The sequence below is a fragment of the Catellatospora coxensis genome (assembly GCF_016862635.1).
GTDB classification, from domain to species: domain Bacteria; phylum Actinomycetota; class Actinomycetes; order Mycobacteriales; family Micromonosporaceae; genus Catellatospora; species Catellatospora coxensis.
In genome coordinates this window covers 1-55,130 of sequence record NZ_BONI01000065.1, presented here as the reverse complement: position 1 = coordinate 55,130, position 55,130 = coordinate 1, and the positions used below count along the sequence as shown (strand labels likewise).

Below are 55,130 nucleotides of genomic sequence, written 5' to 3'. Positions count from 1 at the left end.
CAGGCCGCCGTCGACGGCGAGGCACCGGGCGGCCAGGCGGGACACGGCCGGCACGGCCTCGGCGGCCAGCGGGGTGAAGAGGGCGTCAACGTCGGTCACGGGACGCGAGCGTAGACGAGTTCGGCGCCGGCGGCACGGGATTTGCTCGGTGGCGACCCCGCGCGGGCACATGTCGCGCGGCGGGCCTACATCCTCTCTGCTGTGCGCACAGCAAAGAAGATGTAGGCCCGCGTAGAACGTCAGCCCTGCGTGCAGACGCTGCCGTTGAGAGTGAACGTCGCCGGGGCCGGGTTGGACCCGCTCCAGCTGCTCAGGAAGCCGAAGGAGGCGGTGCCGCCGTTCGCGCCGATCGCGGCGTTCCAGGCCGCGTTCGTGATCGTCACGTTCGCCCCGCTCTGCGCGTACACGCTGCTCCAGGACTGGTTCACGACCTGGCCGTTGGCGAACGTCCAGCGCAGCGCCCAGCCGTTGACCGCCGCCGAGCCGGTGTTGGTGATCACCACGTCACCCTGGAAGCCGGTGTTCCACTGGTTGGTGACGGTGTACTTGACCCGGCACGATCCCGGCATCGGCGTGCCGCTCGGCGACGGCGACGCGCTGGCGCTCGGCGAGGCCGACGGACTGCGCGACGCCGACGGGCTCGGCGACGCGCTGGGGCTGGCCGACGCGCTCGGCGACGGCGAAGCGCTGCGGGACGGGCTCGGCGAGACCGACGCGCTCGGCGAGGCCTGCCCGGACGTGGTCGGCGAGGCCCCGCCGATGATCGACCAGTACGCCGGCTTGGCCTGCAGCTGCACGTCGAACAGCAGCGGGAAGTCCTTGCGGCTCACCGGGTAGCTGTCCAGCCAGGTCTCGTCGTCGGCCAGGCCCCACAGCGTCACCGAGGTGATGTTCGCCTTGTACTTGCGGAACACGTCGAACCAGGCCTTGTAGCGCGCGGCCTGGCTGGCCAGCCGGTCCGCGGGCGGCGTGGTGAAGCTCTCCGAGCTGCTGGTGTAAATGCTGGCGTCCATCTCGGTGATCTGCTGCTCGACGCCGAGCGGGACGAACGTGGCGATCATCGAGTCGGTCTCCGCGCCGGTCGGCCAGGAGATGTTGCCGTGCTGCTGGTGGCCCACCCCGTCGATCGGCACACCCTCGGCCTTGAGCTGCGCGACCAGGTTGTACAGCTTGTCGCGCTTGGCCGGCACGTTGGTGTTGTAGTCGTTGATGAACAGCTTCGCGTTCGGCGCGACCTGCCGGGCCACCCGGAACGCGGTGCGGATGTAGTCCAGGCCGGTGATGGTGTACCAGGTGCTGCGGCGCAGGCCGTCCGACTGATTCTCGTCGATGACCTCGTTGACCACGTCCCACGCGGACACGTCGTCGGCGTACCGGCCGCCGACCGCGCGGATGTGCGCCTCCAGCCGGGCCAGCAGCAGCGTCTTGTTGGCCGCGGTCGCGGTCATCGGCTGCCCGCCGGCGTCGTTGAACACCCAGGCCGGGGTCTGGTTGTGCCAGACGAACGTGTGGCCGCGCACCTTCATGGCGTTGGCCCGCGCGAACGCGACGATCGCGTCGGCGTCGGTCCAGTTGTACACCCCCTCGGTGGGCTCGGTGGCGTCCCATTTCATCGCGTTGCCCGCGGTGACCGAGTTGAAGTGCTTGGCCAGCAGCTGGCCGCGCTCGGCGAGCAGCTGCGGGCGGCCGACCGCCGCGCCGATCGGGAAGTCGTTCGCGAACACCGACTTCAGCGACGGGATGTCGGTCTGGATCGGGCTCGGCGGCAGGTACGACAGGCTGAAGTCGTCGATGTGGAACGACGCCGTGCCGCTGACCGTCTCGACGTACACGGCGAAGAAGTCGGCGTCGTTGGCCAGGGTGTAGCCGCCGGTCAGCTGGGTCCAGCCGCCGTCGGTGACGGTGGTGCTGTTGACGACCTGCTCGTAATTGGCGGTGCCCTGCCAGCGGCGCTCGACGCTCATCCGCAGCTGCACGCTGCCCGCCCCGGCGGCGGCGCGCGCCCAGACCGAGTACGTGTAGCGGGTGCCGCGGGCGACCGTGGTCAGCAGGTCCCGGCTGGGACCGTTCCAGGCCGCGGTGCGGCCCGAGGTGAGCAGGCTGCGGGTGCCGGTGCGGGCGACGGCGGAGCTGTTCTCGACGAGCTCGACGGTGCCGCGCCGGGCCCAGCCCTGGACGGTGCCGTCCTCGAAACCGCTGGACAGCACGGTCACCGGATCGGCGGCGCGGACCGGAGTGGAGGTGGCGGCGACCACGACCGCGAGCGCGGACAGGGTCAGCATGAGGACGCCGAGCGTGGCACGCCCGGCTCTGGAGGAGAGTGTGGGCACTGTGGGGATCCTGTTCCGGAAGGATTCATGCGCGAACGGACGCACACACCACTGCCCTTGGCGGTCGGACCGACCACGCCGAGAAGACGACCGCCGTAGCCCGGAGGCGATCGGCGTCGATGCTATGAGCTACGCCCGGCGGCGTCAAACCCGGTCAGGTTTGCTCGATGCCCGGCCCGGGTAGCTCCGCGACATGAGCGCTGAGCTGCCACCACTACCGCCTTTGTCCCCCGAGGCCGAAGCCCAGTACACCCCCGCCGGGCAGAGCATCGTCGACATGCTGGCCGACGAGCACCGGCAGATCACCCGGCTCTCCGCGGAGCTGGCCGGTGAGGCCGCGACGGCCTCACCGGCCCGGCGCCGCCAGGTCGCCGAGGTGGTGACCGCCGTCGTCAGCCGGCACCTCGCGGCCGAGGAGCAGTACCTGCTGCCCACGGTGAAGAGCCTGTTCCCCGACGGCGACGACCTGGTCAACCGGGAACTCGCCGAGGACGGCGCGATCCGCCAGGTGCTGCAGACGCTGTCGGTCATGCCCGCCGAGGACGAGGGCTTCCAGAACCTCGCCCTGGAGGTCGACGCCCACCTGCGCCGCCACAAGCACACCGCCGACCGCCGCATCCACAGTCGGCTGAAGGAACTCGCCGACGACGACGAGCTGATCCGCCTGGGCAACCGGGCCGCGATCGCCGAGGAGGCGGCGGGCACCCGCCCGCACCCCAAGTCGCCCAGCACCCCGCCGTGGAACAAGATCGTCGACCCGATGCTCGGCGTCGCCGACAAGCTCCGCGACGCCGTCACCGGCCGCCCCACCTACCCCGACCACCTCGATCCCCGGTGACCGCCCGCCCCACCGCTTCTGCCGCAACTTTTAAAGACCTGCGCACTCCCGGCCATCCGGAAGGCGCAGGTCTTTAAAAGTTGCGGCCCGTGTCGGGCGGCGGCCCGCCGTGCCGGGTGGCTGGCGGGCCGGGCGTGCGAAGGAGGCCGGTCAGGCGGCGGCGTCCATCTGGCGGAGTTCCTTCTTCAGCTCCGTGATCTCGTCGCGGATGCGGGCGGCGAGTTCGAACTGGAGCTCGGCGGCGGCGCCGAGCATCTGGTCGTTGAGCTCGCCGATCAGCTTGGTCAGCTCGACGCGGGCCATGCCCTCGGTCGCGGCGACGACCGCGCCGCGCTTCTCCGAGGTGGTACGCGCCTTCGAGCGCGTCCCCGGCACCGGGGCCTTGCCGCGCGACATCTGCCGGCCCGACCCGCCGATGATGTGTCCGCCCGGCCCGTGCCCGGCCAGCGCGGTGTCGGTGTCCTCGGCCTCGCGGTAGATGTCGTCGAGGATGTCGTGGATGCGCTTGCGCAGCGGCTGCGGATCCACGCCGTTGGCCTCGTTGTACGCCACCTGCTTGGCGCGGCGCCGGTTGGTCTCGTCGATCGCCGACGCCATCGATGGAGTGATCTTGTCGGCGTACATGTGGACCTCGCCGGACACGTTTCGCGCGGCCCGGCCGATGGTCTGGATCAGCGAGGTGCCGCTGCGCAGGAAGCCCTCCTTGTCCGCGTCGAGGATCGCCACCAGCGACACCTCGGGCAGGTCCAGGCCCTCGCGCAGCAGGTTGATGCCGACCAGCACGTCGAACTCGCCGATGCGCAGCTCCTTGAGCAGCTCCACCCGGCGCAGCGTGTCCACCTCGGAGTGCAGGTAACGCACCCGGATGCCGTTCTCCAGCAGGTAGTCGGTCAGGTCCTCGGACATCTTCTTGGTCAGCGTGGTGACCAGGACCCGCTCGTCGCGCTCGGTGCGCAGCCGGATCTCGTGCATCAGATCGTCGATCTGGCCCTTGGTCGGCTTGACCACCACCTGCGGGTCGACCAGACCGGTCGGGCGGATCACCTGCTCGACGAACTCGCCCTGCGCCTGCTTGAGCTCCCACGGCCCCGGGGTCGCGGACAGGAAGACCATCTGGCCCACCCGCTCCAGGAACTCGTCGAAGCGCAGCGGCCGGTTGTCCTGCGCGCTGGGCAGCCGGAAGCCGTGCTCGACCAGCACCCGCTTGCGCGAGGCGTCGCCCTCGTACATGCCGCCGATCTGCGGGATGGTCACGTGCGACTCGTCGATGACGGTGACGAAGTCGTCCGGGAAGTAGTCGAGCAGCGCGTGCGGCGGGCTGCCCTGCTCGCGGCCGTCGATGTGGCGCGAGTAGTTCTCGATGCCGTTGCAGAAGCCGACCTGGCGCATCATCTCCAGGTCGTACGTGGTGCGCATGCGCAGCCGCTGCGCCTCCAGCAGCTTGCCCTGCTGGTCGAGCTCGGCCAGGCGCTCCTCCAGCTCGGCCTCGATGCCGGCGATCGCCCGCTCCATGCGTTCGGGCCCGGCCGCGTAGTGCGTCGCCGGGAAGATCATCATCTGGTCGACGTCCTTGATGACGTCGCCGGTGAGCGGGTGCAGGTAGGACAGCCGCTCGATCTCGTCGCCGAAGAACTCGATGCGCAGCGCCAGCTCCTCGTACGCCGGAATGATCTCCAGCGTGTCGCCGCGGACCCGGAACGTGCCCCGGTTGAACGCCATGTCGTTGCGCGCGTACTGGATCTCCACCAACCGACGCAGCAGCTTGTCCCGGTCGATCTCCTCGCCGACCTTGACCTTGACGGCGCGCTCCAGGTATTCCTGCGGCGTGCCCAGGCCGTAGATCGCCGACACCGTCGCCACCACGATCACGTCGCGGCGGGTGAGCAGCGACATCGTCGCCGAGTGGCGCAGCCGCTCCACCTCCTCGTTGATCGAGGAGTCCTTCTCGATGTAGGTGTCGGTCTGCGGGATGTACGCCTCGGGCTGGTAGTAGTCGTAGTAGCTGACGAAGTACTCCACCGCGTTGTTGGGCAGCAGCTCGCGGAACTCCTTGGCCAGCTGGGCGGCCAGGGTCTTGTTCGGGGCCATCACCAGCGCCGGGCGCTGCAGCTTCTCGATGAGCCAGGCCGTGGTCGCCGACTTGCCCGTGCCGGTGGCGCCCAGCAGCACCGAGTGCTTGTCGCCGCGGCGCACCCGCTTGGCGAGCTCCTCGATGGCGGCGGGCTGGTCACCGGCGGGCACGTAGTCGCTGATGACCTGGAACGTCCCGTCCAGGCGGGGGATCGTGGCGGCGGCGGTCTCACTCATGTGACCCAACCTACGCCGGGCGTGTGACACTCGCGCGAGCCGCTGTGCAGGTAAGCGGGGCTGGTGTGACGGTAGGTGAGTGACCGGCTCCAATATTGCGATTGTGTGTCATCAATCACCGCGATACCGTCGTGTGGTAGGCCGTTCGCGGCGGCCGTCCCAGAGCGACCGGACCTCCACACCGGCCGGTCATCACCTCTGGCGCACCGGTAGCAGCCTCGATCCGCCCCACCGCAGGATCGATGAGCGCACCGCTGCGGTCGCGCACACTGTGTGCGCCGACCGGCCGCCGCGGGCGGTCTTGACGTATCCGGGCACGCCCGGCCCCCGACGGCGACCCTGACCGGTTTGGCACGTCACCTCACCCGCCCCGGCCCGTTGCATCTCGCGTGGGAACCTCGACCAACGGACGACGCCGGATCCTCCACCTCCTCGCCGCGGGCGGGCTCCTGCTGGGCCTCGCCGCGACCATGACCGGCGGCCTGGCCTCCTGCTCGGCGGACAAGCCCGCCGTGGAGAAGAGCCGGCCGCTGAACAAGGGCGAACTCGAACGCCTCGCCGGCATGCGGGCGCGCAACTTCGCCGACGGCCGGGTCGGCCTGCGCGGCACCATCGGGCCGGGCAGCAAGCAGACCAAGGTCGACGGCTGGGTCGACTGGAAACGCCAGCTCGTCTACCTGTCCGTGGCCGGCACCGGGGCCGGGGCCGGCACGCTGCTGATCCAGGCCACGCCCGGGGTGGTCGCGATGCGCCCCGGCGCGCTGCCCGCGCCCGCGGCGTCGGGCCCCGCGCCGGAGTCGGCCCGCGAATCGGCCGCACCTGCCGCCTCACCCGCCGCGGCGACGTCTGCGGCCGCCGCCGCGGTCCCCGCCGGAAAGCCGCCGCTGATCGCGCCGGAGGACGGCTGGCGGGTGCGCCCGCTGCAGCTCGGCGGCGACGAGGAGCGGCCCATCGACAACCTGGTCGCCTTCCTGTTCCTGCTGGCCAAGCAGGAGGCCGACCCGACCGGGCCGCTCGGCGAGCTGCGCAACGAGTGGGTCCGCCGCGACACGTTCGACGGCGCCCCGGTGGACGTGCTGCTCGGCCCGGCGCTGCTGCCGCAGACCGCGCCCAGCGCGGCACCGTCCTCCTCCGGGATGTCGTCCACCTCCGCCGTGCCGTCCGCGGTCGCCTCGGCCGGGGTGTCCGCCTCCGCGGCGACCGCTCCGCGCACGGAGGCGACCACGGTGCCGTCCCCGACCGCTCCCGCCGCCTCCCCCGGCGCGCAGGCCTCCCCCGGGGCCGGTGCCTCGGCCGGCGCGGACGAGCCCACCAAGGCGAGCGCCAGCCCGTCGCCCGCCCCCGACCCGAAGTCGCTGGAGGCCAACGGCGGCGCGGTCGGCTACTGGCTGGACGCCAAGGGTTCCCTGGTACGCCTGGAGACGGTGCTCGGCGACGGCCTGCCGTCCGTGCTCGACCTGCAGCGCGGCCAGCAGCAGGAGTTCGTGCGCACGATGGCGCTCGGCGGCCGCGACAACAAGCCGACCGAGATCACCAAGGCCGAGGCGAAGGTGCTGTCCCAGCTGCGCCAGCGCAACCTGAAGGCCCGCGGCGGTGCGGTCACCGTGACCATGCCGGTCAACCCGGGCGTGCTGCGCACCGGCAAGGGCTGGCTGGACTGGCAGAAGCAGCTCGCGTACCTCGCCGTACGCGACCAGGACGACGAGAGCTACGACGTGCTGATGCATGCCGACCGCACCGGCATCGCCATCCGCAAACCCGGCAAGCGGGTGCCCGAGCAGCCGCCGCTGCCCGCGCCGACCGGCAAGTGGGAGCGGGCCGAGTGGGTCGTGCTGGGCAGCTCCGGCGAGATCACCGACCTGGACTACCTGATCTACGAGGCGCTGTCGCTGGCAGCCAACGTGCCCGACGACGCCGCGCACATCGCCAAGCACGGCCGCCGGTTGCGTGTCGACGTGCTGGGCAAGGTGCCGGTGGGCGTGTTCGAGCTGCCCAGCGCGGTCGAGACGAACGTGCCGGCGGGGCAGGCCCGGATGCGCTACTGGGTGGACAACTCGGGCGTGCTGAAGCGGCTGGAGCTGCGTACCGCCACGGGCGGTTTCGCCCAACTCGACCTGGACCTGAAGGACAAGCCGCCGGCTCTCCCGGCGAAGGTCAAGTAACCCGGCTTCACGAGGCCCGTGCCGCCCCGGCGGCGCGGGCCTTTCCCAGGCGAGCCCTCATGATCGCTCGACTTGCCTGGCACCTGTGCGTATCTTGACCGCGCTTTCGCCCACCTGCCGGGCAAGTCCGGCGATCATGCCCGTCGCGCTGGGCCGCGGCGCGAAACGCCGGCGGGCGCTGCCCGGAGGCGGGTCAGGGGCGCAGGCGCGTGTGCCAGACCTCGTCGACGGCGGCGTGCAGTTCCGCCAGCGTGCCCTCGTTCACGATCGCGACGTGGGCCGCGGCGCGCCGCTGCTCGTCGGTGGCCTGCGCCGCGATGCGGGCACGCGCCTCGTCCTCGGTCATGCCCCGGTCGCGCACCAGCCGGGCCACCCGGGTCGCCTCGTCGGCGAAGACCACGATGACCAGCTCGTACTGCGCGGCCAGTCCTGCCTCGATCAGCAGCGGCACGTCGTTGACGACGACCGTGTCGGGCGGCGCCGCGGCAGCCAGCTCCATCGTGCGGGCCCGTACCCGCGGGTGGATGATCGCCTCCAGGTCGCGGCGGGCCGTCTCGTCGCCGAACACGACCTTGCCGAGCGCCGGCCGGTCCAGCGCGCCGTCCGCGCCGAGCACCTGCTCCCCGAACCGGGCGACCACCTCGGCGAGCCCGTCCGTGCCGGGCGCGACGGCCTCGCGGGCCAGCCGGTCGGAGTCGATCACCACCGCGCCCAGCTCGGCCAGCCGCGCCGCCACCGCACTCTTACCGGACCCGATCCCGCCGGTCAGCCCCACCCATCGCACCGCCCCATGCTCGCACGCCCGCCCCGCCCGCAGCGCGCCCGCCCGCTCCACCCCCGGCGGCGCGCGAAGATCGCTGTTTCCGGTCAGCCGGTCAGGAATCCGCTGCCGAGCCGCAGCCTCGGCCCGAAAACAGCGATCTTCGCCAAGCCCGAGGTTAAGAAGGGCACCTTCCTCTACGGAAAACGATGGCAAGGTGCCCTTCCCATCCTCGCGGAGCGGGGCGGGGTGGAGATGCGAAGAGGGCGGCCCCCGACTCCGTGGAGTCGGGGGCCGCCCTCTTCGGGTCACTCAAGGCGTGAGGGGTGAACCTCAGGCCTTTCCGCCCGCCAGCTTCTCGCGCAGCGCGGCGAGGGCCTCGTCGGTGGCGAGGGTGCCGCTGGGCTCCTCCGCCGCCTTGGCCGGGGCCGGGGTCGAGGTCGACACGTTGCCGGTCGGGACCTCCGACGCGGCGGCAGCGTCGGCCGCGCGCGAGGTCTGGACCTGCTTGGTGTGCGCCTCCCAGCGCGCGCGGGCGTCAGCGTACTGCTGCTCCCAGATCTCGCGCTGCTTCTCGTAGCCCTCGAGCCACTCGCCCGTCTCCGGGTCGAAGCCCTCGGGGTAGATGTAGTTGCCCTCGTTGTCGTACGTGGCGGCCATGCCGTACAGCGTCGGGTCGAAGTGCTCCTCGCCCTCGACGAAGCCCTCGTTGGCCTGCTTGAGCGACAGCGAGATGCGGCGACGCTCGAGGTCGATGTCGATGACCTTGACCATCACGTCGGAGCCGACCTGAACGACCTGCTCCGGGATCTCCACGTGGCGCTCGGCCAGCTCGGAGATGTGCACCAGGCCCTCGATGCCGTCCTCGACCCGGACGAACGCACCGAACGGCACCAGCTTGGTGACCTTACCCGGCACGATCTGCGTGATCGCGTGGGTACGGGCGAACTGACGCCACGGGTCCTCCTGGGTCGCCTTCAGCGACAGGGAGACGCGCTCGCGGTCCAGGTCCACGTCGAGAACCTCGACCTCGACCTCGGTGCCGACCTCGACGACCTCGGACGGGTGGTCGATGTGCTTCCAGGACAGCTCCGACACGTGCACCAGACCGTCCACGCCGCCCAGGTCCACGAAGGCGCCGAAGTTGACGATCGAGGACACGACGCCCTTGCGGACCTGGCCCTTCTGGAGCTTGTTCAGGAACTCGGTGCGCACCTCGGACTGGGTCTGCTCGAGGTAGGCCCGGCGGGACAGGACCACGTTGTTGCGGTTCTTGTCCAGCTCGATGATCTTCGCCTCGAGCTCACGGCCGACGTACGGCTGCAGGTCGCGGACGCGGCGCATCTCGACGAGCGAGGCCGGCAGGAAGCCCCGCAGGCCGATGTCGAGGATGAGGCCACCCTTGACGACCTCGATGACGGAGCCACGGACGACGCCGTCGTCTTCCTTGATCTTCTCGATGGTGCCCCACGCACGCTCGTACTGCGCGCGCTTCTTGGAGAGGATCAGACGCCCCTCCTTGTCCTCCTTCTGGAGGACCAGGGCCTCGATGTGATCTCCGACGGAGACGACCTCAGCAGGGTCCACATCGTGCTTGATCGACAACTCGCGCGAGGGGATGACGCCCTCGGTCTTGTAGCCGATGTCGAGCAGGACCTCGTCCCGGTCGACCTTGACGACGGTGCCTTCGACAATGTCGCCGTCGTTGAAGTACTTGATGGTCTCGTCGATCGCGGCGAGGAAAGCCTCCTCAGAGCCGAGATCGTCGATGGTGACCCTGTTGGCGCTCGAGGTGGCCTCGATGCTGCTCGTCATGTGGACTGTTGCTCCGTCGGATGGATGTTCAGTGTGACCCAGTGGGTATTCCACTGCCGCTCCCGCTCGCCTACGCTCCGGTGATCCGGCGCGCTACGGGTCTGCTCCATGCCGAGAACCGCGGACGTGCGAGTGCATCGAACAGCTTACCGTGCCCATTACCACACGACGCAACCCCACCCCTCCCGTGACGCTCCCCTCTTCCTGATTCGGGGGACTGCAAGGCGATTGCGGGCGAATTGTTCTCTGCGTCACACCAGGTGCGCCGCCCCTGCCCGACCGGCTCGTACGCTGTCCGGGTGGAGATCCATCCCGTCGGCGACGACGACCTCGACCCGGACGGCGACTTCGAGATCGTCGAGTCCGGCCCCGGCGTGACCCGCCGCCCGGTCACGGCCGCGGAGAACCTGCGCGCCTCCCGCGGCTGGTGGGACGCCGACGCCGACAACTATCAGTCCGAGCACGGCGAGTTCCTGGGCGAGGCCGACTTCGTCTGGTGCCCCGAGGGGCTGCGCGAGGCCGACGCGAAGCTGCTCGGCGACGTCGCCGGGCGCCGGGTGCTGGAGCTGGGCTGCGGCGCGGCCGCCGCGGCACGCTGGCTGGCCGCCCAGGGCGCCGACGTGGTGGCGATGGACCTGTCCGCGGGCATGCTGCGCCACGCCGCCGAGGCCGCCGCGCGTACCGGCATCACGGTGCCGCTGGTGCAGGCCGACGCCTGTGCCCTGCCGTTCGCCGACGGGGCCTTCGACGTCGTGTGCACCGCGTTCGGCGCGGTGCCGTTCGTCGACGACTCGGCCCTGGTCATGCGCGAGGTGCACCGGGTGCTCAAGCCGGGCGGGCGCTGGGCCTTCTCGGTCACCCACCCGATGCGCTGGATCTTCCTCGACGACCCCACCGAGGGCGGCCTGCGGGCGGTGCACTCCTACTTCGACCGCCGGCCCTACGTCGAGTACGACGAGAGCGGCGCGGCGACCTACGTCGAGCACCACCGCACCATGGGCGACCGGCTGCGCGAGCTGCTGGGGGCCGGCTTCACGCTGATCGATCTGATCGAACCGGAGTGGCCCGCAGGCCACGAGCAGATCTGGGGCCAGTGGTCCCCGCTGCGCGGCCGGCTGTTCCCCGGCACGGCCGTCTTCGTGGCAGACAAGCCCGCGGCCTGAGCACCGCCGTCCCGCCACCGGCGACGCCACCTCCGCCGCCGCGATGCGTGATCGCCGTTTCCGGGCAAGAACTGTGGTCTGAACACCACTTCGTGACCGGAAACGGCGATCTTGCGCGCGCGCTGCGGGTCGCCTGCGGCGGGGACGGCCGGGATGCGGCCTGGCGGTGCAATTGCACTTTCCTCGAAACCGCGCGCGAACGGTGACGCCGGGCGGATGATCAGGGCGTGGCGATAGGGATATTCAGGACAAAGCGTGTCGAAGCCGAGATGGCCGAGACGATCGAGCCTGAACACAGACTCAAGAAGAACCTGAGCACCCTCGACCTGATCATCTTCGGCGTCGCCGTGATCATCGGTACCGGCATCTTCGTGCTGACCGGCCGCCAGGCCGCCGTCAACGCCGGTCCCGCGATCGTGATCTCGTTCGTGGTGGCCGGCATCGTCTGCGGCCTGGCCGCGCTCTGCTACGCCGAGTTCGCCTCGACCGTGCCGGTGGCCGGTTCGGCGTACACCTACTCCTACGCGACCCTGGGCGAGATCGTCGCCTGGATCATCGGGTGGGACCTGGTGCTCGAACTCGGCCTGGGCGCGGCCGTGGTGGCCCGCGGCTGGTCGGCGTACCTGGCGAACCTGCTGAGCCTGCCCGCCTGGGTGGCCGGCGAGAAGGCGATACCCGACTTCGGGGCGATCTTCATCGTGGCGGTCTGCACCTTCCTGGGCGTGCTGGGCACCAAGCTGTCGAGCCGGGTCTCCGGCGTACTGGTCGCGATCAAGGTGGCCGTGGTGCTGCTGGTGATCGTGGTGGGCGCCTTCTTCATCAAGTTCGCCAACTACAAGCCGTTCATCCCGCCGGCCGAGCCGACCGCGCAGACCGGCGCCTCGGTGTGGCACACCCCGCTGTCCCAGCTGCTGCTCGGCATCGAACCGGTGCACTTCGGCATCCCGGGCATCCTGGCCGCCGCGGCGATCGTCTTCTTCGCCTACATCGGCTTCGACATCGTGGCCACCACCGCCGAGGAGGTGCGCAACCCGCAACGGGACATGCCGCGCGGCATCATCGGCTCGCTGGTCATCTGCACCCTGCTCTACGTGCTGGTCTCGCTGGTCATCACCGGCATGGTGCACTACACGCAGCTGGCCGTCGACGCGCCGCTGGCGCACGCGTTCGACGTGGTCGGCCAGCCCTGGGTGGCCAAGCTGATCTCGCTCGGCGCGATCTGCGGCATCACCACCGTGGTGCTGGTGCTGCTGCTCGGCCAGGTGCGCGTGCTGTTCGCGATGTCCCGCGACGGCCTGCTGCCGATCGGCATGGCCAAGGTGCACCGCACCTACGGCACGCCGTACCTGATCACCATCGGGGTCGGCGTCGTCATCGCCCTGCTGGCCGCGTTCATCCCGCTGGAGAAGCTCTCCGAGCTGGTCAGCATCGGCACGCTGTTCGCCTTCTTCGTGGTCGCGCTCGGCGTGATCGTGCTACGCAAGACCCGTCCCGACCTGCCGCGCCCGTTCCGGGTGCCGTGGGTGCCGGTGTTGCCGATCCTGGCCGCGCTGGCGAGCCTGTGGCTGATGCTCAACCTGCCCGTCGACACCTGGGTCCGGTTCGCGGTCTGGATGCTGCTCGGCTTCATCATCTACTTCATCTACAGCTACCACCACAGCCGCGAACGGCCCGGCATCCGCTACGACCGGGAGCACGCGAAGACCTACGAGGGCACGGACCCCTACAAGGGGCCCAACGTCGAGTGAGTCCGTGGCACCGGGCGCCGCCCCACACCGGGGCGGCGCCCTCTTTTCGTGCCCCAGACATTGATTACTGTAACAATATCTATGTACTCTCCGAGCCAGCCGCCGTCCAAACAGGGCGGCGCCTGGTATTGGGGAGGAAGACGTGCCAACCAACCGGTCCTGGCGTGCCCGCCTACTGGCGTCCACCGCGATCACCGCCACCGCCCTGGCCACCGTCGTGGCCCTGCCGTCACCCGCGCTCGCCGCCGGCGCGCCCTACCGGGCGATCCCGGTCCCGATCACCGCCCCCGCCGCCGGCCCGGACGTCACCGTCATCCCGGGCGCCTACCTGGTCACCTTCCGCGCGGGCGCGGACCGCGGGGTCGCCCTGCGGGCGCTGCACACCACCGCCCGCGTCGACTTCGGGACCACCGTCAACGGCTTCGCCGCCGAGCTGAGCGCCGCCCAGGTGCGCGAGCTGTCGCACAGCGCCGACGTGCTGGCCATCGAGCGCGACGCCTGGCACCACAACGTGCTCGACACCACGCAGAGCAACCCGCCCGCGTGGGGCATCGACCGCATCGACCAGAGCGCGCTGCCGCTGTCGGCGAGCTACACGTACACCGCGACGGGCGCGGGCGTGCACGCGTACATCATCGACTCGGGCATCGACGCGTCCCACCCGAACTTCGGCACCCGGGCGTCGTTCGACTACAACTCGATCGACAGCAACAACACCGACTGCAACAGCCATGGCACGCACGTGGCCGGCACCATCGGCTCCACCTCGTACGGCGTGGCCAAGGCCGTACGGCTGCACGGCGTGAAGTGGCTCAACTGCGCCGGCAGCGGCACCACCTCATCGGCCGTCGCCGCGGTCAACTGGGTGCGCACCAACCACGTCAAGCCGGCCGTCGCCAACACCTCGTGGAACATGACGTACAGCTCGACGCTGGCCACGGCGCTGACCAACATGATGAACGCGGGCGTCTTCCTGGCCACCTCGGCCGGCAACACCGGCGGCAACTCCTGCGACCGGCTGCCCCGCAACCTGACCGCGTCGCTCGTCGTCGCGGCCACCACCTCCACCGACGCCCGCGCCAGCTACTCCTCCACCGGCTCCTGCGTCGACCTGTACGGCCCCGGCTCGGGCATCGTGTCGACGGTGCCCGGCGGCGGCACCGGCAGCAAGAACGGCACCTCGATGTCCACCCCGCACGCCGCCGGCATAGCCGCCCTCTACAAGGCCACCTACGGCGACGCCAGCCAGGCCACGGTTCACTCCTGGATCGTCACCAACGCCACCCCCAACGTGGTCACCGGCTCCCTCTCCGGCACCCCCAACCGCCTCCTCAACAAACTAACCCTCTGACCCCTCCCCTCCCCCGCGTTGATCATGAACTTATGGCACGGTTCGACGGCGTGTCGTGTCCACAACTTCATGATCGACGCAGGGTTCAACGACTCGACGCGCGACGGTCACGCGCGGGCGGGGCTGAGCCCGGGCGGGGCTGAGCGCGGGCCGGGCGCAGTGCGACCGGGAGGCCGGGAGGCCGGCCAGCATAGACGGTGGCCTATCACATCGAATCCGGGTAGATCGTTTTCGACGTGATAGGCCAACGTCTATCTACACGCGGGTCAGGCCCGGGACAGCGCCGCCACAGCCTGGTCGAGGATCTCCTCGGGACTGAGGGTGATCGGGACGACGATCGCGCCCTCGTCGGGGCCGGGGACTTCGAGGTCGGCGAGCTGCGAGTCGAGCAGGCGCGGGTTGAAGAAGTGCCCGGGGCGGCGCGACAGCCGCGAGGCCAGCAGTTCCCGGGAGCCGTCCAGGTACACCACGGCCAGGCCGGCCGCGGACTCGCGCAACAGGTCGCGGTAGGAGCGTTTGAGCGCGGAGCAGGCCAGCACCGCGGGGATGCCCTCGTCCTGCTGCCCGGCCAGCCATTGCGCGCACAGCCGCAGCCAGGGCGCGCGGTCCTCGTCGGTCAGCGGGATGCCCGCGGACATCTTCATCACGTTGGCCTGCGGGTGCAGGTCGTCGCCGTCGGCGAAGACGGCGCCGAGGCGCTTGGCCAGCTGCGTGCCGACGGTCGTCTTGCCGCTGCCGGACACTCCCATGACGAGTACGGTCGAAGCGCTCACGATCGTGACCCTAGCTCAGCCTGCCGCGCCGCGATCCGCGCATCGCCGCCGTCCCAGGTGGCGGGGCCGGACGGCCCGTCCCCGCCACCTGGCGACGATCAGTGGTCGGCCTCGTTCCAGTCGTGGCCCGCGCCCACGGAGACCTCCAGCGGCACGGACAGGTCCACCGCGCCGCCCATCTCCCGGCGCACCAGCGCCTCCAGCGCCACCCGCTCACCCGCGGCGACCTCGAACACCAGCTCGTCGTGGACCTGGAGCAGCATCCGCGAGGCCAGCCCCTCGGCCCGCAGCGCCTTGTCGACGCGGAGCATCGCGAGCTTGATGACGTCGGCGGCCGAGCCCTGGATCGGGGCGTTGAGCGCCATGCGCTCGGCCATCTCGCGCCGCTGCCGGTTGTCGCTGACCAGGTCGGGCAGGTAGCGGCGGCGGCCCAGGATGGTGGCCGTGTAACCGTCCTTGCGGGCCTGGTCGACGACCGCGTGCAGGTAGTCGCGCACGCCGCCGAAGCGGGCGAAGTAGTCCTCCATCAGCGCGGTCGCCTCCGCGGTGGAGATGCCCAGCTGCTGCGAGAGCCCGTACGCCGACAGGCCGTACGCCAGCCCGTACGACATGGCCTTGATCCTGCGCCGCTGCTCGGCGGTGACCTCGTCGGTCGCGAAGACCTTCGAGGCGACCGTGGTGTGCAGGTCCTCGCCGGAGGCGAAGGCCTCGATCAGGCCGGCGTCCTGCGACAGGTGCGCCATGATGCGCATCTCGATCTGGCTGTAGTCGGCCGTCAGCAGCGACTCGTAGCCGGGCCCGACCACGAAGGCGCGGCGGATGCGCCGGCCCTCCTCGGTGCGGATCGGCACGTTCTGCAGGTTCGGGTCGGTGCTGGACAGCCGGCCGGTGGCCGCCACGGTCTGGAAGAACGTGGTGTGGATGCGGCCGTCGTCGCTGACCGACTTGAGCAGGCCGTCCACCGTCGACTTCAGCTTGGCCACGTCGCGGTGGCGCAGCAGGTGCTCCAGCACCGGGTGCCCGGTCTGCGCGAACAGCCACTGCAGCGCGTCGGCGTCGGTGGTGTACCCCGTCTTGATCTTCTTGGTCTTGGGCAGGTTCAGCTCGCCGAACAGGATCTCCTGCAGCTGCTTGGGCGAGCCGAGGTTGAACTCGCGGCCCACGTCGCCGTACGCGGCCTGCGCCGCCGCCTTCACCTCGCCCGCGAACTGGGCCTCCAGCTCGGTCAGGTAGTCGGTGTCGGCGGCGATGCCGACCCGCTCCATCGCGGCCAGCACCGGCACCAGCGGCAGCTCCACGTCGGCCAGCAGCCGGTCGCCGTCGCCGCGGTCCAGCTCGCCGCCCAGCGCCTCGACCAGGTCGAGGGTCGCCCGGGCGCGCAGCATCAGCGCCTCCTCGGCGGCGTGGTCGGCGGTGCCGTCGCCGAAGTCCAGCGCCAGCTGGCCGGTGTCGTTGGCCTCGGCGCGCAGCTCCCGGTGCAGGTAGCGCACCGCCAGGTCGGCCAGGTCGTAGGAGCGCTGGTCGGGACGGGCCAGGTAGGCCGCGAGGGCGGTGTCGCTGGTCAGCCCGTTCAGCTCCCAGCCGCGGGCCTGCAACGCCAGCAGCGCCGGCTTCGCGTCGTGCAGCACCTTGGGCCGCGCCGGGTCGGCCAGCCAGGCGGCCAGCGCCGCGTCGTCGGCGGCTTCCAGGTCGGTCGGGTCGACCCAGACCGCGGTGTGGTCGGCGGCCAGCGCCAGCCCGGTCAGCGTGCCGGTGCCCCGGCCGAACGTGCCGCTGACGGCGACGCCGACCGGCCCGGGCGCCTGCTCGGCCAGCCACGCGGCCAGCGCGCCGGGCTCGGTGAGCACCGTGCCGTCGATCTCGAAGCCCGCCTCGGCCTCCGGCTCGGCGGTGTCGAGGTACTGGTACAGCCGCTCGCGCAGCACCCGGAACTGCAGCGTGTCGAAGACCTGGTGCACGGCCTCGCGGTCCCAGGTGGTCCAGTGCGAGGACGGCACGTCCAGCGGCAGGTCGAGGTCGTCGCGCAGCTCGTTGATCTGGTGGTTGCGCATCACCCCGGCCAGGTGCTCGCGCAGGCTCTCGCCCGCCTTGCCCTTGATCTCGTCGACGCGGGCGATGACGCCGTCGAGGCCGTCGTACTGGTTGATCCACTTGGCGGCGGTCTTCGGGCCCACGCCCGGCACGCCGGGCAGGTTGTCGCTGGACTCGCCGACCAGCGCGGCCAGATCCCGGTAGCGCTCCGGGCCGACGCCGTACTTCTCCAGCACCGCGGCCGGGTCCATGCGGGCCAGGTCGGACACGCCCTTGCGCGGGTACAGCACCGTGACGTCCTTGGTGACCAGCTGGAACGCGTCGCGGTCGCCGGTGCAGATCAGCACCCGCATGCCGGCCTCGCGGCCCTGCCGGGCGAGCGTGGCGATGATGTCGTCGGCCTCGTAGCCGGCCAGCTGCACGTGCTTGACCTGCAGCGCGTCCAGCACCTCCTGGACCAGGCTGACCTGCCCCTTGAAGTCGGTCGGGGTCTCCGAGCGGCCGGCCTTGTACTCCGCGTACTGCTCGGTGCGGAAGGACTGGCGCGACACGTCGAAGGCGACGGCGATGTGGGTGGGCTTCTCGTCGCGCAGCACGTTGATCAGCATCGAGGTGAAGCCGTACACGGCGTTGGTGGGCTGCCCCGTCGAGGTCGCGAAGTTCTCCACGGGCAGCGCGAAGAACGCCCGGTAAGCCAGCGAATGCCCATCCAGCAGCAGCAGCGTCTCAGTCACCCGAAGAGCTTATGCCCTCCCCCCGACGCCCTCCCTCAGCGCCGCCTCACCCCCGCCTCCCCCGCCCGCCCCGACCGCCCCGACCGCCCCGACCGCCCCGACCGCCCCGACCGCGTTGATCATGAACTTATGGCACGGCTCGACGGCGTGTCACGGCCACAACTTCATGATCGCCCAGGGAGGCGGGTCAGGCTTTGGGCGGGAGGGGTTCGGTGATGCGTACGCCGACGGTGCCCTCCGCGCCGCGGCGGATCCTGCTGCCCCACATCGTGATGCGGCCGAGGATGCCGTACTTCCTGGCCAGCAGGTGTCGCACGGCCTCGGTCTCCGGCGCGCTCAGCAGCTTCGCGCGGGCCGGGATGCTCGGGCCCTTGACCTTGCCGCGCACGTCGCAGTCGCTGATGGTGACCTTGCTGCTGCGGCGCAGCCGCTTGACCTTGCCGCTGTCGGCGACGGTCCACACGTAGATGTCGGCCCCGTCGCGCACCGCCCAGACCGGCGTCGACACGGCCCGCCCGTCCTTGCGGAACGTGGTGACCAGCAGGTAGTTCCCGAATTCGAGATCCGCGACGGTAGGCATGCGCCCACCCTAATCGCCACCCGCCGCCCCGGCGATCACCAGCCCGCCCGTCCCACCGCGGCCGTCCAGCGGAGCCGAGCCACGTCGATCATGAACTTGTGCCCACGACACGCCGCCGAACCGTGCCATAGGTTCATGATCAACGCGCTCGGTTAGAGGACCTTGCTGAGGAAGTCGCGGGTGCGGGGGTGTTGGGGGGTGGTGAGGACCTGGCGGGGCGGGCCGGATTCGACGACGACGCCGCCGTCCATGAAGATGAGCTGGTCGCCCACCTCGCGGGCGAAGCCGATCTCGTGGGTGACCACGACCATGGTCATGCCGGAGCGGGCCAGGTCCTTCATCGCGTCGAGGACGTCGCCGACGAGTTCGGGGTCCAGGGCGCTGGTGGGCTCGTCGAACAGCATCAGTTTGGGGTCCATGGCCAGGGCGCGGGCGATCGCGACGCGCTGCTGCTGGCCGCCGGACAGCTGGGACGGGTAGTTCAGCGCCTTGTCGGCCAGGCCGACCCGGTCGAGCAGCTCCATGCCGCGGCGGCGGGCGTCGGCCTTGTTCTGCCCCTTGACCATCGTCGGGGCCTCGATCACGTTCTCCAGCGCGCACATGTGCGGGAACAGGTTGAACCGCTGGAACACCATGCCGATCTCGCGGCGCTGCGCGGCGACGGCCTTGTCGTGCAGCTCGTGGAGCTTGTCGCCCTTCTGCTGGTAGCCGACGAGCCTGCCGTCGACCCAGATCCGCCCGGCGTCGATCTTCTCCAGGTGGTTGATGCAGCGCAGGAACGTCGACTTGCCCGAGCCGGACGGGCCCAGCACCACGCATACGTTGCCCCGCGGCACCGTGACGTCGATGCCGCGCAGCACCTTGACGTGCCCGAACGCCTTGTGCACGTTCTCGGTGCGCACCATCGGCTCGGCGCCGGCGGGGTCGTCGGGCGCGCGGTGGCGGGCGGGCTGCGGGGTGGTCATGCCGTGGCCCCGCTGTGCTCGGCTGCTTCGGAACGGCTCACGGCACCTCCGGGTTCGCCCCGTGCTCGGCGGCCAGGCCTTCGAGCTTCATCTTCGCCTTCGCCGCACGGCCGTACCCGCGCGAGAAGCGCTTCTCCAGGAAGTATTGCCCGACCAGCAGAATGCTGACCAGGACCAGGTACCAGATGATCGCCGCGACGAGCATCGGGAACACCTGGAAGGTCCGGTTGCCGATGGCCGACAGCTGGAAGAACAGCTCGGCGGTGACCGGCACCGCGATGAGCAGCGAGGTGTCCTTCAGCATCGCGATCGTCTCGTTGCCGGTCGGCGGGATGATCACGCGCATGGCCTGCGGCAGCACCACGCGGCGCAGGGCCTGCCCGCGGCTCATGCCGAGCGCGGTGGCCGCCTCGTCCTGGCCCGGGTCGACCGACAGCATGCCGGCGCGCACGATCTCGGCCATGTACGCGGCCTCGGACAGCGCCAGGCCGAGCACGCCGACCCAGAACCCGACGAGCAGCTCGCGGGTCTCGATGCCGAACAGCCGCCAGTGCGCGTTCTCCAGCCCGAACAGCTTGCCGAGGTACGTGTCGAACGGGACGCCGATCTCCAGCCGCGGCCAGAGGATGCCCAGGTTGCCCATGACGATCAGCAGCACGTACCGGGGCACGGCCCGGAAGAACCAGGTGTACGCCCACGAGGTGCCGCGCAGGATCGGGTTGTCCGACAGCCGGGCGACCGCGACGACGATGCCCAGCACCACGCCGATGATCATCGCGAGGACGGTGATGGTGACGGTGCCGACCAGTCCCCGGATCACCGGCGGCGTGAACATGTTCTGGAACATGAACGGCCAGTTGAAGGCCTTGTTCGTGACCAGCAGGTGCACGAACATCGCCGCCAGCACCGCGATCACGGCGATCGCGACCCACCGCCCCGGGTGCCGGACCGGGATGGCCTTGATCGGTTCGGCTTCCCGCGGCACCGGGCTCGCCGACGTGTCCGGGGCGGTCATGGTCTACGGGTTGATCTGCGCGCTGGGCACGGCGCCCGCCTGCACGCCCCAGTTGCTGAGGATCTTCTCGTACGTCCCGTTCTTGATCAGCTCGTCGACCGCGCCCTGCAGCGCCTTGGCGAACTCCGCCTGGTTGTTGCTGACCACGTAGCCGTACGGGGCCGAGTCGTAGATGCCGCCGAGCAGCTCCAGCTGGCCGTTGGACTGCTTGACCGCGTACGCCGCGACTGGCGAGTCGGCGAGCATGGCGTCGTCCTTGCCGGACACCACCGAGCTGGCGACCTGGTCCTGACCCGCGTACGGCTGGATGGTCACGGCGGGCTTGCCCGCGGCGACGCACGCCTCGGAGCGCTTGGTGATGTCCTCGAACTGGACCGTGTCCTTCTGCACCGCGATGCGCTTGCCGCACGGGTCGTCGGGGTTGATCCCGGCCGGGTTGCCGGTCTTGGTCGCCCACTGGGTGCCGGCGCTGAAGTAGGTGACCATCTGGGCCTGCTTCTTGCGCTCGTCGTTGACGGTGAACGAGGAGACGCCGACCTCGTACTTGCCGGACCCGACACCCGGGATGATGTCGCCGAAGGTGGCCGGCTGGAACTCGGCGGTCAGCCCGAGGGTCTGCGCGACGGCCTTGAACAGGTCCACGTCGAACCCGACCACGGTGGACCCGTCCGGGGCGAGGAACTCGTTCGGGGCGTACGTCGCGTCGACGCCCACCAGGATCTTCCCGTCAGCCTTGATCGCGTCCGGCACCATAGCCGCCAGCGTCGGATTCACCGACACACTGGGCGCGGCACTAGGGGATCCGGCCGGCTCACCCCCGCCGCCACAACCGCCCGCGGCCAGCGCGATCGCTATCACCCCGACCGGAATCAGCGTCTTGAGCACGTCCATCCCCTTTGCGCACCGTGTGATGATTCACGGTAACCCAAAGCAAGCAACCACCCGCCCCAAATCCCCACCGACGCGGCCCTTCACGAAGATCCCGACGATCTTGCGCGAACTGTTGCCTTTTCGCGACGTCTGCCCGTGTCGTACCCACAGTTCGCGCAAGATCGTCGGCAACGGGGACGGCCCCGGTGCGGACCTGTGGGGTCCGGGCCGGGGCCGTCGGGGTGTTGCGAGGGTGGGGAGGGAGTTAGGCGACGCCGAGGTAGGCGGCTTTGACTGCCGGGTCGTGCAGCAGGTCGGCGCCCGTGCCCTCCTTGACGATGTTGCCGGTCTCCAGGACGTACGCGCGGTGGGCGCGGGAGAGGGCCTGCTGGGCGTTCTGCTCCACCAGGAGCACCGTGGTGCCCTGCTGGTTGATCTCCGTGATGATCGTGAAGATCTGCTGGATGATCATCGGAGCGAGACCCATCGACGGCTCGTCGAGCAGGAGCAGCTTCGGGCGGGCCATCAGCGCGCGGCCCACGGCGAGCATCTGCTGCTCGCCGCCGGACAGCGTGCCGCCGGCCTGCTTGCGCCGCTCCAGCAGGCGCGGGAACAGGCCGAAGACCCGCTCCATGTCCTGCGCGATCGCCGCGTGGTCGCGCCGGATGTACGCGCCCATCTCCAGGTTCTCCTGCACCGTCATACCCGGGAACACGCCCCGGCCCTCCGGCGCCTGGCAGATGCCGCGAGCCACCCGCAGGTCCGCCCGGACCTTGCTGATGTCCTCGCCGTTGAACCGGATCGCGCCCCGCGAGACCGCCCGCAGGCCGGAGATGGCCCGCATGATGGTCGACTTGCCGGCGCCGTTCGCGCCGATCAGCGCGACGATCTCGCCCTCGTTGACGTGCAGGCTGATGCCGTGCAGCGCCTGGATCCGCCCGTAGTGCAGCGTGATGTCATCGATCTCAAGCAGCATCGGGAACTCCCAGGTACGCCGCGACCACCTTCGGGTTGTCCCGCACTTCCTCGGGAGTACCCTCAGCGATCTTCCTGCCGAACTCGAGCACGACGATCCGGTCCGTCACACCCATGACCAGCCGCATGTCGTGCTCGATGAGCAGCACGGTCACGCCCGAGTCACGGATCTTCTTGATCAGCTCGAGCAGCGCCACCTTCTCCGCCGGGTTGAAGCCGGCGGCCGGCTCGTCCAGGCACAGCAGCGCGGGGTTGGTGGCCAGCGCGCGGGCGATCTCCAGCCGCCGCTGGTCACCGTAGGACAGGTTGCGGGCCAGGTCGTCGCTGCGACCCGTGATGCCCACGAAGTCGAGCAGCTCCAGCGCCCGCGCCTTGCTCTGCCGCTCCTCGCGCCAGTGCTTGGGCAGCCGCAGCAGCGCCGTCGGCACGCTGGTGCTGTTGTGCGCGTCCGCGCCGACCAGCACGTTCTCCAGCGCCGTCATCTCCGGGAAGAGACGGATGTTCTGGAACGTGCGAGCCATGCCCATCTTCGTGATCTTGTTGCGCTTCTTACCGCTGACCTGCTCGCCCTTGAACCGGATCTGGCCCTCGGTCGGCAGGTACACGCCCGTCATCGCATTGAAGCAGGTGGTCTTGCCGGCGCCGTTCGGGCCGATCAGGCCGAGGATCTCGCCCTCGTAGAGGGTGAAGTCGACCTGGTTCAGCGCCACCACGCCGCCGAAGCGCAGCGTGACGTTGTCGACCTCCAGCAGAGCTTTACGCTCACTCAACGGGGGCCACCTCCTTCTGCCGGTCCTTGAGCTCCGCCGCGCGGCGGCGGTTGGGCCACAGGCCCTGGGGGCGGTAGATCATCACGACGATCAGCAGCGCGCCGAAGATCACGAACCGCAGCGACGTCGGGCTGACGTCGATGTGGATGCCCGCGATCTCCACCTGCGTCGGCCAGCCGAACACGTCACCGACCGAGCGCAGCCACTCCGGCAGGTAGATGACGATGAAGCCGCCCAGGATCGCGCCGCCGATGCTGCCCGCACCGCCCAGCAGCACCGCCGCCAGCACCAGGATCGAGTTCTCCAGGCTGAACGTGTTCGAGTTGACGAAGTTCGCCTGACCCGCCCACAGCGAACCGGACAGGCCGCCGATCGCCGCACCGATCGCGAACGCCCACAGCTTGAACTTGAACGTCGGCACGCCCATCAGCTCGGCCGCGTCCTCGTCCTCGCGGATGGCCACCCACGCCCGGCCCACCCGGCTGTTGGCCAGGTTCCGGATCAGGAAGATGACCGCGATGATCACCGTCAGCACGAGCCAGTAGTACGGCGTGAACTCCAGGTCGAAGATCGCCTCGCCGTCCGGCCAGGTGCCCGGCGGGTGCCCGACGCTCGGGATGCCCCGGTCGCCGTTGAGGATCCAGTCCTGGTTCTTCGCCACGATCCGGATGATCTCGGCGAAGCCCAGCGTCACGATCGCCAGGTAGTCACCGCGCAACCGCAGCGTCGGCCAGCCCAGCAGCACACCCGACAGCATCGCCAGCGCGATCGCGATCGGCACCGTCACCAGCCACGGCCACGGGCTCTCCAGCCAGTTGTACTCCGTGATCAGCTTGCTCTCCGGCGACGTCAGCAGCGCCACCGTGTAGGCGCCCACCGCGAAGAAGCCGAAGAAGCCCAGGTCGAGCAGACCCGCGTAACCGAGCACCACGTTCAGGCCCAGCGCCAGCAGGATGTAGTACCCGCACTGGAACAGCACACCGGCCATGTCCGAGCCGGTCGTGTAGAACGGCAGGTAACCGCTGCCCACCGGGATCGGGAAGCCCAGGTTCTCGTAGAACGCCTTCGTCGGCAGCAGGTACAGCAGCACCACGAAGACCACCATCGCGGCGATCCGCGCCGGCTTGGGCAGATCCTGGAAGCGGTCCCGCAGGTTCAGCTTCCAGCGCTGCTTCTTGACAGTCTCGGTCGTCATGCGCGGGCCCTCCCCAGCGATTCTCCCAGCAGACCGGTGGGGCGGAACATCAGCAGGACGAGCAGCACCACGAACGCGATGACGTTGGTCCAGTTCGAGCCGAACAGCGCCGCGCCGTACGACTCGACCAGGCCCAGCAGCAGACCGCCGACCAGCGCGCCGCGCAGGTTGCCGATACCGCCGAGCACCGCGGCGGAGAACGCCTTCAGACCGATCAGGAAGCCCACGTTGAACCGCGTGTTGCCCTGCTTCATGCTGTAGAACACCGCGGCGACGCCGGCCAGCAGGCCGCCGAGCAGGAACACGAGCGCGATCACGCGCCCCTTGTTCACACCCATCAGGGCGGCGGTGTCGGCGTCCTGCGCGACGGCGCGGATACCCCGGCCGAAGCGGGTCTTGGCCACGAACCAGTCCAGGCCGAACATCACGGCGAGCGCGACCACGAAGGTCATCAGCTGCAGCGGGTAGACCGTCCAGCCGCCGGCGGAGAACAGCGGCTCACCCGGCAGCAGGCCCGGGATGCCCTGCTGGCGGCGCTCGGTGAACGCGCCCATCAGCTCGGCGAGCACGAACGACGCGCCGATGGCGCTGATCAGAAAGACAAGGGGTGGGGCGTTGCGCTTACGCAGCGGCCGGTAGGCCACCGCCTCGACCGCCATCGCCACACCACCGGAGAACAGTGAGGCGACCACCAGCGAGACGAGGATCAGCAACAGTGCGGTGCCCAGGTCCGGGCGGGTGGAGTTGCTGTCGTAGCCCATGATCCCCCAGGTCCACAGCGCGGCGAAGGTGCCGAACATGAAGACCTCGGAGTGGGCGAAGTTGATCAGGCGCAGGACGCCGTAGACCAGGGTGTATCCGAGCGCCACCAGCGCGTAGATCGACCCTTGGGCCAATCCGGTGGTCGTCAGATCAGGGAAACCCTGGATCAGGTCATCGAAATTCACGGGGGCTCCCGAAAGGGTTCTGAAAAGCCGGGTGCGGCCGGAAGGGGGAACCTCCGGCCGCACCGGGTATCAACTGCGAAACACTTGCCGATCGGGAAAGATCAGCTCTTCGGGAGCTGCTGCGGGTTCGCCCACGCGCCGTCCTTGGCGACGAACGCCCAGATCGACACCTGCGCCGGGTCCAGCTCGCCGTTGGCCTCCCACTTGTAGGTCACACCGGTGGCGGTGCCGACCCCGTTGTAGGTGCCCAGGAACGCCTGCATGTCGGCGCGCGTGGTCTTGCCGGCCTTGAAGCCCTCGAGGAAGACCTTCGTCAGGTCGTACGCGACGTCGGCGTACACGCCCGGGTCGGTGCCGAACTTGGCCTTGAAGTCGGCCACGAAGTTGCCCTTGGCCGCGGTGGCCGGGCCGCACGGGCAGGTCACGACCGCGCCCTCGACGTCAGCCTTGCCGGTAACGCTCAGCATGTTGGCGTCGTAGAGGCCGTCGCCACCGATGAAGGTGCCCTTGTAGCCACCGGCACGCAGCTGCTTCAGGAACGGGGCGGCCTCCGGGGTGTAACCACCGTAGAACACCGCGGTCGCGCCGCTGTTCTTGACGGCCGTCACGACCGGGCCGAACTCGACCTGCTTCTCGGTGACCTTGTCCTTGCCGACGACGGCGGCGCCGAGGATCTTCTCGACCTCGTCACGCAGGCCGGTGCCGTACGCGGACTGGTCGTCGACGAGGAAGACCTTCTCCGCCTTGGCGACGTCCTTCAGGTAACGGCCGATGGCCGGGCCCTGCGACAGGTCGTTGCCGACGCCGCGGTGGAAGATCTTCCAGCCCTTGCCGCTCAGGCTCGGCCGGGTGGCCGACTGGGTGATGATCGGCATGCCGGCCTTGTCGAAGATCGGGTTGGCGACCTCGGACTCACCCGAGAACGCCGGGCCGACGATGCCGATGATCTTCTCGTCCGCGACGGCGGCGGTCGCCAGCGGGGCGGCCTTGTCGCCGGAGCCCTGCGAGTCGAACGGCACCAGGGTGACGTTGGCACCCGGGTTGGCGGCGTTGTACTCGGCGATCGCGAGCTCAGCGCCGTTCTTGCCCGGGGTCACGAGACCAGCGGCGTCACCGGTGAGGGCGCCGAAGAAACCGATCTTCAGACCCGAGACCGTCGAGCCACCAGGCGTCGTCGGCTCTTCCTTCTTGCATGCGGCGGCGCCACCGGCGACGAGCGCCAGAATGGCGACGCCTCCGAGCACCCGCGCGAGTCGTTGCCTCAAGGCTAGAACCCTCCTCCATCCGAGATCCGGACCCGTCGCCGCGACTGTGCGGGCAGCAGGACCGGAACAGATCGTGAACCACGATCTGGCCAGGGACGTTATACGACTCACACCCGGATCGGTAAGAGCTCGCCTAAGGGTTGACCCAACCGTTACGTGAGCAGCACCATTCGGGCGTACCCCCCGGTGACCTGCGAGTATCATGCGTGCTTCGGCGGCAGGTCCATGATCCACACGTGCGCTCCGGAACCGTCGTCACCCAACGCCAGAACCCGCCGGCCCGCCCCGGCGACCCCCGCGGCGCTCACCCCGGCCGCGGACAGCGGAGCCGGCGTAGCGACCCCGACCCAGCCCTGTTCCGGTGACATGAGCCACAATCGGTACATCTCGCCATCCGAGACGGCAGCCAGCAGACCCCCGTCCGTCACCGCGAGCTCCGCCACCCACGCCACCGGCCCCGGCCGCGTCGAACCGAACACCCCGGCATCGGCCCACCCGCCGTCCACCAGCCGCCACGCCCCGAACCGCGCCCCGCGCAACCCCACCGCGTACGGCGTGCCCGCCACCACGGCCACCCGGTCGAACTCCTCATACTCCGGCGACGCCGGCGCGGGCACGCGCGACCAGCGCTCGCCGTCCGGCGACAGCCACGCCAGCGCGTCCCGGTCGATCCGGTCCGCGGGGCTCAGCGCCCCCACCATCAGCCAGCCGTCCGGCACGGGCGTCACGTCGTACGCCATCGTCTCGCCGCGCGCGTCGCCCGCCAGCTCCGGCACGCCCTCGCGGAGGCCGAACTCGGCCGCGTCCGGCGACAGCCACACCGCCGCCCCCGCCAGCCGGTTGCCCGCGATCGCCCAGCCCCGCGGGCCGCCCGCCAGCCGGGCCACGTTCACCGCATCCGGGCCGCCGTACAGCTGGAAGCCGGCGATCACCTCGTGCATCGGGCCGTCCGGGCCGCCGTACCACTGGGTCACCCGGGGATTGCCGTGCGCTCCCCCGCTGCGCGCTCCCAGCATCGCGATCCGGTCACCCCGGCAGCCCAGCGCGTAGATCACGGCCCGCAGGCCGTAGTGAGTGGTGCCCAGGAACTCCAGCGACCGCCAGCGCTCCCCGTCCGGGCTGGTCCACGCCACCGGCCGGGTCATCCCGTCAGCGTCGGCGAGCGCACCCGTCACGTACCACCGGCCGCCGCACACCGTCGCGTCACGCAGCACCAGTCGGCCCGCCGGGCCTGGCGGCATGGGCAGCGCCAACTCGCGCCACTGCGGGCGGAGCACGACCTCGGGCGGCGGGGACGTCCCGGCCGGGGTGCACCCGCCGAGGAGAGCGACCAGGAGTGTCAGCGCGACGAAGCCACGACCGGACGGCATCGACCGATCGTAGGCCCGCCGCCGCGACCGTGGGGACCCCGGCCGCGGCGCGCGCACATGAGCTGCTACTCGGCGGACTCGGCCGCCGCCGCCTCGACGATGATGCGCTCGGCCACCTCGCGCATCGTCAGGCGGTGGTCCATCGCGGTGCGCTGGATCCACTTGAACGCCTGCGGCTCGTTCATGCCGTACTGCGTCATCAGCGCGCCCTTGGCCCGCTCCACGGCCTTGCGGGTCTCCAGCCGGTCGTTCAGCCCGGCGACCTCGGCCTCCAGGGCCGCCACCTCGGCGAACCGGGACAGCGCGATCTCGATCGCGGGCACCAGGTCACTCTGCTGGAACGGCTTGACGAGGTAGGCCATCGCGCCCGCGGCACGGGCCCGCTCGACCAGGTCACGCTGGCTGAACGCGGTCAGGATGATCACCGGGGCGATGCGCGCGCCGGCGATCCGCTCCGCGGCCGCCAGACCGTCCATGATCGGCATCTTGATGTCCAGGATGCAGAGGTCGGGGTGCAGCTCCTCGGCCAGCTTCACCGCGGTCTCGCCGTCACCGGCCTCGCCGACCACGTCGTAGCCCTCCTCGCCGAGCATCTCGGCCAGGTCCAGCCTGATCAGCGCCTCATCCTCCGCGATCAGCACACGCTTACGCGCGACACCAGCCTGCTTCTCGGTCACCGGAACCACAACCCCCACACACCACGAATGCCGTTTGCCTACCCGGCAGCCTAGTCGGGTACAGTGACGCAAGCTCGCCGGGATGGCGCAACAGGCTGACGCGATCGCCTCAAAAGCGATTGTCCGAAAGGGCATGCGGGTTCGAATCCCGTTCCCGGCACCAGTGTCGTACAGACGTTCGATAATCGATGGCTGTGCGCCCCCTCGCCGTTCGCCGTCAGGCACAGTTCGAACACCGCAACGGGTCGTCGATCTCCTCGATCGCAGCCCGCCTCGGCCTGCCCTACCAGACGGTGCGCACGTGGTGCCGCCATGAAGGCGCACCGGACAGCCGATTCACCGAGGATCGGTGCTTCCGATGCCGCCCGGCCACGCCCGCCGACCATGCGCAGTACGCCTATCTGCTGGGCGCCTACCTCGGCGACGGTCACCTGGTCACCTCCGCGAAGGTCCCGGTGCTGCGGATCTCCTGCACCGAGGTCTACCCGGACCTCATGGACCAGACAGAAAGAGCGATGCTCGCCACACTCGCCAATCGCGTCCAGCGCATCCGACAAAAGGGATGCGTGAACCTGCAGAGCTACTCGAAACACTGGCCGTGCCTTTTCCCCCAAGCCGGCCCGGGAAAGAAGCACGAGCGCAAGATCGAGCTCGAGCCCTGGCAGCGGGCCACCGTCCTCGACCACCCAGGGGCGTTCGTACGAGGCCTGTTTCATTCCGACGGGTGCCGGGCCGTCAACCGGATCACCAAAGCCGGCCGGACCTACGAGTATCCGCGCTACCTGTTCGCCAACGAGTCCGCGGACATCCTCGCGCTCTGCGGCTGGGCGCTGGACCTGCTCGGCGTCGCGTGGCGGCTGAACCGCCGCAACTCCCTGTCCGTCGCCCGCCGCGACGCCGTCGCCCTGCTCGACCGGCACGTCGGACCGAAGTCCTGACCGCTGCCCGACGGCCGCCGCCGCTGCCCGACCGTCACCGGCACACCGGCGGCCATCGCCGCGTGGCAGCCGGCACCACCTCTCCACCATCCTAGGAATCCAGTTCACGCCCTTCGGCCGACAGACCACAGCCCTCGACCGGGGAACCGGCCGAGGGCTGTGGTCAGGTGCCATGTCCGGATCAGCCGGCGGGCACGAGCTCCGGCTCGGCGGTGACTGCGGCCTGCGTCGCACGGGTACGCCGCCAGGCGCCCACCGCGAAGCTGATCGCCACCGCCCAGAGCACGACGACCAGCGGGTACGCGTACGGCCCGAGGTCGGGCTCGACCTTGAACACCCGCAGCAGGCTGCGCGTGTTGACGAGCACGATGAGCCCGCCGACGAACGCGCCGAGCAGCTGCGCGGGCACGTGGCGGACCAGCCAGGCGGCGATCGGCGCGGCGATGACGCCGCCGACCAGCAGTGCGGCGACGGTCGGCAGCACGAAGCCTTCGGAGCCGAGCCCGAGCAGGAAACCGATGCTGGCCGCGCCGGCGACGAGGAACTCGGACGTGCCGACGGACCCGATCACCTTGCGGGGTTCCATGCTGCCGGAGGCGAGCAGTGTCGGGGTGGCGACGGGGCCCCAGCCTCCGCCGCCGGTGGCGTCGATGAAGCCGGCGAACAGGCCGAGCGGGGCGAGGAAGCGGCGCGGGAGCGCGCGGGGGCGGGTGGGCCGCAGCGGGCGGGCGAAGCGGATGAGCAGGTAGACGCCGAGCGCGAAGAGGATGCCTGCGGTCCACGGGATGGCGGATTCGGTGGAGATGCTGCTGAGCACGGTGGCTCCGGCGAAGGCTCCCACGGCTCCGGGCAGGGCGATGTTGCGTACGACGCGCCAGTCGACGTTGCCGAAGCGCCAGTGCGAGATGCCGGAGGCGAGGGTGGTGCCGACCTCGGCGAGGTGCACGGAGGCGGAGGCGGTGGCCGGGGAGATGCCGGCGATGAGGAGCAGGGTGCTGGAGGTGACGCCGTACGCCATGCCGAGTGCTCCGTCGACGAGCTGGGCGGCGAGCCCCACCAATGCCATGACCAGCAGTTTCCGCACGGCCGTTGCCTCCTACTGATCCCAGCTTCTTGGTATTTCCGATCAGTTTAATAGGAATGGTGGAGAAGGCAAGCCCGCCTGTGAACCACTGGTGAGACGACCCTGTCCGGTATCCGTCAGGAGGCGGCGAGCGGCAGGTGGGCGGCGACCGGTTCGGGCAGCACCCCCGCGATGACGTGCGCGATGGTGACCTGGGTCAGGATGGCCCGCTCGGACTCCTCCACGGCGGTCCACACCTGCTGCAGCGCGTGCGCCGCGCCCAGCGGGGCGTCGGCCTGCGCGGCGCGCGGCGAGCCGAGCGGCCCGTCGATCACCTCGACGACCTCGACCAGGGAGATCTGCTCGGCGGGCCGGGCCAGCCAGTACCCGCCGTCCGGCCCGCGCTGGGCGAACACGACGCCGCCCCGCCGCAGCTGCAGCAGGATGCTCTCGCAGAACTTCGGCGGGATCTCCTGCGCCCGCGCGATGCGCTCAGAGGTGACCGGGCCGTCCCCGGCCGAGGCGAGCTCGATCACCGCACGAAGCGCGTAATCGACACGAGCGGACAGTCGCATGCCCCGATTATCGCCCGCCCGGATCACTCCCCCACCCGAACGAACCCCACCCCGTGACCCACTCCACCCATGATCACGACGATCTTGCGTGAACTGTTGACCTTTTGCCCGTTTCAGGCGTGTCGCACCCACAGTTCACGCAAGATCGCCGCGGCAGAGGGGGCGAGGGAGCCGAGCGAGGGGTCAGGCGCCGACGGGGCGGAGGAGGCCTTCTTGGGCGGCGGTGGCGATGTGGCGGCCGTCGCGGGTGAACATGCGGCCGGTGGCGAGGCCGCGGGAGCCGGAGGCGGAGGGGCTGGCGCAGTCGTAGAGGAACCACTCGTCGGCGCGGAACGGGCGGTGGAACCAGAGGGCGTGGTCGAGGCTGGCGCCGATGACGCCGCCGGGGCCCCAGACCTCGCCGTGGACCGACAGGACCGCGTCGAGCAGGGTCAGGTCGGACAGGTAGGTCAGGGCGCAGGCGTGCAGGAGCGGGTCGTCGGGGAGCTTGCCGTCGAGGCGCATCCAGACGCGCTGCTGGTCGTTGGCGGCGCGTTTGCCGGGGCGGACCCAGCCGGGCTCGTCGACGTAGCGCACGTCCATGGGGCGGGGCAGGATCTTCCAGATGCCCAGGCGTTCCGGGTACGGCGAGAGCCGGTCGGCCATGGTGGGCAGCTCGTCGGGGGCGGGCACGCCGACCGGGGCGGGGTCGTGGTGGTCCAGGCCTTCCTCACGCACCTGGAACGAGGCCGACATCAGGAAGATGGGCTTGCCGCGCTGCATCGCCACGGAGCGGCGGACCGAGAAGGAGCGGCCGTCGCGGATCTTCTCCACGTGGTAGTCGATCGGCTCGGCCATGTTGCCGGCGCGGACGAAGTAGCCGTGCAGCGAGTGCACGTGCCGGGACGGGTCCACGGTGCGGCCGCCGGCGACCAGCGCCTGCGCGGCGACCTGGCCGCCGTAGACGCGCGGCGGCCCGATCGGCGGGTTCTGGCCCCGGAAGACGAGTTCGTCGACCGGGGCCAGGTCCAGCAGCTCGACCAGGCTGTCCACGGCGGCCTGGCCGGTGATGGGCTCGCTCATGTCACTTCCGTTCGCGCGGGCCGAACGTTCGTTCGGCGTCGCGCTCACCCTAGCCCTGGGTCGGCTGTGCGGCCTGGGCCAGGGTCTGCGGCATCGCCAGCGAGCCGAGCTGGTGTACGCGCAGGGTGTTGGTGGAGCCGGGGGTGCCGGGCGGGCTGCCCGCGACGACCACCACGTAGTCGCCGACGCCGGCCCGGCCGAGGCTGAGCAGGCGCTCGTCGACCTGGCGGAACATGTCGTCGGTGTGGTGCACGAACGGCATCAGGAAGGTCTCCACGCCCCAGGCGAGCGCGAGCTGGTCGCGTACCGCGGGTTCGGGGGTGAAGGCCAGCAGCGGCAGTTCGCAGTGCAGCCGGGCGAGCCGGTGCACGGTGTCGCCGGTGACGGTGAACGCGACCAGGGCCTTGGCGCCGACGGCGCGGGCGATCTGGGAGGCCGCGACGGTGAGCGCGCCACCGCGGGTCCGCGGGTCGTGCTGCAGCCGCGGCACGGAGATCTGCCCGGCCTCGGTGGTCGTGATGATCTTCGCCATGGTGCTGACGGTCAGCACCGGGTACTTGCCGACGCTGGTCTCGCCCGAGAGCATCACGGCGTCCGCGCCGTCGAGCACGGCGTTGGCGACGTCGGAGGCCTCGGCGCGGGTGGGCCGCGAGTTCTCGATCATGGAGTCGAGCATCTGCGTGGCCACGATGACCGGCTTGGCGTACTCGCGGCCGAGCTGGACGGCGCGCTTCTGCACCAGGGGGACCTGGTCGAGGGGGAGCTCGACGCCGAGGTCGCCGCGGGCGACCATGAGGCCGTCGAAGGCGTCCACGATGGCCTCGAGGTTGTCGACCGCCTCGGGCTTCTCGATCTTCGCGATGACCGGGCGGACGACGCCCACCTCGTGCATGATCGCGTGGACCAGCTTGATGTCCTCGGGCGAGCGCACGAACGACAGCGCGATGAGGTCGACGCCCAGCGCCAGCGCGAAGCGCAGGTCCTCGGCGTCCTTCTCGGACATGGCGGGCACCGACACGGCCACGTTCGGCAGCGAGACGCCCTTGTTGTTGGAGACCGGCCCGCCCTCGATGACGAGGCAGCGGATGTCCGGTCCGGTAACGCCGGTCACCTCGACGGCGACCTTGCCGTCGTCGATGAGCAGGCGGTCGCCGGTCTTGACCTCGGCCGGCAGCTTGCGGTAGGTGCAGGAGACCCGGTCGGCGGTGCCGAGAATGTCGTCGCTGGTGATGACAACACTGTCACCGGTACGCCACTCGTGGGGGCCGTCCGCGAACTTGCCAAGTCTGATCTTCGGACCTTGCAGGTCGGCCAGCGTCGCGACAGCCTTGCCGGTCGCGGCCGACACCTCACGGACCCGCAGGTAGGCCTGCTCGTGGTCGGCGTGGGAGCCGTGGCTGAAGTTCATGCGGGCGACGTCCATCCCGGCCTCGACGAGCCCGCGGAGGCGCTCGGGGGACCAGGTGGCAGGGCCGAGAGTACAGACGATCTTTGCGCGGCGTGTCACGACGGGCAAGCCTAGTCCTCTGATGTGACCTAGGTTGCAACGGGGCGTCACTGTCTCGACAAATCCCGGATACACGCGCGAGACTGAACGATCGCTCAGTCGGCGGAAACGGGACGTTCGACGCGCCCGCTCAGCCGCCGAACGCCGCCGCCACCGCGGCCGGGAGTTTCTCGTAAACGCCCTGGCCGGGGTCGAAACAGGTGCCCGGAACGGGGCGGTGCACCACGATCTCGTCGATGCCCAGCGCGGCGTAGCGGCCCGCGAAGTCGACGAACGCCTGCACCGACGCCAGCGGCCGCTCCTGCGTGAAACCGGTGAGCAGGATATGCGACAGTTCCGCCGGGTCGCGGCCCTCCGCGGCGCACGCCCGCCCCAGCCCGTCGAGCTGGCCCGCGATGATGCCCGGCAGCAGCTCAGGGTCGGTCTCGTCGCCCTTGCGGGCCGGTCCGGTGGTGATCCAGGCCTGCCCGTGCCGGGCCGCCAGCGCCAGCCCCCGCGGGCCGGTGGCGGCGATCGCGAGCGGGGCCCGGGGCCGCTGCACGCAGCCGGGCAGCATGCGTGCCTCGTACGCCGAGTAGTGCTTGCCGTGGTGGGTGGTGTCGCCGTCGGTGAGCAGCCGGTCGAGCAGCGGCACGAACTCCTCGAAGCGTTCGGTGCGCTCCGCGGTGGACCACGGCGCCTGGCCGAGCACCGCGGCGTCGAACCCGATGCCGCCCGCGCCGATGCCGACCGTGACCCGCCCGTCCGACACGTCGTCGAGCGTCATCACGTCCTTGGCCAGCGTGACCGGGTGCCGGAAGTTCGGCGAGGTGACCATGGTGCCCAGCCGCAGCCGCTCGGTGACCCCGGCCGCGGCGGTGAGCGTCGGCACCGCGCCGAACCAGGGACCGTCCCGGAACGTCCGCCAGGACAGGTGGTCGTACGTGTAGGCGGCGTGGAACCCGAGGTCCTCAGCCTCCCGCCAGACGTGGCGGCCTTCGCGCCAGGGGTACACAGGCAGGATCAACGCGGAGACTCGCATTGCACCGAGGCTAGCAGCGGGGCAGGTTACGCAGCAGCTCTGCGGGGGCGGTTGAGCATGGCGGTGATCTCGGTGCGGCGGGCGTGGCGCTGGGCCTCGCGCAGGCCGGTGAGGTACTCGACGAGTTCGGCCTTGGCCTGCGGGTCGAGGTCGGACTGCAGGATCGGGGTCAGCTCCTCGTCGGCGTCGTGGTGTGCCACGTTGGCCGCGGCCGTCAGGGCGTTGACGACGTCGTCGCCGAGCGCGTCGGCGACGCGGCGCACCGAGCCGACGGTCACCGAGTCGCCGCCGTCCCGGATCCAGTCGAAGATCGTCTGCCGGGCGATGCCCGAGTCGCGCGCGAGCTTCGCCACCGACCAGCCGGGCCGGCGGGTCATGCGACGCAGATACCGGCCCCATTCGGTGTCCGGCTGCGCCCGGTCCGCCGCTGCCGCTGATACGTCGCCCATACCTAACAGGCTACCGGGCTCATCCGATGCGTTTCCATCCCCCACACGTCGTTAACAAGCGACGCGAGTTCCGGTGATGGCCTCGGCGAAGTAAGGGTTTTGACCGGTTCACGGTCACCCATTAGAGGGTAAACGTCGTTTCCATACGTCGTTGCTTGCGTCGTGTATGGACGACGGTTATCGTGACGTCCAGCGCCAGACCGACAGATCCAGATGACGGTGCGTCGCCCGCAAACAACGTGGTCCGCGCCCGGACCGCGTCATCGTCTCGGGGTCGGCCGGCAGGCGCCGCAGCGGTACGCCGCTGCTCCCCCTCGCGGTGTGGCCGTCCAAGGCACTGGGCGGCCACACCCCGGGCCCGCCGGACCGTGAACCCCGGTCCGGCGGGCCTTTCGATGAACGATCCCCCCGCAAGAAGAGGAGCAACCTACGTGCTCATGACATGCAAGGGCCGGGTGTCGCGCGGATGAGCCCGACCGCTGTCACGACGGAAGCCCGCACCACCCTCGCCGGATCGGTGCCCGAGGAGCAGTCGTACGTATGGAACCTGGTCGAACGAGCGCAGCAGGGCGACACCGAGGCGTTCGGGAAGATCTACGCGCAGTACGCCCCCGCGGTCTTCCGCTTCATCTACTTCCGGGTCCGGCACAGCCCCACCGCCGAGGACCTGACGTCCGACACCTTCCTGCGCGCCCTCAAGCGCATCGGCAGCGTGCGCTGGCAGGGCCGGGACTTCGCGGCCTGGCTGATCACCATCGCGCGCCACATCGTGGCCGACTACTACAAGTCGGGCCGCTACCGCTTCGAGGTCAGCGGCGAGGTCCTCGACTTCGACCAGGAGGAGTTCAGCCTCGACGGCGCTCCGGACCGGGTCGCCATGGACCACGTGAACAACCTCGCGCTGCTCGCGGCGGTCAAGAAGCTCAACCCCTCGCAGCAGCGCTGCATCGCGCTGCGGTTCCTGGTGGGACTGTCCACCGCGGAGACCGCGCAGTCGATGGGCAAGAGCGAGGGCGCGGTCAAGGCGTTGCAGTGCCGCGCGGTACGCATGCTCGGCCGGCTGCTGCCCGACGGCTTCGAGGAGGGCAGGTCATGACCCTGTCCACCACCTTCCTGTCGCTGTACACGGCGGCGGTGGCCGCGGTGAGCTTCTCCGCGACGCTGTTCCTGATGCGCGACCGGCTGTCGCTGGTCGAGGAGGCGAAGCTGATCCTGGACCGGGTCGACGACACCGAGGAGCGGTGGTGGGGCCCCGAGGACGGTCCGCAGCCCGCGCGGCGGCGCACGATCGTGGCGTTCTGGCGCCACGCACTGGACCGGCGCCGGCCGGAGGGATCCCGGCGGCGACCCGCCGGACCGGCCGGCGACCCCGTCCCGGCGAGCCGGGCGACCGCGGTGGGGCAGGCCGCGCCGGTACGCCGGCCGGAGGCTGATCCCGAGGTGACGGCGTACCTCGACGCGGTGCCGCCGTACCCGGCCGTGGACTACCGGGGCAGGCACACCGCGACCGGGGCGTACCCGCAGGTCCCGTCGACCCGGCAGGCATACCTGTGATGCGAAGGGCGTGGCGGCGGTGGCTGGCCCGGCTGTGCGACCGGGAGGCCATGCGGGCCGGGGTGGAGGTGAGCGCGCTGCGCTCGGCGCTGGTGGCCGAGGCGGTGCTCGCCCGGCGCGCCGAGGAGCTGGCGCGGCGCGCCTGCCGGGAGCGCGACCGCTACCGCGGTGAGGCGGTCGCGCTGCACGCCGAGCTGGCCGCGGTGCGCGACCTCATCGGCGGCGACGAGCCCTGGTGGCCCACCTGGTCGGCCGGCCCCCGCGGACTCGCCGGCGGCGAGCAGCCCGGCACGAGGGAGCACGCCGGTGTCTGACTCCCCCACGCCCGTCCCGCGGCTGCCCGCGCACGTACGCGAGGTGGCGGTGCACGCCTGCGGTGGCGACGAGCTGACCCCGCGGCTGGTGACGGCGCTCGCCGCCGTCTACGCCGCGGGGCTGCGCGACGGGGCCGGCGTGCGCGCCGGCCGCCGCGACATGATGACCCCGGCCGAGGTGCTGGCGCTGCTGCCGGTGGACCGCAAGACCGTCAAGCGCTGGGCCGACCGCGGCCTGCTGCGCGTCACGCGCACCGCCGGCGGGCACCGCCGGTACCTGCGCGAGGACGTCGCCGCTCTGCTGGTCAAGCACGGCTGGGTGCCACGCTGAAGGAGTGGGTCGATGGCTTCGGAGCTCTATCGCCGCAGGCACGGCAGCACCAGGCTGCCGGCGATGCTGCTGCTGTTCGCCGAGGGCGTGATCTTCGGGCTGGGGGTGTTCGTCTCCTTCGGAGTGTTCACGACCATGCTCGCCCTGGTTCATTGATCAGCACAGAGTGATCGAGTACTACTCTGAGTAGCCTATTTTTGAAGGCAACTGCCCGATTCGATGTAACACCTCGTTAATGTACATCGATGTCCACTCATGTTGTCACTCATGGTGACGCGGGGGCGATCCACCCAAGAGTTGCTATATCCGCATTTTTAGACGTACGGTGCACGTGCGAATTGCAACATGCGTCTTCATTGAATCGGTGATGTCCTCAGCGCCCGGAGTCAGTACGTCCGGATGATGGCGGGTTGACCTGCAGTCCACAATTCGGCGTCGTGCGTGAATTCGCTCTGTGTTACTAGCGCAGCGCCGTCGCTGGAGGCACGCTGAGTATTCGTTCATTCGGCGCGTACGCCCGGACGCCCAGTGGTCCCGGAAGGGAAGACAGGTGATTGTCAAAGTCAAGAGCGGGGCGTTCTGGCTCTCGATCGTCGGCCTCGCTCTGGTCCTGGTACTGGCTGCATATCTCGTCGTCTGGCCGGCCGGCCAGGGGGTGAGCGAAGAGACGAGCGTGCTGGCCAGGGTGATAGCCGCGACCGCGATCGGCGTGGTGCTCATGCTCGCCGGCGCGGTGGCGCTGTCCAACCAGCACCTCGTCAACCGCCTGCACGAGGCGGAAACCCGGCAGCTGGCCCGCGACCACCAGCGCGGTGAGCACATGCGCATCGTGATCACGGCACTGAGCGACATCGTCCAGCAGCTCGCCCAGTTCAGCAAGACTTTGGAGGAGACGGCCGGGCGGGCAAGCCCCGGGGAGTCTCCGCAGCTGCACGTGCGCGAGGACCTCGGCAAGCTCAGCGCCATGGTGGAGCTGCTCCGCGAGGACCAGGAAGAGCTGTTCGAAGTGGTCACCCGGATGCAGGCCGACAACGTCACCGTCCTGCCGGTGCGCCGCAACACCGACCCGAAGACCCGCGGCCCGGCGAACCGCTAGGCCACCGGCCTGCAACGATAAGAAGGGCACCTTCTACAACGCGGAGCGTTGTGAAGGTGCCCTTCCTTTGCTTCGGTCAGGCGGGGATGAGGGGGCGGGAGGACGGGGCCACCGGAGCCGGGAGGCTGCCCTCGCCGCCGAGGTAGCGGTGGATGGCGGCGGCGGCGCTGCGGCCCTCGGCGATCGCCCAGACGATCAGGGACGCGCCCTTGTGGGCGTCGCCGGCGACGAAGACGCCGTCGGCGGGGGTCTGCCAGTCCGGGCCGCACTCGACGGTGCCCCGGGGGCTGCGGGCCAGGCCGAGCTGCTCCAGCGCCCCGGTGGCGTCGGTGCCCTCGAAGCCGATGGCCAGCAGCACCAGGTCGGCCGGGATCTCCCGCTCGGTGCCGGCCACCTCGGTGACCACACCGCGCCCGTTCACCCGCTCCACGAGCACGTCGACCAGCACGATCGCGCGGACGCGGCCCTGCTCGTCGCCGACGAAACGCTGCACGGCGACGGAGAACACCCGGTCGCCGCCCTCCTCGTGCGCGGCGTAGTTGCGCAGGATCCACGGCCAGGTCGGCCACGGGTCGCGCTGCTCGTCGCGGGCGTCCGGAGGCTGCGGGTACCGGTCGAGCTGGGTCACCGACGCCGCGCCCTGCCGGTGGGCCACACCCAGGCAGTCCGCGCCGGTGTCGCCGCCGCCGATGATGATCACGTGCTTGCCCGCGGCGGTGATCTCCGGCTGCGGTCCGCCCGCCACGGCCACGTTGGACTGGCTCAGGTGCGCCATCGCCTGGTGGATGCCGGCCAGCTCCCGGCCCGGGGTGTCGGTCTCCCGGCCGGCCAGCGCGCCGGTCGCCAGCAGCACCGCGTCGTGCTCGGCACGCAGCTGCGCCGCGGACACGTCCACGCCGACGTTCACCCCGGTGCGGAACCGCACACCCTCGGCCAGCAGCTGCTCGACGCGCGCGTCGATGTGCTGCTTCTCCAGCTTGAAGTCCGGGATGCCGTAGCGCAGCAGGCCGCCGATGGCGTCGTCGCGTTCGTACACCGTCACCGTGTGACCGGCGCGGGCCAGCTGCTGCGCCGCGGCCAGGCCGGCCGGGCCGGAGCCGACCACGGCCACCGTCTTGCCGGACGGGGTGGCGGCCGGCTGCGGGCGGACCCGGCCGTTCTCGTACGCCCGGTTGATGATCTCGACTTCGACCTGCTTGATCGTGACCGCGTCGTCGCCGATGGCCAGCACGCACGACGCCTCGCAGGGCGCCGGGCACAGCCGCCCGGTGAACTCCGGGAAGTTGTTCGTGCTGTGCAGCGACTGGATCGCGGCGTTCCAGTTGCCGGTGCGCACGAGGTCGTTCCAGTCGGGAATCCGGTTCCCGAGCGGGCAGCCCTCGTGGCAGAACGGGATGCCGCAGTCCATGCAGCGGCCCGCCTGCTCGCGGATCAGCTCGTCGTCGGCGGAGGGGTACACCTCGCGCCAGTCCATGATGCGCACCGGCACCGGCCGGCGGGCCGGCATCCGCCGGCCGTAGCGCAGGAAACCGTTCGGGTCAGGCACGTGCCACCTCCATGACCGCGGCGTCGATGTCGCGGCCGGCAGCCTCGGCGGCCCGCATGGCTTCGATCACGCGCTTGTAGTCGCGCGGGATCACGGCGGTGAAGCGTTCCACGCTGCCCGCCCAGTCGGCCAGCAGCTTCTCCGCCACCGCCGACCCCGTCTCCTGGAAGTGCCGCTCGACGATCTCCAGCAGGCCCTCGGCCTCCACGTCGCCGACCGGGCCGAGGTCGACCAGCTCCCGGTTGACCAGGAGCGGGTCCAGGTCGAGCACGAACGCCGCGCCGCCGGACATGCCCGCGGCGAAGTTGCGCCCGGTCGGGCCGAGCACCACCACGGTGCCGCCGGTCATGTACTCGCAACCGTGGTCGCCCACGCCCTCGACGACCGCGGTCGCGCCGGAGTTGCGCACCGCGAACCGCTGGCCGACCCGGCCGCGCAGGTACACCTCGCCCGCGGTCGCGCCGTACAGCAGGGTGTTGCCGGCGATGATGTGCTCCTCGGCGGCGAACTGGCTGCGCGCGTCCGGGCGCACGATCAGCCGCCCGCCGGACAGGCCCTTGCCCGCGTAGTCGTTGGCGTCGCCGAGCAGCCGCAACGTGACACCGCGCGGCACGAACGCGCCGAACGACTGCCCGGCCGTGCCGTGCAGGGTCACGTCGATGGTGCCGTCGGGCAGGCCCGCCCCTCCCGCGCGCCGCACGACCTCACCGCCCAGCATCGCGCCGACACTGCGGTGCTCGTTGCGCACCGGCACATCGAAGCGCACCCGCGCGCCGTTGAGCAGCGCCGGTTCGGCGTGCCGCAGCAGCGTGTTGTCCAGCGAGTGCTCCAGGCCGTGGTCCTGGTCGCGCACCTTGCGGGGCGCGTCGCCGTACGGCGAGGACGGCACGGTCAGCACCGGCGACAGGTCCAGCCCGTGCGCCTTCCAGTGCTCGGTCGCCGGGGCCAGGTCGAGCAGGTCGGCGCGGCCCACGGCCTCGTCGATGCTGCGCAGGCCCAGCGCCGCCAGCTGCTCGCGCACCTGCTCGGCGAGGAACCAGAAGAAGTTCTCCACGAACTCGGGCTTGCCGGTGAAGCGCTCGCGCAGCACCGGGTTCTGCGTGGCGATGCCGACCGGGCAGGTGTCCAGGTGGCAGACCCGCATCATGATGCAGCCCTCGACGATCAGCGGGGCGGTGGCGAAGCCGAACTCCTCCGCGCCCAGCAGCGCCGCCACGATCACGTCGCGGCCGGTCTTGAGCTGGCCGTCGACCTGCACGGTGACCCGGTCGCGCAGCCCGTTGAGCAGCAGCGTCTGCTGCGTCTCGGCCAGGCCCAGCTCCCACGGGGTGCCCGCGTGCTTGAGCGAGTTCAGCGGGGACGCGCCGGTGCCGCCGTCGTGGCCGGAGATCAGGATGACGTCGGCCTTCAGTTTCGCGACACCCGCCGCGACGGTGCCGACGCCGACCTCGCTGACCAGCTTGACGTGCACCCGCGCGCCGGGGTTGACGCACTTGACGTCGAACACCAGCTGCGCCAGGTCCTCGATCGAGTAGATGTCGTGGTGCGGCGGCGGCGAGATCAGGCCGACGCCCGGCGTGGCGTGCCGGGTCTTGGCGATCCACGGCCACACCTTGTTGCCGGGCAGCTGTCCGCCCTCGCCGGGCTTCGCGCCCTGCGCCATCTTGATCTGGATGTCGTCGGCGTGGACCAGGTACTCCGTGGTCACGCCGAAGCGGCCGGAGGCCACCTGCTTGACCGCCGAGCGGCGGGCCGGGTCGTACAGGCGCTCGACGTCCTCGCCGCCCTCACCGGTGTTCGACTTGCCGCCGATCCGGTTCATGGCGATGGCCAGGGTCTCGTGCGCCTCGGCCGAGATGGAGCCGTACGACATCGCGCCGGTGGCGAACCGCTTGACGATCTCCGTCGCGGGCTCGACCTCCTCGATCGGGATCGGGGTCGCGTCCTTGAACCGGAACAGCCCGCGCAGCGAGCCGGCCGCGGCCGCCAGGCCGTCGACCTTCTCGGTGTAGCGCTGGAACACGTCGTACTGGCCGGAGCGGGTGGCGTGCTGGAGCAGGAACACCGTCTCCGGGTTGAACAGGTGCACCTCGCCCTCGCGGCGCCACTGGTACTCGCCGCCGACCTCCAGCCGCCGGTGCGACTGCTCCGCCGGGTTCGTCGGGTACGCCACCGCGTGCCGCGCCGCGACCTCGGCGTGGATCTCGGCCAGGCCGATGCCCTGGATGCGGCTGGGCGTGCCGGTGAAGTAGCGCTCCACCAGCTCGGACGACAGGCCGACCGCCTCGAACACCTGCGCGCCGCAGTACGACGACACGGTCGAGATGCCCATCTTCGACATGATCTTCTGGATGCCCTTGCCCAGCGCCTTGACGACGTTGCGCACGGCCTTCTCGGGCGTGATGTTCGGCAGGATGCCGGTGGTGATCAGGTCCTCGACGCTCTCGAAGGCCAGGTACGGGTTGACCGCGGCCGCGCCGAAGCCGACCAGCACCGCGGCGTGGTGCACCTCGCGGCAGTCGCCGGACTCGACGACCAGCGCCACCTGGGTGCGCGTCTGCTCCCGCACCAGGTGCTGGTGCACCGCCGCGGTCAGCAGCAGGGACGGGATCGGGGCCAGGTCGGCGGTGGAGTCCCGGTCCGACAGCACCAGGATGCGCACGCCGTCCTCGATCGCCTCGGACACGTGCCGGCGGATCTCGGTCAGCCGGGCCCGCAGGCCGGTCGCGCCGTCGCGCAGCGGGTACAGGCCGGAGACCCGCACCGCCTTGAAGCCGGGCAGGTCGCCGTCCTCGTCGATCGACAGGATCTTGGCCAACTCGTCGTTGTCGATCACCGGATGCGGCAGCACGATCTGCCGGCAGCTGGTCGGGCCCGGGTCCAGCAGGTTGCTCTCCGGGCCGATGGTCGACGCCAGGCTGGTGACCATCTCCTCCCGGATCGCGTCCAGCGGCGGGTTGGTGACCTGCGCGAAGATCTGATGGAAGTAGTCGTAGAGCAGCCGCGGCCGGCTCGACAGCGGCGAGATCGGCGTGTCGGTGCCCATCGAGCCCAGCGGCTCCGCCCCGGCCCGCGCCATCGGCGCGAGCAGGATCTTCAGCTCCTCCTCGGAGTAGCCGAAGGTCTGCTGGCGGCGCTGCACCGAGTCGTGGGTGTAGACGATGTGCTCGCGCTCGGGCAGCCCCTCCAGGTGCATCAGCCCGCCGTGCAGCCAGTCGGCGTACGGCTGCTCGGCCGCGAGTTCGCCCTTGATCTCCTCGTCGGAGACGACCCGGCCTCGCTCGGTGTCGACCAGGAACATCCGGCCCGGCTCCAGGCGGCCCTTGGCCACCACGGTCGCCGGGTCGAGGTCGAGCATGCCCGCCTCGCTGCCCAGCACGACCAGTCCGTCCTCGGTGCGCCACCAGCGCCCCGGGCGCAGGCCGTTGCGGTCGAGGACCGCGCCGACGACCGTGCCGTCGGTGAAGGCGACGCTGGCCGGGCCGTCCCACGGCTCCATCAGGCTGGCGTGGAACTGGTAGAACGCCCGCTTCGCGGGGTCCATCACCGGGTCGTTCTCCCACGCCTCGGGGATCATCATCAGCACCGCGTGCGGCAGGCTGCGCCCGGCCAGGTGCAGCAGCTCCAGCACCTCGTCGAAGTTCGCCGAGTCCGACGCCTCCGGCGTGCAGATCGGGAACAGCCGGCGCAGGTTGCCCGGCAGCAGCGGGCTGGCCAGCAGCGCCTCGCGGGCCTGCATCCAGTTCTTGTTGCCCCGGATCGTGTTGATCTCGCCGTTGTGCGCGATGAAGCGGTACGGGTGGGCCAGCGGCCAGCTCGGGAACGTGTTCGTGGAGAACCGCGAGTGCACCAGCGCGATCGCGCTGACCACGCGCTCGTCGGACAGGTCCGGGAAGAACGACGCCAGCTGGTCGGGCGTGAGCATGCCCTTGTAGGTGATCGTCCGGCCGGACAGCGACGGGAAGTACAGCGGCACGCCGCGCTCGCGGCTCTCCCGCTCGGTCTGCTTGCGCACGCAGTAGGCCACGCGCTCCAGCTCCAGGCCGCCGAGCGGCTCGCCGTAGCGGGGGCCGGAGATGCTGTGCGCGCTCAGGAACACCTGCCGGATGCGCGGGCGCGCGGCGTCGGCGGTCGCGCCCAGCCCTTCGGCGTCCACCGGCACGTCGCGCCAGCCGAGGATCTGCGCGCCCTCCACCAGGGCGTACTTCTCCAGCACGGTCAGCGCGCGGGCCTCGTCGGCGCCGTTGACCGGCAGGAAGACCAGGCCCGTCACGTACTGGCCGGCGGGCGGCAGCGGGAAGTCGACCGCCTCGCGCAGGAAGGCGTCCGGGACCTGGATCAGGATGCCCGCGCCGTCGCCGGTGGTGGTCTCGGCGCCGCGCGCGCCGCGGTGGTCCAGGCGGCACAGCGCGGACAGGCCGCGGGCCACCACGTTATGGCTGCGGCGGCCGTGCACGTCGGCGACGAAGGCCACGCCGCAGGAGTCGTGCTCGAAGGCCGGGTCGTAGAGACCGACCGCGCCGGGCGCGGTGGTCATACCAGGCTGCGTCGCGGCCGTAGCGGCCGTACTACCAGGCTGCAGGGGGTGCGGGTACGGCGATGCCACCGGGCCTCCTGTCGTCACGGGGAATGAACTTCGGTATCGGCCACGAACGGGGTGGGATGCCTGGATGCCGCGACAGCGATGGCGCGGGGGCTATGCCGGGTTCGTTAGCGGTGCCTATCCGAGCGGGACGACGTCGGCCCTTGAATGAACCCGCAGGTTCAGCGGTACACGGACTCCCTCGCGCGGTCGCACGAGCATGGGGACGAGTCTGTGAGTGTTGAGTCTACGTTAAACGCCCTGGGTGTCCACCAGACACAGATTGATCACACGTCCAAATGATGGGAAGCTACTTCCCAGTTAGTAAGTAGCCGCGAGTCGGCGGGACACCTGCCCGAGGGTGAGATCAGGCCCGTGGCATGCGCGTTTCCCGCGCATGTCGGGCGCGTCGCGGAGGTTAACGGCGCGTCTCGGGATCGTCGCCGCGCACCGCGCCCGCGCCGCCGACACATCGACGCCCGTACACACCTTCATCGGCGATGCTTGTCGCCGCCGGATCCGGGCGACACCCGTGCGGCGCGAACCGGCACGGCCCCGCCCGCGCGGCACGGCTCTGCGATCGTGCGGTGCGGCGGCATTTTCGATATTCAGCCGATATCCGCAGTTGACGGCCTTAGTCTGCGGCTGAAGGTCCGCTGCCGCGGGCCGCTCACGCGGGGCACGGCCCTCGCCCGCCGCCGGCCACGGCGACAGGCGGCGCCGGCTCCGCTCCGGCGGAAGGTGGACGACCGTGAATCCGACCGTGCAGGTCCTGCTCAGCGCGCTGGCGTACATCGCCCTCAAGGTGCTCGCCTGCGCCGCCATCCTGGTCGTCGGCTGGATCATCGCCAAGGCGATCGGCAGCCTGGTCGACAAGGGCCTGGCCCGGGCCAGGTTCAACCACCTCGCGCAGCGCACGGGCATGGACCGGTGGACCGGCAGGTACACGCCCAGCGGCCTGGTCGGCAAACTCGTCTACTACGCGCTGCTGCTGTTCACGTTCCAGCTCGCGTTCAGCGTGTTCGGGCCCAACCCGATCAGCAACCTGATCGACGACGTGATCGCCTGGCTGCCGAGGCTGATCGTGGCCTGCGTGATCCTGGTGGTCGCCGTGGCCATCGCCAACGCCGTGTTCGACGTGATCACCAACGCGCTGTCGCACTTCTCGTACGGCCGCGCCGTCGGCCGCATAGCGCAGGTCGCGATCATCGCGTTCGGCGTGATCGCCGCGCTCAACCAGATCGGCGTCGCCACCACCATCACCATGCCGGTGCTGGTCGCCGTCCTCGCCACCATCGCGGGCATCCTCATCGTCGGCGTCGGCGGCGGCCTGATCGCCCCCATGCGGGAACGCTGGGAACGCGCCCTGAACAAGGTCGAGGAAGAGGGCACCCGCGTCTCCGAGCACCTCAAGACCCGCGCCGCCGAGCAGCGCGCCGCCCGGACCGCCGCCCTGTCCAAGGACCGCGGCGACACCATGGTCCAGGCCAAGTACCCCGGCGAGAAGCCCTCCGACGTCAAACCGACGGCCAAGGAAGCCGCCGACAAACTCACCGAGAAGGCCACCGCGCTCCGCAAGGACATGCAGGGCCCCGAACTCTGACCGCAACCCGCCCACCGTCGCCCCGGCCGGCCAGGCTTCCCACGCGTTGATCATGAACTTATGGCACGGTTCGACGGCGTGTCGCGGGCCCAACTTCATGATCGATGCCAGCCCACTGACGCCCGGCTAGGTGATCATGATGTTGTGGGCATGACACGCCGCTGAGCCGTGCCATAAGTTCATGATCAACGCGGTGAAGCGCTGCGGCGGGGGCGGGGTGCGGGGTTGGTCAGGTGGTGGGGGGTTGCCAGTCGGCGGCGACCGAGGCGGCGCGGTCGAGGACGCGGGGGGCGAGGGTGCCGAAGGCGCGGTCGCGGGCGCGGGTGACCAGGTTGCCGCGCGGGGCGAGCACCGCGCCGACGCGCTGGGTCTGGCGGACCACCTGGGCCGCGCGCGAGCGGCGGGCGGCGGAGTACGCGGCGAGCGCGGCGTTGCAGCCCGGCCCGGGGATCGCCGGGTGCAGCAGGGCACGCAGCGTGGCCGCGTCCTCCAGGGCCAGCCCGGCGCCCTGGGCGAGGTGGTGCGGCATGGCGTGGGCGGCGTCGCCGACCAGCGCGAAGCCGCCGGTGCCGACCGGGAAGGCCAGCTCGTTGGGCAGCGGGCGCAGCTGGCGGCCGTCCTGCTGCACCAGGTCGTCGGGCTCGGTCGCGGCCAGCAGGTCCGCGATCGGGGCGTGCCAGCCGGCGAACCAGCGCTTGAGCAGCGTCAGCTGGGTGGCCTTCGACTCGGGGCGGGCCGCCCCGGCGACGGTGGCGGTCCAGTAGATGCCGCCCCGGCTGGACGCGCCGGAGCTGCCCCGGTCGCCGAGCGAGGCGGCCAGGAAGCGGTAGCCGCCGCCCAGCGTCTCCCCGGCCAGCACCAGGTCGTCGGGCAGCTTCGGGGCGCGATACCAGGGGATGACCGCGCGCCAGGCGGCGTAGCCGGAGCTGACCGCGATCGACTGCGGCGCGAGCCGGGCCCGCAGCGTGCTGTCGGCCCCGTCGGCGGCGACGATGACGTCGGCCTCCCACGTGTGCCGGCCGTCGCCGACCGCGGGCCGGTCCCCGGGGCGGGCGTGCATGCTGCGCACGGTGATGCCGGTGCGGATCTCGATCTGGTCGCCGAGCCCGGCGATGAACGTGTCGTGCAGGTCCTCGGCGTGTACGACCACAGCCTGCGCGGTGCCGGGCGTCGGCTGGGCGAGGTACTGCCCGTCGGCCCGGCGCAGCCCGCCGGACGGGACGGGGGTCGCGATGGCGGCCAGGCCGCCGCCGAGCCCGAGGGAGCGCAACGCGGCGACGGCGTTGGGCCACAGCAGCAGCGCGGCGGGGTCGGCGCGTAGCCGGTCCGCCCGCTCCAGCAGGGTGACCCGCCAGCCGGTGCGCGCGAGCGCCCCCGCCGTGGCGAGGCCGCCGACGCCCGCACCGACCACCACCGCGCTGCGCATCGCTCAGTCCTTCGTCGAGGAGGTCTTCTGCGCGGACAGGTCGGAACCCTCGTCGGAGGGGTCGTCGAACTCGTCCGTCACGGCCTTCGGCGCGCTGTCGCCGTCCTCGCCATCGCCCGGGGCGGCGGCCTCGGGGCGGGTGCCGTCGGCCAGGAAGGCCTGGTACTGCGCCTCGGTGACGGTGGTGAAGCCCTTGACGGGCTCGCCGTCGGCGTCGACGTTCGGGATCAGGAACTCCTGCGGGCCCTGGCGGAGGAAGAAGAACGCCGCCGCGGCCAGGAACACGATGATCGAGGTCCAGACGTTGAGGCGCATGCCGCCGATGATGGTGGCGGTGTCGGTGCGCATCGCCTCGATCCAACCGCGGCCCAGGGTGTACAGCATCACGTACAGCGCGAACGCGCGACCGCGGCCGAACTTGAACCGCTTGTCGAGGGCGTACACGACACCGGCCACGCCGAGGTTCCACAGCAGCTCGTACAGGAACGTCGGGTGGTAGAGGCCCTCACGCAGCTCGGGCTCGCCGTCCGGGCCGAGCATGGCCTGCCCCGGCTGGGTGTCGGACATGACGTGCACCTGCAGGCCCCACGGCAGGTCGGTCTTGCCGCCGTACAGCTCGTTGTTGAACCAGTTGCCGAGCCGGCCAACGGCCTGCGCCAGCGGCAGGCCGACGGCGATGGTGTCGGCCACGAAGCTGAACGACATGCCGAGCTGGCGGCAGGCCAGCCAGGCGCCGAGCGCGCCACCCGCGACGCCGCCCCAGATGCCGAGGCCGCCCTCCCAGATGTAGAGCGCCTTGACCAGGTCGCCGCCCTCACCGAAGTACGCGTCGGGCGAGCTGAGCACGTGGTAGATGCGGGCGCCGACGATGCCGAACGGCACCGCCCACACGGCGATGTCGAGCACGGCCCACGGCGGGGCGCCCCGGCTGCGCATCCGCCGGTCGGTGACGATGCAGGCGAGCACGATGCCCGCGATGATGCACAGCGCGTACGCCCGCAGCGGCACGGGTCCGAGTTGCCAGACCGCCGTGGACGGGGACGGGATGGAGGCGAGGTTCACGAGCCAGAACCCTACCGCCCCCACCCCCCAACTCCACACCCCCGCCGGTCCCCTCATTTTGGCTGATCATGAACTTATGGCGCGGTTCGACGGCGTGTCGCCGCCCTAACTTCATGATCGATCTGACGGATTCCGGTCAGACGAGCCAGTGGGCGCCGTGGCGGTGGTGGTACGGCGGGATGTCGAGGCCGGGGGCGTGCGGGTCGCGTACGGCCGCACGGAGGGCGCGGTGCAGGCGCCGGCGGGCTCTGCGCTCGGCCTCGCGGGCGAAGCGGCCGGCGTCGGCGTCACCGGGCCGCCGGCGCGCCCAGCGGTGGACCTCCACCCGGTGCCGCAGGCGCTGCGGCCGCGGCCGACGACCCTGCCTGTGGGCAGCACGCAGGCAGGCCCGGCTGTATCGCAGGTCGCACAGCTCCGCCACCCGCAGTGCCGGTGCTGTGGCGGGATTCATCCGCTGGTGATTCGCGGAGAGATGCCGGACAGAACGGGACAACGCGACTCTTCCGGTAGCCGCCAGGTCATCCTGGCAGCTACCGGAATCCGCCGTGTCCGTCCCCGCGCGCCGTCACGCCCCACCCGCTCGAGTTGATCATGAAGTTAGGGCGGCGACACGCCGTCGAACCGTGCCATAAGTTCATGATCAACCCAAGAAAAAGGGGGTCAGGCGGTGAGGCCCGAGCGGAGGTCCTGAGTGAGGGTGCGCAGGGCAGGGAGGCCGCCGTCGGCCAGTGCACTGACCAGGGCGCTTCCCACGATGACTCCATCGGCGTACGCCCCGACCTCGGCGGCCTGGGCGCCGCTGCGCACGCCGAGGCCTACGCCGACGGGCAGGTTGCCCGCGGCGGCCTTGACCCGGGAGACCAGGGTCGGCGCGGCGCTGGAGGTGCTGTCGCGGGCACCAGTGACACCCATGACCGCGGTGGCGTACACGAAGCCGCGGCAGTGCGCCACCGTCATCGCGATGCGCTCATCCGTCGACGACGGCGAGACCAGGAAGATCCGGTCGAGCTGGTACGCGTCCGAGGCGGCCAACCACTCCTCGGCCTCATCGGGGATCAGGTCCGGGGTGATCAGGCCGGAGCCGCCGGCCGCGGCCAGGTCCCGGGCGAACGCGTCGACACCGTACTTCTCGATCGGGTTCCAGTAACTCATGATCAGCACGGGCACGCCCGCGCCGGAGACGGCCTCGACGGTGTGCAGCACGTCACGGGTGCGCACGCCCCCGGCCAGCGCCTGCTCGGTGGCCCGCTGGATGACCGGGCCGTCCATGACCGGGTCGGAGTACGGCAGGCCGATCTCCACCAGGTCGACCCCGGACTCGATCATGGCCTTGACCGCGGCGATGCCCTCGGCCACCGACGGGAACCCGGCGGGCAAGTAGCCGACCAGGGCGGCCCGCCCCTCGGCCCGCGCCTTCTCGAAAGCGACGCTCACCGTCATCCGATCACTTCCCCGCTGTCGAACAGGCCGAAGTACTCGCCCGCGGTGTGCATGTCCTTGTCGCCGCGGCCGGACAGGTTCACGATGACCGTCGGCTCGTGGCCCAGCTCCGCGCGCAGCGCCGGGATCTCGCGCAGCATGCCGGCCAGCGCGTGCGCGCTCTCGATCGCCGGGATGATGCCCTCGGTGCGGCACAGCAGCGCGAACGCGTCCATCGCCTCGGCGTCGGTGACCGGCTGGTAGCGGGCCCGGCCCTGGTCGTGCAGCCAGGCGTGCTCCGGGCCGACCGACGGGTAGTCCAGCCCCGCCGAGATCGAGTGCGACTCGATGGTCTGCCCGTCCTCGTCCTGCAGCAGGTACGAGCGCGAGCCGTGCAGCACGCCGTGGCTGCCGCCGGTGATGCTCGCCGCGTGCCGGCCGGTCTCGATGCCGTCGCCGCCCGCCTCGAAGCCGTACAGCCGCACCGACTCGTCGGGCACGAACGCGTGGAACATGCCGATCGCGTTCGAGCCGCCACCGACACAGGCCGCGACCGCGTCGGGCAGCGCCCCGGTCAGCGCCAGGCACTGCGCCCGCGCCTCGACGCCGATGCCGCGCACGAAGTCGCGCACCATCGCCGGGAACGGGTGCGGCCCGGCCGCGGTGCCCAGCAGGTAGTGGGTGTCGTCGACGTTGGTGACCCAGTCGCGCAGCGCCTCGTTGATGGCGTCCTTCAGGGTGCGCGAGCCGGTCGTCACCGGGATGACCGTCGCCCCGAGCATCTTCATCCGGGCCACGTTCAGGGCCTGCCGCTTGGTGTCGACCTCGCCCATGTAGACCACGCACTCGAGGTCCAGGTACGCCGCGGCGGTGGCGCTGGCCACGCCGTGCTGACCCGCGCCGGTCTCGGCGATGACCCGGCCCTTGCCCATGCGCTTGGTCAGCAGGGCCTGGCCGAGCACGTTGCGCACCTTGTGCGCGCCCGTGTGGTTGAGGTCCTCGCGCTTGAGCAGGATGCGCACGTCGCCGACGTGGGCCGACAGGTGCGTGGCGTCGTACAGCAGCGACGGGGTGCCCGCGTACTCGCGCAGCATCCGCTCGAATTCGCCGGTGAACTCGGGGTCCGCCATCGCCTTGCGGTAGTGCGCGTCCAGCTCGTCCAGCGCCGCGATCAGCGCCTCCGGGACGAACCGGCCGCCGTACGGGCCGAAGTGGCCCCTGTCGTCGGGCAGCATGTGCCCCTCCTTCGGCGTACGCCGCCCCGAAGGCTCGGGGCGGTCCAGCGAAGCGTCAGCGGGTCGGCCGCGGCGTTGCGGGGTGGTTGCCGGCGTTGACGAGTTCGGCGACCGCGTCGCGCGGGCTCTTCTGGGTCACCAGGCCCTCACCGACGAGCACCGCGTCCGCGCCCGCCGAGGCGTACTTGATCAGGTCCAGTGGACCCCGCACCCCCGACTCGGCGATCTTGAGGACGCTGTTCGGCAGGCCGGGCGCGATCCGCTCGAACACCGTGCGGTCCACCTCAAGTGTGCGCAGGTTGCGGGCGTTCACACCGATGACGCGGGCGCCGGCCTCCAGGGCCCGGTCCGCCTCCTCCTCGGTGTGCACCTCGACCAGCGGGGTCATGCCCAGCGACTCGATGCGGTCCAGCAGGCCCGTCAGCACCTTCTGCTCCAGCGCCGCCACGATCAGCAGCACCAGGTCCGCGCCGTACGCCCGCGCCTCGTGCACCTGGTACGCCGAGCAGACGAAGTCCTTGCGCAGCACCGGGATGCCGATCCGGGCCCGGACCGCGGCCAGGTCGTCCAGCGAGCCGCCGAACCAGCGGCCCTCGGTCAGCACACTGACCGCGCGGGCGCCGCCCGCCTCGTACTCCGCGGCCAGCTCGGCCGGGTCCGGGATCTCCGCAAGCGCGCCCTTCGACGGCGACGAGCGCTTCACCTCGGCGATCACACCGACGCCGGAGCGGCGCAGCGCCGCGTACGCGTCCAGGGGTGGCGCGGCAGCAGCCGCACGCTTCTTGATCTCGTCCATGGAGACCTGGTTCTGGCGCGCCTCGACGTCCTCACGGACCCCCGCGATGATCTCGTCGAGCACGCTGCCGCCGCTGTCTCGCATCGATGCGCTCGGGGCCGGCTCGCCAGGCTCCATGCTGCTCAGCTCGTCGGATGCCATGGCCAGACTCTAGGCACTACCCCCATGCGCAAGGTGAACGGGGTATGGCGTGCCTCACCTGATGGGCTAGTGCATAATGCTCGGCCGATCGCGGGCCGGGTGTCATTCGTCGCGTCTGGGCTGGGCGGTGCGGATGAAGTCGGCGAGTTTCGGGCCGTGTTCGACGCGGGCTCGGGTGGGGTCGGCGGCTATGCGGCGGGTGAGGTTGCGGATGCCTTCCGGGTTGTCGCCCGCGACCATGAGGAGGTTGCCGGTGCCTCGGCCGCGCAGGAGGGCGGCGTCGGCTACGACGGCCACCTGGGGGAAGACCTCGCGGAGGGTGGCGGCCTGGCGGCGGGCGGTGGTGAGGGGGGCCACGTCCATGATGTTGGCGAGGTACCAGCCGCCGGGGCGCAGGACGCGGTGGGCCGCTTCGGCGAACTCGACGGTGCTGACGTGCGGGGGGACCTCGTTGCCGGTGAAGATGTCGGCGACGATGACGTCCGCTGAGGCGGGTTCGGCCTGTTCCAGGGCGGCGCGGGCGTCGGCGATGATCAGCTCGATGTCGTCGTCGTCCAGCGGAAGGCGGGTGGTGACGAGGTCGGCCAGGGCGCGGTCCAGTTCGACGACGCGCTGGCCGCTGCCGGGGCGCATCGCCGAGAGGCAGCGGGGCAGGGTGAGCGCGCCGCCGCCGAGGTGCAGCACGTCGAGCGGGCCGGGTGGGGCGACCGCGTCGATGACGTCGGCGAAGCGGCGGATGTAGTCGAACGCGATCAGCGTCGGGTCGTTGAGGTTGACGTGCGACTGGGCGGTGCCGTTGAGCCGCAGCAGCCAGGCGTCGGGCAGGTCCGGGTCGGGGATCAGCTCGGCGGTGCCGGTGTCCACCCGGACGATCAGCGCCCGGTCAGACCCGCGGATCATCGGTGAGGTCCTCGCCCCGGTCGAGCGCGTCCCACAGGTCGCGGGTGTCCTCGGCGCGCGGCGCGGCGGGCGCCTCGCGACGGGCGTGGCCGCCCGAACGCCGCCAGTACCAGACCGCGACCACGCCCGCGGCGAGCGCGAGCAGCGCGGGGCGCACCCACGAGACCGTGCCGCCGGGCACGAACCACAGCACGGCCAGGACCGCCAACCCCAAGATCACGATCAGGCGGGTACGCCGGGAGCGGGCGCGTGCCGCGCCGTCGCCGGTGGCCGGGCCGGCCTGCGGGTCCACCTCGTGAGCCGGGCGGGCGGTCATCGGGCGGCCTGCAGGGTCTGCGCGGTGGCGATCGCGGCCAGCACCGCCATCGCCTTGTTCTGCGTCTCCAGCTCCTCGGCGGCCGGATCCGAGTCGGCCACCACCCCGGCCCCGGCCTGCACGTACGCGACACCGTCGCGCAGCAGCGCGGTGCGGATCGCGATCGCCATGTCCAGGTCGCCGCCGAAGCCGAAGTAGCCGACCGTGCCGCCGTACAGGCCGCGCCGGGTCGGTTCCAGCTCCTCGATGATCTCCATGGCGCGCACCTTCGGCGCACCCGACAGCGTGCCCGCCGGGAACGTGGCGGCCAGCGCGTCCAGCGGCGAGACGCCCTCGCGCAGCTCGCCGACCACGGTCGAGACGATGTGCATGACGTGGCTGTAGCGCTCGACGGTGGCGAACTCCGGCACCTCGACGGTGCCCGCGCGCGACACCCGGCCCAGGTCGTTGCGGCCCAGGTCGACGAGCATGACGTGCTCGGAGCGCTCCTTCGGGTCCGCGATCAGCTCCGCGGCCAGCGCGGCGTCCGCCTCCGGCGACTCGCCCCGCGGCCGGGTGCCCGCGATCGGGTGCAGCAGCGCGCGGCGTACGCCGTCGTCGCCCTTGGCGATCTTCACGTGGGCCTCGGGCGACGAGCCGACGATGTCGAAGCCGTCGAAGCGCAGCAGGTACATGTACGGGCTGGGGTTGGTGGCCCGCAGCACCCGGTAGACGTCGAGCGGGTCGGCCTCGGTGCGCGTCTCGAAGCGCTGCGAGACCACGATCTGGAAGCAGTCGCCGGCCCGGATCGCTTCCTTGGCGACCTCGACCGCCTTGCCGAACTCACCGGACGGGGTACGCGAGACCAGCTCCGCGGGCCGCACCGCGGTCACCGTGGAGATCATCGGCGGGGTGGGCCGGGACAGCGCCGTCGTCATCGCGTCGAGCCGGCCGATCGCGTGGTGGTACGCCGCCGCGATCTGCTCGTCGTCGGCGTCCTCGGGCAGCACCGCGTTGGCGACCACGATCGCCTGGCCCAGGAAGTGGTCCAGCACCACCAGGTCGGTGGCGAGGAACAGGCCCAGCTCCGGCACGTGCAGGTCGTCGTCGGCCAGTTGCGGCAGCCGCTCGAACCGGCGCACCAGGTCGTACGACAGGAAGCCGACCAGTCCCCCGGTCAGCGGCGGCAGCCCGTCGTCGTCGGTGTCGGGGCCGGTCAGCGCGGCGACGGTGGCCCGGAGCACGCTCACCGGGTCGCCCTTGACCGGCACGCCGTCCGGCGGGCTGCCCAGCCAGTGCGCCTGCCCGCCGCGCTCGGTCAGCGTCGCCAGGCTGCGCACCCCGATGAAGGAATAGCGCGACCAGGCCGTGCCCGCCGCACCGGCGCCCTGCTCGGCGGACTCCAGCAGGAAGGTCCCCGGCCCGCCGGCCACCTTGCGATACACGCCGACCGGCGTCTCCGCGTCGGCCAGCAGCCGCCGCGTCACCGGCACCACCCGCCGACGGGCCGCCCTCGCCCGGAACCCGGCCAGGTCGGGCCTGACCTCCCCACTGCTGGTCGTGCTCATGCCCTC

The 55,130-nt window shown here is 71.0% G+C and carries 46 protein-coding genes, 1 tRNA gene and 1 pseudogene; 14 read left to right on the top strand and 34 right to left on the bottom strand.

What is annotated here, in order from left to right:
- Positions 1-239 precede the first annotated feature (239 nt).
- The gene (locus Cco03nite_RS30760) at positions 240-2,330 is read right to left on the bottom strand and encodes an endo-1,4-beta-xylanase (protein ID WP_239167794.1); all 2,091 of its coding nucleotides are present in this window, start codon (positions 2,328-2,330) and stop codon (positions 240-242) included.
- Positions 2,331-2,523: 193 nt separating this feature from the next.
- On the opposite strand from Cco03nite_RS30760, the gene Cco03nite_RS30755 reads away from it, so the two are divergent.
- Complete coding sequence (locus Cco03nite_RS30755; RefSeq protein ID WP_203696477.1) at positions 2,524-3,168, top strand: hemerythrin domain-containing protein; 645 nt, start codon at positions 2,524-2,526, stop codon at positions 3,166-3,168.
- Between the two features lie 150 nt (positions 3,169-3,318).
- Here the strand turns inward: Cco03nite_RS30755 and uvrB are convergent, their stop codons facing one another.
- On the bottom strand, positions 3,319-5,475 hold the full coding sequence (uvrB, locus tag Cco03nite_RS30750) for an excinuclease ABC subunit UvrB (RefSeq protein WP_203696475.1): 2,157 nt from the start codon (positions 5,473-5,475) through the stop codon (positions 3,319-3,321).
- A 389-nt stretch (positions 5,476-5,864) separates the two neighbouring features.
- On the opposite strand from uvrB, the gene Cco03nite_RS30745 reads away from it, so the two are divergent.
- A complete protein-coding gene (locus Cco03nite_RS30745) occupies positions 5,865-7,637 on the top strand; it encodes a hypothetical protein (protein ID WP_203696473.1) in 1,773 nt (590 codons plus the stop codon).
- A gap of 196 nt (positions 7,638-7,833) precedes the next feature.
- Here the strand turns inward: Cco03nite_RS30745 and coaE are convergent.
- Positions 7,834-8,421: pseudogene (gene coaE, locus Cco03nite_RS30740) on the bottom strand (dephospho-CoA kinase); the annotation flags it as partial.
- 309 nt (positions 8,422-8,730) lie between these two features.
- Positions 8,731-10,212 (bottom strand): 30S ribosomal protein S1, encoded by a 1,482-nt coding sequence (gene rpsA, locus Cco03nite_RS30735; protein WP_203696469.1) that lies wholly within the window; start codon positions 10,210-10,212, stop codon positions 8,731-8,733.
- A gap of 353 nt (positions 10,213-10,565) precedes the next feature.
- Between rpsA and Cco03nite_RS30730 the strand changes: the two genes are divergently transcribed.
- The 3 genes from Cco03nite_RS30730 to Cco03nite_RS30720 all read left to right on the top strand — a co-directional run bounded on the left by Cco03nite_RS30730 (position 10,566) and on the right by Cco03nite_RS30720 (position 14,474).
- Positions 10,566-11,375 (top strand): class I SAM-dependent methyltransferase, encoded by an 810-nt coding sequence (locus tag Cco03nite_RS30730; RefSeq protein WP_239167795.1) that lies wholly within the window; start codon positions 10,566-10,568, stop codon positions 11,373-11,375.
- A gap of 269 nt (positions 11,376-11,644) precedes the next feature.
- Positions 11,645-13,123, top strand: coding sequence for an amino acid permease (locus Cco03nite_RS30725; protein ID WP_239167793.1), 1,479 nt, complete (start codon positions 11,645-11,647; stop codon positions 13,121-13,123).
- Positions 13,124-13,265: 142 nt separating this feature from the next.
- Entirely contained in the window at positions 13,266-14,474 is a 1,209-nt protein-coding gene (locus tag Cco03nite_RS30720) for a S8 family peptidase (RefSeq protein WP_203696465.1), read from the top strand.
- A 266-nt stretch (positions 14,475-14,740) separates the two neighbouring features.
- Here the strand turns inward: Cco03nite_RS30720 and Cco03nite_RS30715 are convergent, their stop codons facing one another.
- The 13 genes from Cco03nite_RS30715 to Cco03nite_RS30655 all read right to left on the bottom strand — a co-directional run bounded on the left by Cco03nite_RS30715 (position 14,741) and on the right by Cco03nite_RS30655 (position 28,641).
- Positions 14,741-15,247, bottom strand: coding sequence for a gluconokinase (locus Cco03nite_RS30715; protein ID WP_239167792.1), 507 nt, complete (start codon positions 15,245-15,247; stop codon positions 14,741-14,743).
- 98 nt (positions 15,248-15,345) lie between these two features.
- On the bottom strand, positions 15,346-18,012 hold the full coding sequence (polA, locus tag Cco03nite_RS30710) for a DNA polymerase I (RefSeq protein WP_203696463.1): 2,667 nt from the start codon (positions 18,010-18,012) through the stop codon (positions 15,346-15,348).
- Between the two features lie 187 nt (positions 18,013-18,199).
- Positions 18,200-18,592, bottom strand: coding sequence for a PPOX class F420-dependent oxidoreductase (locus Cco03nite_RS30705; RefSeq protein WP_203696461.1), 393 nt, complete (start codon positions 18,590-18,592; stop codon positions 18,200-18,202).
- Between the two features lie 152 nt (positions 18,593-18,744).
- Positions 18,745-19,557, bottom strand: coding sequence for an amino acid ABC transporter ATP-binding protein (locus tag Cco03nite_RS30700; protein ID WP_275412089.1), 813 nt, complete (start codon positions 19,555-19,557; stop codon positions 18,745-18,747).
- Between the two features lie 37 nt (positions 19,558-19,594).
- Complete coding sequence (locus tag Cco03nite_RS30695) at positions 19,595-20,572, bottom strand: amino acid ABC transporter permease (protein ID WP_203696459.1); 978 nt, start codon at positions 20,570-20,572, stop codon at positions 19,595-19,597.
- Positions 20,573-20,575: 3 nt separating this feature from the next.
- Positions 20,576-21,325, bottom strand: a complete 750-nt coding sequence (locus Cco03nite_RS30690; protein ID WP_239167791.1) for an ABC transporter substrate-binding protein — start codon at positions 21,323-21,325, stop codon at positions 20,576-20,578.
- A 382-nt stretch (positions 21,326-21,707) separates the two neighbouring features.
- Positions 21,708-22,418 (bottom strand): ABC transporter ATP-binding protein, encoded by a 711-nt coding sequence (locus tag Cco03nite_RS30685; RefSeq protein WP_203696455.1) that lies wholly within the window; start codon positions 22,416-22,418, stop codon positions 21,708-21,710.
- Positions 22,408-23,187, bottom strand: coding sequence for an ABC transporter ATP-binding protein (locus Cco03nite_RS30680; RefSeq protein ID WP_203696453.1), 780 nt, complete (start codon positions 23,185-23,187; stop codon positions 22,408-22,410). The genes Cco03nite_RS30685 and Cco03nite_RS30680 overlap by 11 nt, the downstream gene beginning before the upstream one ends.
- Positions 23,180-24,382: a branched-chain amino acid ABC transporter permease gene (locus Cco03nite_RS30675; protein WP_203696451.1), complete on the bottom strand. Its 1,203-nt coding sequence runs from the start codon at positions 24,380-24,382 to the stop codon at positions 23,180-23,182. Before Cco03nite_RS30675 ends, Cco03nite_RS30680 begins: the two co-directional genes overlap by 8 nt.
- Positions 24,379-25,329, bottom strand: a complete 951-nt coding sequence (locus Cco03nite_RS30670; RefSeq protein WP_203696449.1) for a branched-chain amino acid ABC transporter permease — start codon at positions 25,327-25,329, stop codon at positions 24,379-24,381. Before Cco03nite_RS30670 ends, Cco03nite_RS30675 begins: the two co-directional genes overlap by 4 nt.
- A 101-nt stretch (positions 25,330-25,430) precedes the next feature.
- Complete coding sequence (locus tag Cco03nite_RS30665) at positions 25,431-26,594, bottom strand: branched-chain amino acid ABC transporter substrate-binding protein (protein WP_203696448.1); 1,164 nt, start codon at positions 26,592-26,594, stop codon at positions 25,431-25,433.
- Between the two features lie 200 nt (positions 26,595-26,794).
- Positions 26,795-27,964, bottom strand: a complete 1,170-nt coding sequence (locus tag Cco03nite_RS30660; protein WP_203696446.1) for a hypothetical protein — start codon at positions 27,962-27,964, stop codon at positions 26,795-26,797.
- Positions 27,965-28,029: 65 nt separating this feature from the next.
- Complete coding sequence (locus tag Cco03nite_RS30655; RefSeq protein WP_155374664.1) at positions 28,030-28,641, bottom strand: ANTAR domain-containing response regulator; 612 nt, start codon at positions 28,639-28,641, stop codon at positions 28,030-28,032.
- A gap of 76 nt (positions 28,642-28,717) precedes the next feature.
- On the opposite strand from Cco03nite_RS30655, the gene Cco03nite_RS30650 reads away from it, so the two are divergent.
- Together Cco03nite_RS30650 and Cco03nite_RS30645 are read left to right on the top strand one after the other, a co-directional pair.
- A tRNA-Leu gene (locus Cco03nite_RS30650) sits at positions 28,718-28,804 on the top strand.
- Positions 28,805-28,829: 25 nt separating this feature from the next.
- Entirely contained in the window at positions 28,830-29,579 is a 750-nt protein-coding gene (locus tag Cco03nite_RS30645; protein WP_203696444.1) for a transcriptional regulator, read from the top strand.
- A gap of 181 nt (positions 29,580-29,760) precedes the next feature.
- Here Cco03nite_RS30645 and Cco03nite_RS30640 read toward each other — a convergent pair whose 3' ends face one another.
- The 6 genes from Cco03nite_RS30640 to Cco03nite_RS30615 form a co-directional block, all read right to left on the bottom strand.
- Positions 29,761-30,663: a sulfite exporter TauE/SafE family protein gene (locus Cco03nite_RS30640; protein WP_203696442.1), complete on the bottom strand. Its 903-nt coding sequence runs from the start codon at positions 30,661-30,663 to the stop codon at positions 29,761-29,763.
- Between the two features lie 116 nt (positions 30,664-30,779).
- A complete protein-coding gene (locus Cco03nite_RS30635) occupies positions 30,780-31,217 on the bottom strand; it encodes an RrF2 family transcriptional regulator (RefSeq protein ID WP_203696440.1) in 438 nt (145 codons plus the stop codon).
- Between the two features lie 183 nt (positions 31,218-31,400).
- On the bottom strand, positions 31,401-32,279 hold the full coding sequence (locus Cco03nite_RS30630; RefSeq protein ID WP_203696438.1) for an acyl-CoA thioesterase: 879 nt from the start codon (positions 32,277-32,279) through the stop codon (positions 31,401-31,403).
- Between the two features lie 49 nt (positions 32,280-32,328).
- Positions 32,329-33,786: a pyruvate kinase gene (gene pyk, locus Cco03nite_RS30625; RefSeq protein ID WP_203696436.1), complete on the bottom strand. Its 1,458-nt coding sequence runs from the start codon at positions 33,784-33,786 to the stop codon at positions 32,329-32,331.
- Between the two features lie 130 nt (positions 33,787-33,916).
- Positions 33,917-34,807, bottom strand: a complete 891-nt coding sequence (locus Cco03nite_RS30620) for an LLM class flavin-dependent oxidoreductase (protein ID WP_203696434.1) — start codon at positions 34,805-34,807, stop codon at positions 33,917-33,919.
- A gap of 26 nt (positions 34,808-34,833) precedes the next feature.
- A complete protein-coding gene (locus tag Cco03nite_RS30615) occupies positions 34,834-35,256 on the bottom strand; it encodes a helix-turn-helix domain-containing protein (RefSeq protein ID WP_203696432.1) in 423 nt (140 codons plus the stop codon).
- Between the two features lie 466 nt (positions 35,257-35,722).
- On the opposite strand from Cco03nite_RS30615, the gene Cco03nite_RS30610 reads away from it, so the two are divergent.
- From Cco03nite_RS30610 to Cco03nite_RS30585, 6 genes are all read left to right on the top strand, one after another.
- Entirely contained in the window at positions 35,723-36,352 is a 630-nt protein-coding gene (locus Cco03nite_RS30610; protein ID WP_373314367.1) for a sigma-70 family RNA polymerase sigma factor, read from the top strand.
- Complete coding sequence (locus Cco03nite_RS30605) at positions 36,349-36,810, top strand: hypothetical protein (RefSeq protein ID WP_203696428.1); 462 nt, start codon at positions 36,349-36,351, stop codon at positions 36,808-36,810. The genes Cco03nite_RS30610 and Cco03nite_RS30605 overlap by 4 nt, the downstream gene beginning before the upstream one ends.
- Positions 36,810-37,124 (top strand): hypothetical protein, encoded by a 315-nt coding sequence (locus Cco03nite_RS30600; protein WP_203696426.1) that lies wholly within the window; start codon positions 36,810-36,812, stop codon positions 37,122-37,124. Before Cco03nite_RS30605 ends, Cco03nite_RS30600 begins: the two co-directional genes overlap by 1 nt.
- Entirely contained in the window at positions 37,117-37,455 is a 339-nt protein-coding gene (locus Cco03nite_RS42970; protein WP_275412088.1) for a helix-turn-helix domain-containing protein, read from the top strand. The genes Cco03nite_RS30600 and Cco03nite_RS42970 overlap by 8 nt, the downstream gene beginning before the upstream one ends.
- Positions 37,456-37,467: 12 nt before the next feature.
- On the top strand, positions 37,468-37,611 hold the full coding sequence (locus tag Cco03nite_RS30590; RefSeq protein WP_203696424.1) for a hypothetical protein: 144 nt from the start codon (positions 37,468-37,470) through the stop codon (positions 37,609-37,611).
- A gap of 394 nt (positions 37,612-38,005) precedes the next feature.
- Complete coding sequence (locus Cco03nite_RS30585; RefSeq protein WP_203696422.1) at positions 38,006-38,551, top strand: hypothetical protein; 546 nt, start codon at positions 38,006-38,008, stop codon at positions 38,549-38,551.
- A 76-nt stretch (positions 38,552-38,627) separates the two neighbouring features.
- Here the strand turns inward: Cco03nite_RS30585 and Cco03nite_RS30580 are convergent, their stop codons facing one another.
- Together Cco03nite_RS30580 and gltB are read right to left on the bottom strand one after the other, a co-directional pair.
- Positions 38,628-40,097 carry a glutamate synthase subunit beta gene (locus Cco03nite_RS30580; RefSeq protein ID WP_203696420.1) on the bottom strand — a complete coding sequence of 490 codons (1,470 nt, stop codon included), beginning with the start codon at positions 40,095-40,097 and terminating at the stop codon, positions 38,628-38,630.
- Entirely contained in the window at positions 40,090-44,703 is a 4,614-nt protein-coding gene (gene gltB, locus Cco03nite_RS30575) for a glutamate synthase large subunit (protein ID WP_373314365.1), read from the bottom strand. Before gltB ends, Cco03nite_RS30580 begins: the two co-directional genes overlap by 8 nt.
- A 727-nt stretch (positions 44,704-45,430) precedes the next feature.
- Between gltB and Cco03nite_RS30570 the strand changes: the two genes are divergently transcribed.
- Positions 45,431-46,282, top strand: a complete 852-nt coding sequence (locus Cco03nite_RS30570; RefSeq protein ID WP_203696416.1) for a mechanosensitive ion channel family protein — start codon at positions 45,431-45,433, stop codon at positions 46,280-46,282.
- A gap of 229 nt (positions 46,283-46,511) precedes the next feature.
- Here the strand turns inward: Cco03nite_RS30570 and Cco03nite_RS30565 are convergent, their stop codons facing one another.
- The 9 genes from Cco03nite_RS30565 to Cco03nite_RS30525 all read right to left on the bottom strand — a co-directional run bounded on the left by Cco03nite_RS30565 (position 46,512) and on the right by Cco03nite_RS30525 (position 55,124).
- Positions 46,512-47,708, bottom strand: a complete 1,197-nt coding sequence (locus Cco03nite_RS30565; protein WP_203696414.1) for an FAD-dependent oxidoreductase — start codon at positions 47,706-47,708, stop codon at positions 46,512-46,514.
- A gap of 3 nt (positions 47,709-47,711) precedes the next feature.
- A complete protein-coding gene (gene lgt / locus Cco03nite_RS30560) occupies positions 47,712-48,827 on the bottom strand; it encodes a prolipoprotein diacylglyceryl transferase (protein ID WP_203696411.1) in 1,116 nt (371 codons plus the stop codon).
- A 79-nt stretch (positions 48,828-48,906) separates the two neighbouring features.
- Positions 48,907-49,221: a hypothetical protein gene (locus Cco03nite_RS30555; RefSeq protein WP_203696409.1), complete on the bottom strand. Its 315-nt coding sequence runs from the start codon at positions 49,219-49,221 to the stop codon at positions 48,907-48,909.
- Positions 49,222-49,430: 209 nt separating this feature from the next.
- Positions 49,431-50,210: a tryptophan synthase subunit alpha gene (trpA, locus tag Cco03nite_RS30550; RefSeq protein WP_203696407.1), complete on the bottom strand. Its 780-nt coding sequence runs from the start codon at positions 50,208-50,210 to the stop codon at positions 49,431-49,433.
- The gene (trpB, locus tag Cco03nite_RS30545) at positions 50,207-51,424 is read right to left on the bottom strand and encodes a tryptophan synthase subunit beta (protein ID WP_203696405.1); all 1,218 of its coding nucleotides are present in this window, start codon (positions 51,422-51,424) and stop codon (positions 50,207-50,209) included. Before trpB ends, trpA begins: the two co-directional genes overlap by 4 nt.
- Before the next feature lie 55 nt (positions 51,425-51,479).
- The gene (gene trpC / locus Cco03nite_RS30540; protein WP_203696480.1) at positions 51,480-52,337 is read right to left on the bottom strand and encodes an indole-3-glycerol phosphate synthase TrpC; all 858 of its coding nucleotides are present in this window, start codon (positions 52,335-52,337) and stop codon (positions 51,480-51,482) included.
- Positions 52,338-52,463: 126 nt separating this feature from the next.
- The gene (locus tag Cco03nite_RS30535) at positions 52,464-53,261 is read right to left on the bottom strand and encodes a spermidine synthase (RefSeq protein WP_203696403.1); all 798 of its coding nucleotides are present in this window, start codon (positions 53,259-53,261) and stop codon (positions 52,464-52,466) included.
- Entirely contained in the window at positions 53,245-53,577 is a 333-nt protein-coding gene (locus Cco03nite_RS30530) for a Trp biosynthesis-associated membrane protein (RefSeq protein ID WP_203696401.1), read from the bottom strand. Before Cco03nite_RS30530 ends, Cco03nite_RS30535 begins: the two co-directional genes overlap by 17 nt.
- The gene (locus tag Cco03nite_RS30525) at positions 53,574-55,124 is read right to left on the bottom strand and encodes an anthranilate synthase component I (RefSeq protein WP_203696478.1); all 1,551 of its coding nucleotides are present in this window, start codon (positions 55,122-55,124) and stop codon (positions 53,574-53,576) included. The genes Cco03nite_RS30530 and Cco03nite_RS30525 overlap by 4 nt, the downstream gene beginning before the upstream one ends.
- Positions 55,125-55,130: the final 6 nt, after the last annotated feature.

What these genes read in the sequence shown, in the direction of transcription:
- Cco03nite_RS30525 (WP_203696478.1), bottom strand. Translation starts at nt 55,124, where the DNA reads ATGAGCACGACCAGCAGTGGGGAGGTCAGGCCCGACCTGGCCGGGTTC.
- Cco03nite_RS30685 (WP_203696455.1), bottom strand. Translation starts at nt 22,418, where the DNA reads ATGCTGCTTGAGATCGATGACATCACGCTGCACTACGGGCGGATCCAG.
- Cco03nite_RS30530 (WP_203696401.1), bottom strand. Translation starts at nt 53,577, where the DNA reads ATGACCGCCCGCCCGGCTCACGAGGTGGACCCGCAGGCCGGCCCGGCC.
- Cco03nite_RS30565 (WP_203696414.1), bottom strand. Translation starts at nt 47,708, where the DNA reads ATGCGCAGCGCGGTGGTGGTCGGTGCGGGCGTCGGCGGCCTCGCCACG.
- Cco03nite_RS30635 (WP_203696440.1), bottom strand. Translation starts at nt 31,217, where the DNA reads ATGCGACTGTCCGCTCGTGTCGATTACGCGCTTCGTGCGGTGATCGAG.
- Cco03nite_RS30600 (WP_203696426.1), top strand. Translation starts at nt 36,810, where the DNA reads ATGCGAAGGGCGTGGCGGCGGTGGCTGGCCCGGCTGTGCGACCGGGAG.
- Cco03nite_RS30725 (WP_239167793.1), top strand. Translation starts at nt 11,645, where the DNA reads ATGGCCGAGACGATCGAGCCTGAACACAGACTCAAGAAGAACCTGAGC.
- Cco03nite_RS30675 (WP_203696451.1), bottom strand. Translation starts at nt 24,382, where the DNA reads ATGACGACCGAGACTGTCAAGAAGCAGCGCTGGAAGCTGAACCTGCGG.
- trpB (WP_203696405.1), bottom strand. Translation starts at nt 51,424, where the DNA reads ATGCTGCCCGACGACAGGGGCCACTTCGGCCCGTACGGCGGCCGGTTC.
- Cco03nite_RS30535 (WP_203696403.1), bottom strand. Translation starts at nt 53,261, where the DNA reads ATGATCCGCGGGTCTGACCGGGCGCTGATCGTCCGGGTGGACACCGGC.
- Cco03nite_RS30555 (WP_203696409.1), bottom strand. Translation starts at nt 49,221, where the DNA reads ATGAATCCCGCCACAGCACCGGCACTGCGGGTGGCGGAGCTGTGCGAC.
- uvrB (WP_203696475.1), bottom strand. Translation starts at nt 5,475, where the DNA reads ATGAGTGAGACCGCCGCCGCCACGATCCCCCGCCTGGACGGGACGTTC.
- Cco03nite_RS30695 (WP_203696459.1), bottom strand. Translation starts at nt 20,572, where the DNA reads ATGACCGCCCCGGACACGTCGGCGAGCCCGGTGCCGCGGGAAGCCGAA.
- Cco03nite_RS30615 (WP_203696432.1), bottom strand. Translation starts at nt 35,256, where the DNA reads ATGGGCGACGTATCAGCGGCAGCGGCGGACCGGGCGCAGCCGGACACC.
- lgt (WP_203696411.1), bottom strand. Translation starts at nt 48,827, where the DNA reads ATGAGGGGACCGGCGGGGGTGTGGAGTTGGGGGGTGGGGGCGGTAGGG.
- Cco03nite_RS30620 (WP_203696434.1), bottom strand. Translation starts at nt 34,807, where the DNA reads ATGCGAGTCTCCGCGTTGATCCTGCCTGTGTACCCCTGGCGCGAAGGC.
- Cco03nite_RS30630 (WP_203696438.1), bottom strand. Translation starts at nt 32,279, where the DNA reads ATGAGCGAGCCCATCACCGGCCAGGCCGCCGTGGACAGCCTGGTCGAG.
- Cco03nite_RS30700 (WP_275412089.1), bottom strand. Translation starts at nt 19,557, where the DNA reads ATGACCACCCCGCAGCCCGCCCGCCACCGCGCGCCCGACGACCCCGCC.
- trpC (WP_203696480.1), bottom strand. Translation starts at nt 52,337, where the DNA reads ATGGAGCCTGGCGAGCCGGCCCCGAGCGCATCGATGCGAGACAGCGGC.
- Cco03nite_RS30605 (WP_203696428.1), top strand. Translation starts at nt 36,349, where the DNA reads ATGACCCTGTCCACCACCTTCCTGTCGCTGTACACGGCGGCGGTGGCC.
- Cco03nite_RS30660 (WP_203696446.1), bottom strand. Translation starts at nt 27,964, where the DNA reads ATGCCGTCCGGTCGTGGCTTCGTCGCGCTGACACTCCTGGTCGCTCTC.
- trpA (WP_203696407.1), bottom strand. Translation starts at nt 50,210, where the DNA reads ATGACGGTGAGCGTCGCTTTCGAGAAGGCGCGGGCCGAGGGGCGGGCC.
- Cco03nite_RS30590 (WP_203696424.1), top strand. Translation starts at nt 37,468, where the DNA reads ATGGCTTCGGAGCTCTATCGCCGCAGGCACGGCAGCACCAGGCTGCCG.
- Cco03nite_RS30645 (WP_203696444.1), top strand. Translation starts at nt 28,830, where the DNA reads ATGGCTGTGCGCCCCCTCGCCGTTCGCCGTCAGGCACAGTTCGAACAC.
- Cco03nite_RS30755 (WP_203696477.1), top strand. Translation starts at nt 2,524, where the DNA reads ATGAGCGCTGAGCTGCCACCACTACCGCCTTTGTCCCCCGAGGCCGAA.
- Cco03nite_RS30610 (WP_373314367.1), top strand. Translation starts at nt 35,723, where the DNA reads ATGAGCCCGACCGCTGTCACGACGGAAGCCCGCACCACCCTCGCCGGA.
- Cco03nite_RS30705 (WP_203696461.1), bottom strand. Translation starts at nt 18,592, where the DNA reads ATGCCTACCGTCGCGGATCTCGAATTCGGGAACTACCTGCTGGTCACC.
- rpsA (WP_203696469.1), bottom strand. Translation starts at nt 10,212, where the DNA reads ATGACGAGCAGCATCGAGGCCACCTCGAGCGCCAACAGGGTCACCATC.
- Cco03nite_RS30690 (WP_239167791.1), bottom strand. Translation starts at nt 21,325, where the DNA reads ATGGTGCCGGACGCGATCAAGGCTGACGGGAAGATCCTGGTGGGCGTC.